Source organism: Burkholderia sp. Bp8986 (assembly GCF_003854225.1).
In the GTDB taxonomy this organism is placed as follows: Bacteria; Pseudomonadota; Gammaproteobacteria; order Burkholderiales; family Burkholderiaceae; genus Burkholderia.
The window spans coordinates 1-57,671 of record NZ_QTQM01000017.1 but is presented as its reverse complement, the minus strand read 5'-3'; the positions used below and the strand labels follow the sequence as shown (position 1 = coordinate 57,671).

The following is a 57,671-nucleotide window of genomic DNA, read 5'->3' as shown; positions in this document are numbered from 1 at the left end:
ATGCGGCGTCATCGCGCAGTCGCGCGTCGTCGCGCGAAAACAGCGTCGACAGCTGCACACGCACGCTGCGCCACGCATCGCGGCCGAGCGCGATGAACGCATTGAGCGTCGGCGCGGCGAACACGTCGGCGCCGGCCGGCAGCGTCACGAGGCCCGCACGCGCGAGCGCGGCGAGGTCGACGATCTGGTCGCCGAGCGCGACGCCCGCGCGGCGCGCCGGTTGCTTCGCATCGCTGAAGATCCCGAACGGCAGGTTCTGGATCGGGAAATCGCAGGCGGGATCGTTCGCCGTCTCGACCCAGCTCTTGCGAGCCGGGTCGAGCGTCGCGCGCCAGTCTTGGGTATCGCTCATCGTTGCTCCGGATTGAAGTGTTTCCTGATGCCTTGCCAGCATTCGAAGTAGTCGGCCTGCAGCTGCGCGGTGTCGAGCGCATAGCGCGTCGGCCGGATCAGCGTGCGGGTTTCGAACATGAACGCCATCGTCGCGTCGACCTTGTGCGGCTTCGTCGTGTCGCTCGCCGACGCCTTCTCGAACGTGTCCGCGTCCGGCCCGTGGCCCGACATGCAGTTGTGCAGGCTCGCGCCACCCGGCACGAAGCCTTCGGCCTTCGCGTCGTACGCGCCGTGCACGAGCCCCATGAACTCGCTCGCGACGTTGCGGTGGAACCAGGGCGGGCGGAACGTATCCTCGGCCGCGAGCCAGCGCGGCGGGAAGATCACGAAGTCGATCGTGTCGACGCCCGGCGTGTCGCTGGGCGACTGCAGCACGAGAAAGATCGACGGATCGGGATGGTCGAAGCTGATCGAGCCGATCGTATTGAACAGGCGCAGGTCGTATTTGTACGGCGCGTAGTTGCCGTGCCACGCGACGACGTCGAACGGCGAATGGCCGATGTCCGCGCGCCACAGGCGCCCGTTCAGCTTCGCGACCAGCTCGAACGCGCCCTCGCGATCCTCGTACGCGGCCTGCGGCGTGAGGAAATCGCGCGGGTTCGCGAGTCCGTTCGAACCGATGGGGCCGAGGTCCGGCAGGCGCAGCAGCGCGCCGAAGTTCTCGCAGATGTAGCCGCGCGCATCGCCGTCCGGCAGCGCGACGGAAAAACGCACGCCGCGCGGAATCACCGCGATCTCGAACGGCTCGACGTCGAGCCGGCCGAATTCGGTCGCGATGAAGAGCCGCCCCTGCTGCGGCACGATCAGCAGCTCGCCGTCGGCGCTGTAGAAAAAGCGGTCCTGCATCGAGCGGTTCGCCGCGTACAGGTGGATCGCACAGCCGTTCATCGCGGCCGCCGAGCCGTTGCCGGCCATCGTCACGAGCCCTTCGACGAAATCGGTCGGCTCGACCGGCATCGGCAGCGGATCCCAGCGCAGCTGGTTCGGCGGCGTCGGCGGCACGTCGGCCGAATCGCCGAATTCCGACACGAGCCGCTGCGGGCCCGTGAACGGCTCGAACGGCCGGTGCACGGCCGCCGGCCGGATCCGGTACAGCCACGAGCGGCGGTTGTGGCTGCGCGGTGCGGTAAACGCGGTGCCCGACAGCTGCTCCGCATACAGCCCGTACGGCGCGCGCTGCGGCGAGTTGCGGCCGTGCGGCAGCGCGCCGGGCAGCGCCTCGGTCGCGAATTCGTTCGCGAATCCGCTCAGGTAGCCGGCGGTCGCCGGTTTCGACAGGTCAAGCGTCATCGTTTCCTTTCTCCATCAATTCAAGGCGGCGTTCGGCGCCTGCGCCCCGCTGCGCCGCGTGACGCCGGCCAGGCCCAGCACGAACAGCGCCGAGCACAGCACGGGCACCGCGGCTGCATGGAACAGCGCGCCGTTGGTCCAGTTGAGCGCAATCAGTTGTCCGCCGACGAGCGGCCCGAGCACCGAGCCGATCCGGCCGATGCCGAGGCTCCAGCCAATGCCGGTCGAGCGCAGCGACGTCGGGTAATACTGGCCCGCGAGCGCGTTCACGGCCGGCTGCCCGCCGACCACGCAGAACCCGCCGGCGAACACGACGAGCAGCAGCCACGGCAGCGCATGCGCGACCGAGCCGATCAGCCCCACCGACACGGCCGCGCATGCGAAGCACGCGAACAGCACGCGCACGAAGCCGTAGCGTTCGATGAACCAGCCGAGCGACAGCGTGCCGATCACGCCGCCCGTCTGCAGCACCGTGCCGACGATCACCGCCGTGCCCGGCGAATAGCCCGCGTCGCGCATCACCGTCGGCAGCCAGTTCGACAGGAAGTACAGGTCGATCAGGTTCATGAAGCTGATTGCCCACAGCAGCAGCGTGACCGGCAGGCGGCCATGACGGAACAGCTCGGCGACCGGCGCGCCGCTCGCCGCGCGCTCGCGCACGACGAGGCGCGTGGTCGCGTCGATGCCGGCCTGCGGCGCGAAGCGCGCGAGCCAGGCGCGTGCCTGCGCGTCGCGCCCTTTCAGCACCAGGAACTGCAGCGATTCGGGCAGCCGCGCGAACATCGCGAGCGTCAGCACCAGCGGCACCGCGCCGCCGACGAAGAACACCGAGCGCCAGCCGAGCGCCGGAATCAGCGCGGCGCTGATGAAGCCGCCGAGCGCGGCGCCGAGCGTGAAGCCGCACGACACGATCATCATCCGCTTCACGCGATGGGCGGCCGGGCTGAACTCGCCGACCAGCGCCATCGCGTTCGGCATGATGCAGCCGAGGCCGAGGCCCGTGACGAAGCGCAGCGCCATCAGCACCGGGATCGAACCCGCGAACGGCGTCGCGAGCATCGTCACCGCGAAGAACAGCGTCGAGCCGATCAGCACCGGGCGCCGCCCGATCCGGTCGGCCAGCACCGACAACCCGAGCGCGCCGAGCAGCATCCCGAACAGGCTCGCGCTGAACACGGGCCCGAGCGCCTGCTTCGGCACGCCCCATTCGGCGATCACGCTCGGCGCGACATACCCCATCGCCTGCGCATCGAAGCCGTCGATCACGAGACACAGCCCGCACAACACGAGCAGCATCCAGTGAAAGCCCGGGCGATGCGTGTCGTCGATCACGCGCTCGACTTCGAGCACGCGCGCGTCGGCCGGCGCCGCGCTCATTGCGCCGCCTCGGCGGCCGGATGCACGGGCGGCGTCACGCCCTGGCGCGCGAGCGCCATCGCTTCGCGCAGCACGTCGGCGTCGCCGATCTGGTTCGCGAGCAGCAGGATCAGCTTCGCGTTGACGAGCTGGCTGTCGGCGTCCGACAGGTCGCGATGCATGTCGATCAGCGCTTCGTAGAACGCGTCCGGATCGGCCAGGCGCGGGCGGGTGTCGAGTCGGGGCATGACGGGTGTCTCCGGTATCGTTGTCGTAGTCAATGCGCGGTTGCGCGTGCGCAGGTCGCGCGCGCCAGTGCGTCGGCGATCGCCTGGCGCTCGAGCGTGCGCATCCGTGCACAGACGTGCTGGTCGGGACGCAGCAGGTAGAACGTGCCGGGCTTCGCGTCGTAGCGTTGCGCGACGAAACCGTCGACGTCCTCCACGACGTCGACGCCGGCCACCGGTTGCGCATGCCCGGCCGGCACGACCAGCACCGGCCGCACCGGCAGCGCGAGGCCGTCGAGCGCCTGCGCGAGCGCGGCGGCGTCGCCCGGCAGCCCGAACAGCATGCCCGCGAAGCCGTCGCCCAGATGCCGCAGCAGCCAGCCGGACGCACCCTGCGCGCGCACCGGCGCATCGGCCGCCGCCGCGCCCGGCCGCATCGCGCACGCGAACGCGTCGCCGTTGCGGTCCGGCGTGTTCAGCGGCGAATCGGTCAGCACGGCAGGCACCGACAGGCGGCCGCTGTTCACGAGCTTGCGCGCGAATTCGCAGTCGCGCGCTAGCTTCAGCGTCGCGTCGCGGAACACGCGCGACACCGCGCTCTTCGGCGTGATGAAATCGGTCGAGCGCGTCGAATTGCGGATGTTCTCGTCGGCCGCGAACTCGCGCTCGCTCGCGTAGGTGTCGAGCAGGCGGTCGTGCGCGCGGCCGTCGAGCACGAGCTTCAGCTTCCACGCGAGGTTGTCCGCGTCCTGCACGCCGCTGTTCGCGCCGCGCGCACCGAACGGCGACACGCCGTGCGCGGAATCGCCCGCGAACAGCACGCGGCCATGACGGAACGTGTCCATCCGCTGGCAGCGGAACGTATAGACGCTCACCCATTCGAGCTCGAACTCGACGTCCGGCCCGAGCAGCGCGCGCACGCGCGGGATCACGCGTTCCGGCTGCTTCTCGGCGACCGGATCGGCGTCCCAGCCGAGCTGGAAGTCGATGCGCCACACGTTGTCGGGCTGGCGGTGCAGCAGCACCGACTGGTTGCGATGGAACGGCGGATCGAACCAGAACCAGCGTTCGGTCGGGAATTCCGCCTTCATCTTCACGTCGGCGATCAGGAAGCGGTCCTTGAACGTGCGGCCGCGGCTCTCGAGGCCCATCGCCGCGCGCATCGGGCTGCGCGAGCCGTCGGCCGCGATCACGTATTGCGCGCGCAGCGTCTCGATCCCTTCCGGCGTCTCGACGGTGAGCGTCGCGTGTTCCGCCGATTGCGCGACACCCGTCACCTTGTGCTTCCAGCGAATGTCGAGGTTGGGCAGCGCGAACGCGCGCTCGGCCAGATAGCCTTCGACGTAGTACTGCTGCAGGTTGATGAACGCGGGACGCGCGTGGCCTTCCTCCGGCAGCAGGTCGAACGCATACAGCTGTTCGTCCTGCAGGAACACCTTGCCTACATGCCAGCTCACGCCCTTGTCGACGAAGCGCTCGCCGCAGCCGAGCCGGTCGAAGATCTCGAGCGTGCGCTTCGCGAAGCAGATCGCGCGCGAGCCCGTCGACAGCGTGTCGTCGTCGTCGAGCAGCACGACCGGCACACCCTGCTGCGCCAGGTCGATCGCGGCCGACAGGCCCACCGGGCCCGCGCCGACGACGATCACCGGGTGGAGGGTCGCGTCATCGCCGGCGGCGCGCGTCGCGCGCGGCCGGTAGTCGAACTTCAGCGTCTGGTAATCGATGCTCATGGTCGCCATCCGCTCCTCAACCCTGCCGTGCGCATGCCGGCGCGCGCAGCGTCGTTCCGCTCAGGCCCGTTGCCCGCCGCCGCCGCGGCCCGCCCTGTTCCGTCCACTTCCTGTCAACCGCCACGTCTCGCTCCTTGCTTCCTGTTGATCCGATTCGGGAAACGGCACCGCTGCGGGCGCCCGAACGCCGCTTTTCTTGATCGGCGACACATTCTTGGATTTACGAATAGTAAAACCAATTACGAATAGTGAAATCAACGTAAACCCTAGCCGCCGGTTTCGGAACGGGATAACCATATGAGCGAAACGCCAAGCCGAGCCGGGCTCGCGCTGCTAATATCGAGAGATGAGGCGGCCCTTTCGGCCGCCATTTTTTCCTTCCCACGCCGATGATTCCGCCCAACATTCCCGAGCTGGTCGTCCGTGCCGGGCAACTGCCGTATCTGCGGGAACACCTTGCGCTCGCCGAGGGCGGCACCGCGTGCGCCAATCTGCCGGAGCGCACGCTCGCGAGCGCCTATGAACCGATCTACGACGTGACGATGCCCGGCGCGCCGCAGTCGACGTCGTTCGCGGACGCGATCGAGCGCTACGGCGACGAACTCGGCTTCCAGGCCGTCACGCTGGTCACGGGCACGCCGCACGACCCGGTCGATTCGGCCGTCGACGACCAGACGCTCGTCGCGATCGACCGGCTGTCGCGCGCGCTGCACGCGATCAACTTCTTCGGCGCGCAACGTCACGGGCTGCTGTTCCTGCGCGTGCATGAACGGCTGCTCAAGAGCGTGAAGTACGACCACGGCAAGCATTTCTCGTCGGTGCTGCAGCGCTTCGGGCTACCGACCGAGCGGATCGTGATCGAGCTGCCGGCCGTCGCGGTCGCGCACAAGACCTTCCTCGGCTATCTGACGCGCAGCTACCAGCATCACGGCTTCAAGGTCGCCGACAAGCTGCCCGACCCGGGCCGGATCCTCGCGGTCGAATCGGAGATGGCGCGGCCCGACTACATCAAGATGGATGCGGGCATCGCGCTGCGCGACGGGATGGTGAAGGCGCTGGTCGCGTATGCGCAGCGCGTGCGGATTCCGCTGATTTTCGACGGCGTCGTCGACGAGACGCAGTGCGAGCTGCTGCGCCAGCACGACGTGCGGTTCATGCAGGGGCCGGTGTTCGCGAAGGTCGTCACGGCCTGATTGGCGGTGTGGCTGCCGGCGCGCGGGGAGCGCCGCGCAGGATCGTGGATTCGATTCAGCGAGCGGGTAGCGGTGAGGATCGGGATGTCGGCGCGCCCGCTCGCGTGCCCGGGCGCTCCGGCGACACGCCGCGCAGGGCCTGTTTCAGACCGTCTGCCCGAGCCGCTGCGCGAGCGCCTTCAGCTTCGGCCCGACCTGCGTGCGGAACACGTCCTCGTCCATCGACGACGCAGGCCCGCTGCAGCTCAGGATCAGCCAGCGCCCCTCGCGCGGCTCGCGAAACGGCACGGCCGCCGCGTTCACGTCCATGTGCCACGCGCGGAACGAATAACAGCATCCGCCTGCGGAGAATTCGGCCACCGCGTCCTGGGCTGCCGCGACGAGTGCATCCGCATCGGCCGCGCCGCCCGCCGCCCGGTGCAGATCCGCGTAGAGCGCGCGGCGCACGTCCTCCGGCTGCACGGCCAGGTACGCGCGCCCCATCGAGCTCGTCAGCATCGACAGCCGCGAGCCGGGCGCCAGCCCGAGCGTCAGCGCCGTTTCGCTGCGGATCGTCTCCAGATAGATCATGTCGAGCCCGTCCCGGCAGCCGAGCGACACGGCCGCGCCGATCTCGCGCGCGAGCGCCTGCATGTGCGGCCGCGCGAGATCGAGGGTGCCCGAGCCGGACAGCAGCGCGTAGCCGAGCGACAACACGCCGGCGTCGAGCGCATACTTTCCGAGCGTCTCGTCGTAGCGCAGGTAGCCGAGCACGGTCAGCGTGTAGGCGAGCCGGTTCACCGTCGCCTTCGGCAGCCCGGTGCGCTCCGCGAAGTCGCGATTGCCGAGCATCGTCTCGCCGGGCCGGAATGCGCGCAGCAGGTCGAGCCCGCGCGCGAGCGCAACGACGAACTTGCGTTCGTCGATCGTGGTTTCGTCGATGGTTGAAAGCGTCATCTGATGCTACACTGGGTTCGTTTTGCAAAACATTGTTCCGCACAGCGGAACATGAGTCAAGCGAACTTTAGACATCGGGCCAGGCGGCGAAGCGCCAACCCGGGGCCGACAGGAGATGAAACGATGGCTGCTGCAACTTTTCATTGGGACGATCCGCTGCTGCTCGACCAGCAACTGACCGAAGAAGAGCGGATGGTGCGCGATGCCGCGCACGCGTACGCGAGGGACAAGCTCGCGCCGCGCGTGACCGAAGCGTTCCGCCACGAGCGCACCGACGCCGAGATCTTCCGCGAGATGGGCGAGATCGGCCTGCTCGGCCCGACGATTCCTGAAGAATACGGCGGCCCCGGTCTCAATTACGTGAGCTACGGGCTGATCGCGCGCGAAGTCGAGCGCGTCGACTCCGGCTACCGCTCGATGATGTCCGTGCAGTCGTCGCTCGTGATGGTGCCGATCCACGAATTCGGCTCGGACGCGCAGAAGCAGAAATACCTGCCGAAGCTCGCGAGCGGCGAATGGATCGGCTGTTTCGGGCTGACCGAGCCGAACCACGGCTCCGACCCGGGCAGCATGGTCACGCGCGCGAAGAAGGTGCCCGGCGGCTATTCGCTGTCCGGCGCGAAGATGTGGATCACCAACTCGCCGATCGCCGACGTGTTCGTCGTGTGGGCGAAACTGGAAGAAAACGGCAAGGACGCAATCCGCGGCTTCATTCTCGAGAAGGGCTGGAAGGGACTGTCGGCGCCGGCGATCCACGGCAAGGTCGGGCTGCGTGCGTCGATCACCGGCGAGATCGTCCTCGACGAAGTGTTCGTGCCCGAAGAGAACCTGATGCCCGACGTGAGCGGCCTGCGCGGCCCGTTCACGTGCCTGAACTCGGCGCGCTACGGGATCGCCTGGGGCGCGCTCGGCGCAGCCGAGTCCTGCTGGCACACCGCGCGCCAGTACGTGCTCGACCGCAAGCAGTTCGGCCGCCCGCTCGCCGCGAACCAGCTGATCCAGAAGAAGCTCGCCGACATGCAGACCGAAATCACGCTCGGCCTGCAAGGCGTGCTGCGTCTCGGCCGGATGAAGGACGAAGGCACGGCGGCCGTCGAGATCACGTCGATCATGAAGCGCAACTCGTGCGGCAAGGCACTCGACATCGCGCGGCTCGCGCGCGACATGCTCGGCGGCAACGGCATCTCGGACGAATTCGGCGTCGCGCGCCACCTCGTGAACCTCGAAGTGGTGAATACGTACGAAGGCACGCACGACATCCATGCGCTGATCCTCGGCCGCGCCCAGACGGGCATCCAGGCATTCTTCTGATCATTCTGATGCGCGGCGCGGCGCCCTTCGCGCCGCATCGTCGCCGCTGAAACGACACGGCCCGCCCGGCATCGCTGCCGGGCGGGCCGTTTTCATCGACGCGCGTTCGTCACGCGCCGCCGATGCGGCAGCCGCTCCTTACTTGTTCGGCTGCGGCGTGAGGCGCAGGTACGGCCGCACGGCGTTGAAACCCTTCGGGAAGCGTTTCTTCAGCTCTTCCGGATCCTGCAGCGACGGCACGATCACGACGTCGTCGCCGTCCTTCCAGTTGCCGGGCGTCGCGACCTTGTAATTGTCGGTCAGCTGCAGCGAGTCGATCACGCGCAACACTTCGTCGAAGTTACGGCCGGTGCTGGCCGGATAGGTGATGGTGAGCCGCACCTTCTTGTTCGGGTCGATCACGAACAGCGAGCGCACCGTCAGCGTTTCGTTCGCGTTCGGATGGATCATGTCGTACAGCTGCGAAACCTTGCGGTCCGCGTCGGCGATGATCGGGAAACCGACCACGGTCGACTGCGTTTCGTTGATGTCGTTGATCCAGCCCTTGTGCGATTCGACGCCGTCGACCGACAGCGCGATCACCTTCACGTTGCGTTTCTCGAATTCGCCCTTCAGCTTCGAGGTCAGCCCGAGTTCAGTCGTGCACACCGGCGTGTAATCGGCCGGGTGCGAGAACAGGACACCCCAGCTGTCGCCCAGCCACTCGTGAAACTTGATGGGGCCCAGGCTCGATTCCTGCTCGAAATCCGGTGCGATGTCGCCAAGACGCAGACTCATGATGTTCCCTCCTCGAACGATGCTGGTTGAAACCGCGCGCTGGATGGCGCGGGACAGTCCATCAGCTTACGGGAAGCAATGAGACATGCGAACGATTATTACGTTTGATATTCATACTTTTTTGTCATTTTTGCCGGGTGGCGGCGCGGCACGAATGGCGCCCAGGGAAACTTTTCGTATCGTCTGAAGCTCTGTTGACGATTACGAGTCGTTTACCATGCAGTCTTGCACTGCCGCCGTTTATTTGTCCCGGCTCGCCAGCGGGCAGGCGTTTCGCTAGGATGTGAACCTGCAGCATGACAGCATGAAGGGAGTTGCAATGTCGGAAATCAACAAGGAGAAACTGATGTCGGATATCAAAACCGTTCTCGCGGACGCCGAGGATCTGCTCAAGCAAGCGGCGAGCAGCACGGGCGACCGTGCGGCCGAACTGCGCGAAAAAGCCCTGTCGCGCCTGAAGCAGGCCAAGGAAAAGGCAACCGACGTCCAGGTCGTGGTGGTCGAGAAAGGCAAGAAGGCCGCGCGCGCGACCGACGACTACGTGCACGAGCATCCGTGGACGTCGATCGGCGTCGCCGCCGGCGTCGGCGTGTTGATCGGCCTGCTGATCAACCGCAAGTAACGCGCTCGGCGCCGTTCCGCCCCATGCGCCGCCCGGTGCGGCACATGGGCGCCGAAGCCGGCCGGCGGTTCGCCGCCGGCCAGCTTTGACCTAGACGCTCACTGCGCGCGCAAGCGCCTTATTCATGACGACAGACACCCACTCGCAGCCGTCCGGCCAGGGACCGTTGCGCCGCTTCGTCGGCTCCGCGATCGGCCTGCTGCAGACGCGCCTCGAACTGGTCGGCATCGAACTCGCCGAGGAGAAGGAACGCCTGATGGGCGTGCTGTTCCTCGGGCTCGCGGCCATGATGCTCGCGACGATGGCGCTCATCAGCCTGACCGTGCTCGTCACGATCGCGTTCTGGGACACCTACCGGTGGCAATCGCTCGCGGTCATCACCGCGCTGTACGCGATCGCCGGTATCGCATGTGCGCTGAAGGCGCGCACGAGCCTGCGCGAGGCGCCGACCGTGTTCGAAGCAACGCTCGCCGAGCTCGAGAAAGACCGCGAGGCTTTCCGCGGCAAGCCGTGAACGCAGTCGCGTTCACCCCTCTCACCTACTTCGCCGACGCGCCATGAGCCAGAACGTCACGGGCCACTCGCCCCGCCCCCATTCGTCGCGATCGAAGTGGAGCGCGTCGCAGCATCGCGCGCTCCGCAAGGAATTGCTGATCCTGCGATCCGAGGTCGAGCGGCTCGAGCTTGCCGAAGCCGCCGCCGAAATGCGCCACGCCGTCACGCGCTTCAGCTGGCTCAAGGTGTTCATCCCCGGCCTGTCGAGCGGCAAGTTGAGCCAGTCCGCCAAGAACCTGAACGCGAACCTCGGCCAGCTCGTCAACCAGTATCCGATGCTGAGTTCGCTCGCGTCGCTCGTGCTGGCGAAACCCATTCGATCGCTGCTGCGCGCGAGCGCGGGCCCCGCGCTGAAGTGGGGCACCGTCGGCTTCGCCGCGTGGGAGTTCTACCGGATCTGGAAACAGTCGCGCGATGAACGCGCAATGGCCGCGAGCGACGACTGATACGCAACGACGGGCGTGCACGGCCATCCGGCGGTGCGCGTTTTTCCGTGCGTGATCGGACGATCGGGTAATCGGGCGATCAGCGCACGCCCCAGCATGTCCGCTCCAGTGTCTCGGACGCTGCGTCGCTCGATCCCGTATTGCCTTTCGTGCCGTCCGAACGCAGCGTGAATGCGCCGCATGCATCGGCGCGCATCGGGCCTGCCTCGAGCGGGTTCGCAACGAGTTCGTAGACGACCTGCGCATCGTCGCCGACCGATCGTTTCAGCCCCACGCGGTAAATCGCCTGCCCGTCCGGCGGTGCCTGTGCGTATGCGTCCGGCAACGTCTGCGGCGCCGGGCCGTCGAGCGTTTCGAGATATTGAGCGGCGCGATACAGCGCGGCGACCGCGGACGCGCGATGCATGCGCGCGACATGTTCGCGATATGACGGGACGCCCCACGCGGCCAGCACGGCGACGATCGCAAGCACGATCATCAGTTCGAGCAACGTGAACGCCGCCAACCGGCGCAGCAATCCAGGCGCTTTCATCGATGCACCGCCGCGACGCGACGCCAGCGCTGCGCCACGATGCGTCCGTCGCGCAGCGCGACCTGGCTCTGCAGCCAGACCACGCTCGACGCATGGCCACCGACACCACGCGCGGTGACGAGGTAAGCGCGACTCCCTTGCGGACCGACGCCTCGCCAGGCTTCGATCAGGCAACGCGGCGGCTGGGCCGCCATCGGCCAGGAGGCGAACGGCGCGAATGCATCGTCGACGCCCAGCGCGGGCGTACGCCGCCATGCATCCGGCTCGCCGGGTGATAGCGGTTCGTCCATGTACGGCGCCCCGCCGCGGAGCAATCGCGCGGTACAGGCTGCCAGTGCTGCGTCGGCCGCGTGAAATGCAATCAACCGGTCCGACAATGCACGCGTGCGGCGCGATTCCGTCAGCGCGGATTCGAACCATGTACCGGTCAGCGCGGCGACCGCCGCGCCGACAGCGATCACGGCAGGCAGTGCAAGGCCCGCGTCGCGACGCCAGCCGCGGCTGGCGGATGGAAAGCGTGCGCGCGTCGTTCTTCCGCTCAGCATGAGGCCCTCACCGCTTGCCGTGAGTCGAAGAAAGCAACGATGCGCCCCCTTGCGCGGACGGCCGCGATTCGCATCGCAAGCTCGCCGACGAATCCGGTTGCATGGATCATCGCGCTACCTCGTGGTCCTGCGCCGCGTCACGGACGGGATCCGCGAAGGCGACCGCGGCATTGCGCAACGCGACGATTCGATGCAGCACCAGAAGCGCGCGATCATCCCGCGAAACGGCCGTGCGGCCGTCGCAATCGACATGACGCGCGGGCCCGTCAATCGGTTCGCCACGCGCCCGCACGCATACATGCACGGCGACGACATCGTGCCAGTCGCCTGCACCCATCGCCTCCGCGTCGACGAACCGCGCGCCTTCGCGACGCAGGTAACGGACCCGCAACTGATCGATGCCGGACACGACGGGCTGCGGCGTACCCGGGCGCCCGCTTCCCTCGCAGTACAACTCGGGCTCGCCCGTCGACGGGCTGACATGCGCGTCGAAACGGTTTTCCACGAGCGGCCGCTCACCGGGAGCGCCGACACCCTGCCCGAGACAATCCGACACCTGTGCACCGACCGTCGGCCACGTCGACACGGCATCGCCGACATACCGAACCAGCACCGCATCCGACGCTGCGCGCACGGCTTCGCAGCGCACCTGCGCGCCATCGCCTCGCACGCGCCCCGCGGAACAACCGAACACCGGCGGCAGCGATGACGCCCCTTCGACATCGAGCGGACGAAACCCGGCCATCTGGATCTGCTGGCCGATCAGCATCAGCGCGGTCGCGGCCGCATCGCGCATCCGGAACCCGTCTTCCGCGCGCCGCTGCGCGATGCGCTGGGCGTGGTACAGCGCACCGGCCGCGGCAAGCACGAGCAGGCCGACGGTCATCGCGATCAGCACTTCGAGCAGCGTATGCGCGCGGCTGCGGCGATCAGCGTTCGTCCGCATCGGCATGGGCCTCCCGAAACGGTATCCGCACGCACGACGCCGGCTTGACCGTAGCGCCCGCACCTTCACATCGCGTGGAAGTCGCCGCGTAGGCGTTGGTGTCGCGCCAGCCGACCACCACGTAGCGGACACCGGCCGGCCCATCGTCGAGCGTCATCGTGCCGCCGGGCAGCGATGCAGCCGCGAGCGCCGCGATGCCGTCGTCGGCGCCCGTCGCCGCGCGCCGGCGCTCGATGCGAGCGTCGGCCAGCCACAGCGCGCGTTCACGCCAGATCGTCGCCCGCTGCGTGCGCGTCATCGCGAGCTGACTGCCGGCCACGGCCAGCATCACGGTTGCGAGCAACGCGATGGCCAGCACCGCTTCGAGCAGCGACGTGCCGCGCATCGACTTGCGTGCGCACGTCATGCCGCGTCGCAACGACCGGCGACGACGCGTGCCCGACCGCCCGCCGCGATCCGGATGCAGCGCGATACGCGTGCGTCATCGCCGGGCAGCGCACGCTGCGGACGCAATTCGAAACGCCGGATCCCGCCGATCACCTGGCCTGCCGACGGCGCAAATGCCAGATCGTGCGCCGCGCCCGCGATAGCGACGTCGGCATCGCGCGGATAGCGCCGCAGCACGCGCGACTGCCCGTCGAACTGCCCGCTGACGATCCAGCCGCACGACCATTCCGCCGGATCGCACCGCTCGCCGGGCCGCACGCAGTCGCCATCGCGCCCGGCCCTGCACAGCGTGACACGCACGCCGAGACGCGTCGCCTCGGTGCGCGCGAACGACAGCGCACCAAGCAGCGCGAGCGCGCGGGCCTCCACGCGTTCGCGCATGCGCCACTGATCGAATGCGGGTGCGGCGTAAAGTCCGATCGCGGCTGCCAGCGCGATCGCGACCATCAACTCGACGAGCGTGAAGCCGCCGCATCGCATGCGTTTTTCAACACCCTGCCGGTGCAGTCCCATCGCGATCGCCCTCCGTCAACGTGATGCGTCGACTGTAGCGACGCGAGCGAACGCGCGCCATTGGCCGAACGGCCGACTGGCGACGTGCGATCGCAGCCGACACAATCGGCGCGAACTGAACCACGGAGAAGACGATGAACGGACGCAGCGCGTCAGCGCTTACGCGGAGGCTTGGAGGGGGACGCGCGACGGAACTCTTCGATCACGTCGGCAAATTCGGAAACGTCCTCGAACCGGCGGTAAACCGACGCGAAACGGACATAGGCGATCGTATCGAGGCCGCGCAGCTCGTTCATCACGAGCTCGCCGAGCTTCTCGCTACGCACTTCACGCTCGCCGGTTGCGAGCAGCTGATATTCGATGCGGGCGACCGCCGCGTCGATCGCGTCAGCCGCAACCGGCCGCTTGCGCAGCGCGAGTTGCATGCTGGCGACGATCTTGCGACGGTCGAATTCCGTGCGGCTGCCGTCCTTCTTCACGACGGCCGGCAGGTTCAGCTCGACCCGCTCGTACGTCGTGAAGCGCTTGTCGCAAGCCGAGCAACGACGGCGCCGACGAATCGCGGCGCCATCTTCGGACACGCGCGAGTCGACGACCTGCGTGTCCTCATGCCGGCAGAACGGGCAGCGCATGCCGGATCAGCGATAGACCGGGAAACGCTTGGTCAGCTCGGCCACTTGCGCGCGCACGCGCTCGATCGTCGCTGCATCTTCCGGGTTCTCGAGCACGTCGGCGATCAGGTTGCCGACCTGCTCGGCTTCCGCCGTGCCGAAGCCGCGCGTCGTCATCGCCGGCGAGCCCAGGCGGATGCCGCTCGTCACGAACGGCTTCTCCGGATCGTTCGGGATCGCGTTCTTGTTCACCGTGATGTGCGCCGCACCGAGTGCCGCTTCCGCTGCCTTGCCCGTGATGTTCTTCGCGCGCAGGTCCACCAGCATCACGTGGCTTTCGGTGCGCCCCGACACGATCCGCAGGCCACGCTTGACCAGCGTTTCAGCCAGCACGCGTGCGTTCTCGACGACCTTCTGCTGATATTCCTTGAACTCCGGCGACAGTGCTTCCTTGAACGCCACCGCCTTGCCGGCGATCACGTGCATCAGCGGGCCGCCCTGGATACCCGGGAAGATTGCCGAGTTGATCTGCTTCTCGTACTCGGCCTTCATCAGGATCACGCCGCCGCGCGGGCCACGCAGGCTCTTGTGCGTCGTCGTCGTGACGAAGTCCGCGTGCGGCACCGGGTTCGGGTACACGCCCGCTGCGATCAGGCCCGCGTAGTGCGCCATGTCGACCATCAGGTACGCGCCGACCGACTTCGCGATCTTCGCGAGACGCTCGAAGTCGATCTTCAGCGCGAATGCCGATGCACCCGCGACGATCAGCTTCGGCTTGTGCTCGTTAGCCAGCTTCTCGGCCGCGTCGTAGTCGATGTCTTCCTGTTCGTTCAGGCCATAGCTGACGACGTTGAACCACTTGCCCGACATGTTCACCGGCGAGCCGTGCGTCAGGTGGCCGCCATGCGCGAGGCTCATGCCCATGATCGTGTCGCCCGGCTTGAGCATCGCGAAGAACACGCCCTGGTTCGCCTGCGAACCCGAGTTCGGCTGCACGTTCGCGGCTTCCGCGCCGAACAGCTGCTTCACACGGTCGATCGCCAGCTGCTCGACCACGTCGACGTACTCACAGCCGCCGTAGTAGCGCTTGCCCGGATAACCTTCCGCGTACTTGTTCGTGAGCTGCGAGCCCTGTGCGGCCATCACGGCCGGGCTCGTGTAGTTTTCCGACGCGATCAGCTCGATGTGATCTTCCTGGCGGCGGTTTTCCTGCTCGATCGCTGCAAAGAGTTCGGGATCGACGTTCGCGATGGTGCTTTGGGCTCTGTCAAACATACGGTTTCCGTTAAGTGTGTACAGGTTGACCGGGGCGGCCGAGTACATTGCGCTGCTGGCGGAACCAGCTCGACGTGGCGGAAGAATCCGTATGACGCGAGACGGGACAGCCACCGGCGATGCACGCAACGGCGCACAACGGCTGCCCAGGCGAACGGCAAAAACGGCGCCCCGCGCTTCACGGTGGGATGCTCCACCTTGAACCCGAAGGGTTCTATCGCCAGTCACGCAGGGGTGATGAGCGCGTTAGTTTATTGGATGCGTCATGAATAGGCAACCGCGCGGCAGCGGCCCCGAAACAATAAGGGCCAGACTTTACGCACCCGTGCCGACGCGCTTTGGCGCCTTGCCGCGGTGCGGCAATCTCAGTAGGCTTGCGGGATACTATCCGCTACTTTGTTACCGACCAGGAGCAGCAATGATCGTGTTCGTCACAGGCGCGTCCGCCGGCTTCGGCGCCGCAATCGCCCGAGCCTTCGTCAACGGCGGCCATCGCGTCGTCGCAACCGCGCGCCGCAAGGATCGTCTCGATGCGCTCGCGGCCGAACTTGGCGAGGCACTGCTGCCGCTCGAGCTCGACGTGCGCGACCGCGCCGCAGTAGAAGCCGTGCCGGCCGCCCTTCCCGCCGAATTCGCGGCGCTCGACGTGCTCGTCAACAACGCCGGTCTCGCGCTCGGTGTCGAGCCGGCCCACAAGGCCAGCCTCGACGAGTGGCAAACCATGATCGATACGAACTGCTCGGGCCTCGTGACCGTCACGCACGCGTTGCTGCCCGGCATGATCGAGCGCGGCCGCGGCCATATCTTCAACCTCGGTTCGGTGGCCGGCACCTATCCGTATCCGGGCGGGAACGTATACGGCGCAACCAAGGCTTTCGTCAGACAATTCAGCCTGAACCTGCGCGCCGACCTGATCGGCACGCCGTTGCGCGTAACCGACATCGAGCCGGGCCTCTGCGGCGGCACGGAATTCTCGAACGTCCGCTTCCGCGGCGACGATGCGAAGGCGGCGAACGTCTACCAGAACGTCCAGCCGCTCACGGCCGAGGACATCGCCGACACGATCTACTGGATCGCGACGCGCCCCGCGCACGTCAACATCAACACGATCGAGATGATGCCGGTCGCCCAGGCTCCGGCCGGCCTCACGATCCATCGCGGCTGACACGACGGGCGCAGCCGCGGGCCCGCCTCCGGCCGGCCCGCGGCATGCTGCGCCGTACTACATTCCGTTACGAATCGGTTACGAATCCGGCCTCGGCCTTCCGGTAAAATGCGCGCCATGACTCAGCCTACCCGCTCCCCGGACGCGCACTGCGGCTTCACCTGGCCGGTACGCGTGTACTACGAGGACACCGACGCAGGCGGCATCGTCTTCTATGCCAACTACCTGAAATTCTTCGAGCGCGCTCGCACCGAATGGCTGCGCGCGTGCGGCATCGACCAGCGTCGGCTCGCCGACGACACGGGCGCGATCTTCATCGTCCGCAGCACGACGCTCGACTACCGCGCTCCGGCGCGACTCGACGACACGCTGACGATCACGAGCCGGCCCGGACGCATCGGCCGCGCCTCGGTGGAATTCACGCAGGAAGCATGGCGTGGCGACACGCTGCTCGTCGCCGGGCACATCCGCCTCGGCTGCGTCGAACAGATCGGCATCCGGCCCGCGGCGATCCCGCCGGTCGTGCTCGACGCGCTGCAACGCGGGCCCGTCATCGACGCCGGGCAGACTGCCGTACTGTCAACGAAGCTCGGATGAGCACCGTTTAGACAAGGCCCATGAACTTGCCTTCCTGAATCGATACTAAGCAAGGTTCGGCGCCAGGCCAGGCCGGCGCGCCGCGCCACACGCATACCGTGCGCCCTCGCCGGACACCCCCGAAGGGACGTTACTCAAACCTCTATGAACACTTCTCAAGACCTGTCGATCATTTCCCTCGTCCTCAACGCGAGCGTGCTGGCCCAGGCCGTGATGGGGCTGCTGTTGCTGCTGTCGCTGATGTCGTGGACCTTCATCTTCCGCAAGTGGTTCGCGATCCGCCGCGCACGCGCGCAGACCGAACGCTTCGAAAGGGATTTCTGGTCGGGCGGCGACCTGCAGGCGCTGTATCAGAGCGCGGCCAACAACCGTCACACGATCGGCGCGCTCGAGCGGATCTTCGAATCGGGGATGCGTGAATTCCTGAAGGCGAAGGAAAAGCGCATCAGCGACCCGGGCCTCGTGCTCGACGGGGCACGCCGCGCGATGCGCGCGTCGTTCCAGCGCGAAATGGACGTACTCGAAGCGAACCTCGCGTTCCTCGCGTCGGTCGGCTCGGTCAGCCCGTACATCGGCCTGTTCGGCACCGTCTGGGGGATCATGAACTCGTTCCGCGGCCTCGCGAACGTGCAGCAGGCGACGCTCGCGAACGTCGCACCGGGCATCGCCGAGGCACTCGTCGCCACCGCGATCGGCCTGTTCGCCGCGATTCCGGCGGTGGTCGCGTACAACCGCTACGCGCACGACATCGACCGCCTCGCGATCCGCTTCGAGACCTTCATCGAAGAGTTCTCGAACATCCTGCAGCGCCAGGCCCAGTAAGGAGCACGCCATGGCAGGAAGCCCCATTCGATCCAGCATGCGCGGCGGCCGCTCGCGCCGCGCGATGGCCGACATCAACGTCGTGCCGTACATCGACGTGATGCTGGTGCTGCTCGTGATCTTCATGGTCACGGCACCGCTCGTCGCCCCGTCGATCATCAATCTGCCGACCGTCGGCAACGCAGCACCGCAGGAACAGACGCCCCCCGTCGTCGTCAACATCAAGGCCGACCGCACGATGAGCGTCAAGTACAAGAGCGACGCCGGCGCGACGCAGGAAGACACGATGACCAAGGCCGAGCTCGACAGCTTCATCTCGGCCCGGCAGGCTGACCATCCCGACCAGCCCGTCGTGATCGCGGCCGACAAGACCGTGCAGTACGATGCGGTCATGACCGTGATGTCGGACCTGAAGGCGCGCGGCGTCAAGCGCGTCGGCCTCCTCGTCAAATCGCAATGAACCGGCAGCAATCCACGCGCGGCAACGCCTACCCGTCTCAGCCCCCGCGCGAGCGCGGCACCTGGCGCGCGTTCGCGCTCGCCGCGCTGATGCACGTGCTGCTCGCGCTGTTCCTCTATCACGGCGTGCAATGGCAGAACAGCACGCCGGCCGGCTCCGAGGCCGAGCTGTGGACCGAGGTACCCGACGTGCCCGCGCCGCGGCCCGTCGTCACGCCCGCGCCGCCCGCGAAGCTCGCACCGCCCCCTCCCCCGGTCCGGGACGAGCAGGCGGACATCGCGCTGCAGCAGAAGAAACGGCAGCAGGAAGCGGCCGCGCGCGAAGCGCTGCTCGAGCAGCAGCGCCGCGCGCAGCAACTGAAGGCCCAGCAAGAGGAAACCCGGCGCGAGCAACTCGCGGCCCAGCAGGCTGCCGCGCTCGCCGCGCAGAAGGCCGCCGAGCGCGAACGGCAGAAGCAGGCGGACAAGCTCAAGCAACAACAGCTCGTGGAGCAGCAGAAGCTCGAACAACAGAAACTCCAGCAGCAGAAACAGCAGCAACAGAAGCAGGCGCAGCTGGAAGCGCAGCAGGCAGCGAAGGCCAGGGCCGACGCGGCCGCGAAGGCGAAGGCGGAAGCCCAGGCCAAGGCGAAGGCTGAAGCGACGGCGCGCGCGAAGGCCGACGCGGCAGCGAAGGCGAAGCTCGACCGTGAGCGCAACGCGCGCCTCGCGCAGATGCAGGGCATGTCCGGCGCCGGCGAAGGCGGCGGCGAGGGCCTCGCGAAAAGCGGCACCGGCACGGGCTCCGGCGGCAATGCCGCATCGCCCGGCTATCCCGACAAGGTGCGTCGCCGCGTGAAGCCGAACATCGTCTGGGGCGGCGAGCGCGCGGGTCTGACGACCGTCGTCGCGATCCGCTGCACGCCGTCGGGCGACGTGCTCAGTGTTTCGATCCGCCGTTCGAGCGGAAATTCGGGGTGGGATCAAGCCGTGGTCAATGCGATCCAGTCGTCGGTCCCATTGCCGCCCGATTCTAACGGTCGTACCCCGTCCGACATTACGATTACCTTCAAGGCGGCGGAGTGATCGCAAATGCGCTTACACTCCGTGCGTCGCTGCCGGACGGGAACGAATCGGGTATTTTTACTGTCTCTGCGGTTGCGCAGCGATCCAAGTCACATGGGAAGCAAGAAGCATGAGTTTGATGACGAAACTAGGTTTCAGGGCACTCGTGGCCTCGTGTCTGATTGCGGCCGGCGGCGCCGCTAACGCGCAGGTCAACGTGCTAATCACCGGCGTCGGTTCGACCCAGTTCCCCATCGCCACCGCGAACTTCGCGAACGAGGCAGGCCTGCCGCAGCAGGTCACGTCGATCGTCCGCTCCGACCTCGCCCGTAGCGGCAAATTCACCAACATCGACGCGGGCAGCACGCCCGTGCCCGAGACCGCATCGGTCGATCTCGGCGCATGGAAGGCCAAGGGCGCGAATGCGTTCGTCGCCGGGAGCGTGAACCGCGAAGCGAACGGCCAGTACAAGGTGAACTTCATCCTGTACGACACCGTGAAGCAGCAAAGCCTCGGCGGCCTGTCGCTGACGGCCACCGACACCACGCTGCGCACGGCCGGCCACAAGATCGCCGACTACATCTACCAGAAGCTGCTCGGCGTGCGCGGCGTGTTCGCCACGCGCCTGTCGTACGTGATCAAGACGGGTAACCGCTACCAGCTGCAGATCTCGGATTCGGACGGCCAGAACCCGCGCATCGCGCTGTCGAGCACCGAGCCGATCATCTCGCCGTCGTGGTCGCCGAGCGGCACGAAGGTCGCGTACGTGTCGTTCGAGCGCAAGAAGCCGATCGTCTACATCCATGACCTGCCGACCGGCCGCCGCTACATCGTCTCCGACCAGAAGGGCAACAACAGCGCGCCGGCGTGGTCGCCGGACAGCAACACGCTGGCCGTTGCCCTGTCGCTGACGGGCAATACGCAAATCTATACGGTCAATGCAACCGGTGGCGGTCTGCACCGGCTCACGCAGAGCAGCTCGATCGATACCGAGCCGTTCTACTCGCCGGACGGCCGCTGGATCTATTTCACGAGCGATCGCGGCGGCGCGCCGCAGATCTACCGGATGCCGGCGCAAGGCGAAAGCGCCGGCGCGGCACAACGCGTGACCTTCACCGGCAGCTACAACACCAGCCCGCGCATCAGCCCGGACGGCAAGCTGCTCGCCTACATCTCCCGCACGGGTGGGGGGTTCAAGCTGTACGTTCAGGATCTGCAATCCGGGGCGGCGAACGCCGTCACGAATACCAATCGCGACGAATCGCCGAGCTTCGCGGCAAACGGCCAGTACCTTCTCTACGCGACCCAGTCGGGTGGTCGTAACGTGCTGGCAGCAGTGCCCTCCGACGGCAGCGCGCCGCCGCAAATCCTGTCCGTCCAGGGCGGCTCCGTTCGTGAGCCGTCGTGGGGGCCCTTCATGCAATGACCACAAGGAGAGTAACCATGATGTCGAATAAAGCTCGTCTGGCCTTGGCCGTGATGATGATCAGCGCGCTCGCAGCGTGCAAGTCGGGTGTGAAGCTCGACGACAAGGCCAACGCAGGTGCGATGAGCACGCAGCCGAGCGCCGACAACGTCGCGCAAGTGAACGTCGATCCGCTGAACGACCCGAACAGCCCGCTCGCAAAGCGCAGCATCTACTTCGACTTCGACAGCTATTCGGTGAAGGACGAGTACCAGCCGCTGATGCAGCAACACGCTCAGTACCTGAAGAGCCATCCGCAGCGTCACGTGCTGATCCAGGGCAACACCGACGAGCGCGGCACGAGCGAGTACAACCTCGCGCTGGGCCAGAAGCGTGCGGAAGCTGTCCGCCGCGCGATGGCACTGCTCGGCGTGAACGACTCGCAGATGGAAGCCGTGAGCCTCGGTAAGGAAAAGCCGCAAGCAGCGGGTCACGACGAAGCATCGTGGGCGCAGAACCGTCGCGCCGACCTCGTCTACCAACAGTAAGTAACGGAAGAGTTGCCGTATGACGCACCGTGTATCCTGGCTGCGCATCGCCGCAGCGTTCTGCGTCGTCGGCGCGGCGTGGTCGGCCGCGCCGGCGCACGCCGGCATGTTCGACGACAACGAGGCGCGCCGCGCCGTGCTCGATCTGCGCAGCAAGAGCGACAACCTGTCCAGCCAGCTGTCGGCCGCCCAGCGTACGATCCTCGATCAATCCGGCCGTATCGACCAGCTGAACCAGCAGGTCGCGACGCTGCGCGGCGAGAACGAGGATCTGACGAACCGGCTGACGACGCTCGAGCGGCAGCAGAAGGAGTATTACCAGGATCTCGACACGCGGCTCAAGAAGTTCGAGCCGCAACAGGCGACGATCGATGGTGTCGAAGGCACCGTGCAGCCGGGTGAAACGGATGCGCTCAGCGCGGCGCAGCAGCAATTCCGCAACGGCAACTTCAAGGCGGCCGCGGCCTCGTTCCGCAGCTTCATCGCGAAGTACCCGCAGAGCCCGTACCAGCCGACTGCGCAGTACTGGCTCGGCAATGCGCAATACGCGCTGCGCGACTACCGCGGCTCGACCGCGACGTGGCAAGCGATCGTGAGCAAGTATCCGCAGCATCCGCGTGCGGCCGACGCGCTCGTCGCGATCGGGACGAACCAGCTCGAGCAAGGCCAGAAGGCGGCAGCGAAGAAGACGTTCGAGCAGGTCGTGTCGCAGTACGCCGGATCGAACGCTGCGCAGACCGCGCAGGGCAAGATCGAGAGCATCAAATAAATTACCGTGTCGAATTGTTGACAGCCCTTCAATTCGCCGATATAATCTTTTGCTCTTTGGGTCGTTGAGCAAGTTGTCAGCGCAACGGACCAACCGGTTTCAAGAACGTGGGGTGGTAACTCAGTTGGTTAGAGTATCTGACTTTTAATCAGAGAGTCGAGGGTTCGAGTCCCTCCCACCCTACCAACTATCTTTGATAGTGCAATAAAAGCCTCCCGAGTGGAGGCTTTTTTGCGTCTGCTTCCCGCAGTATTGCGCTCGGCATCTCGATGATGCTCGCGCCGCTTTCGACGAAGTCGATCGAACGCGGAGCCGGCGCGTGTCATGCGACACAGGCGGCCCGCTCGGGCGCCACGCTTCGCGTGGCGTCACCGTCACTCCTGAACGGTCGGCGCGGAATCCGCGTCGGTAAAGCGCGGCTTGGCGCGCTGCATGTCGCGCGTATTCTTCTGCACGGTCACCGCACCGAACGAACAGCACGAGCACGAACGACCTCGCGTAGAAGCCCTTCTCGCTCGGTTGCAGCGTCGCATTGAAGAATGCCGACGACCAGCAGCGCGATAGCGATCAACAGCGCGACCCAGCCGTTGTGTCTTGTTCGAAATCGTTTTCATCGGAATACATTTCGCGCATGGTAGCCGCGTTGCCGCACCACACGACGATCGCGCTGCCGGTCTTACGTGTCCCGCTGCGCGCGCCGCCAGCGCCCCGGCGTCGTGCCGAGCACCGCGCGAAACGCCTTGCCGAACGCCGCCTCGGACTGATAGCCGACCGCCTGCCCGATCTCCGCCTGGCCGCGCTGCGTGCCCTGCAGCAGCGCGCATGCATGCATCATCCGGATCTGCGCGACGAACGCGCCGACGCTCATCCCGGCCTTCTCGCGGAAATGCCGCGCATAGGTCGCGCGTGACATCGCGGATGCCGCGCCGAGCGATTCGACCGTCCACGCCTGCGCCGGCGCCTGCAGCACTGCCTGGACCGACGGGCCGAGCCGCGCATCGGCAGCCAGCGCGAGCCAGCCGGCCGGCACGCGCGCATCGCGGCCGTACGCACGCAACGCGTAGGCGAGCAATGCCTGCCCCAGCGCATTCACGATCGCGCGCGCACCCGGCTGCGCGCTCGATGCCTCGGCACGCAGCACGCTCGTCAGCAGTTGCAGCGACGCGGGCCCCGACGCCGCGCGCAGCCCGACATGCAGCACCCGCGGTAACGTACGCATCAGCAATTCACCTGCGCCGCGCGCATAAATGAAGCGCCCGCAGAGCAGGTCGACGCTCGCATCGGCCGGATCCGCGGGATCGCGATTCGACTTGACCGGCAGCACCGCGCCGCCGGCCGCGCCCGGTTCGCGCAGCGACGCGACCGGCGGCCGCGCGCCGCCACCCCCGACATCGGACAAATCGTGCGCGTCGCCCGCCGGCAGCAGCACGAAGTCGCCGTCGGCCAGCCGCAGCGTGCGCCCGTCGGCCGTGCGCAGCCGGCACGTTCCGGACAGCAGCAGGTGAAACGCCGCCTCGCCGGGCGGCAACGGATCGTGCGGCATCGCGAACGGGCCGTCGAGCAGGCAGCGCACGTCGAGCTCGACATGGCTGCGGCCCAGCGACAACAGTTGACTCAACGCGTCCATGAGACGTTTGCGCTAAAAATTGACACTCTAGCGTATCGAAACCCTCAGCGCGAACGCTCAGAATAAGTCCTGCATCGCCCGAGATCGCGGCATCCGCCGCCTGATCCACCTCTTCTCGAAAGGACGCATCATGCTGAACTGGAACGAATACCGGAAGGAACTCACGACGCGCATCGGCGACATCGCGAAGCTCTCGCCCGACACGCTGGCCGGCTACAAGGCGCTGTCCGGCGCCGGCGCCAAGACAGGCCATCTCGACGCGAAGACGCGCGAACTGATCGCGCTCGCGGTGGCCGTCACGACGCGCTGCGACGGCTGTATCGCGGTGCACACGGCCGAAGCCGCGAAGCATGGCGCAACCAAGGAGGAAGTGGCCGAGGCGCTCGGCGTCGCGATCGCGCTGAATGCGGGCGCGGCGCTCGTCTATTCGGCCCGCGTGATGGACGCGCTCGGCGAGTGACGCGCACCTGAAGGGTGCGGCGCCCGCCGCATCCTTCGCGGACGATCGCCGGCGCGGCCGGCCAGCCGGCCAGCCGGCGGACGCGCCGCGGTCGCGCACGCCGGCGCCGCGAAGTCGGCTACCATGCGCGAGAAGATTCATCGCGAAGGAGCGCTCCATGTGCCGCTGGCTCGCCTATACGGGTAATCCGATCCATCTCGAGACCGTCCTGTTTCGCGCGAAGCATTCGCTGATCGACCAGAGCCTGCATTCGGAGCTGGGCGCCACGACCACCAACGGCGACGGGTTCGGCATCGGCTGGTACGGCCGCCCCGAGGAACTGCCGTTCCGCTATCGGTCCGTGCATCCCGCATGGAACGACCGCAACCTGCGCGAAGCCGCGCGCGCGATCCGCTCGCGGATGTTCATCGCACATATCCGCGCGGCAACCGACACGCCCGTCCAGGAAACCAACTGCCATCCGTTCCGCCACGGCCGCTGGCTGTTCGCGCACAACGGGCTGATTCGCGATTTCCACAAGCTGCACCGCGACCTGACGATGAAGGTCGACCCGGCACTGTTCCCGACGATCGAAGGGACGACCGACTCCGAGCTGATGTTCCGTCTCGCGCTGACCTTCGGCCTGGAGCAGACGCCGCTGCCGGCGCTCGAACGGATGGTCGGCATGGTCGAGGAAACCGCCGCGCGATACCGCGTTGCCGAGCCGCTCAACATGACGATCTGCGCGACGGACGGTGAGCGGATCATCGCGGTGCGCTACTCGAGCGAACGGCAATCGCGCTCGCTGTTCCACAGCACGTCGTTCAAGCATCTGCACGAACTCTATCCGCACAACCCGCGCATCGCGGAAGCGGGCGACGACGCGTTCATGGTCGTGTCGGAGCCGCTCGTCGACTTGCGCGGCGCATGGGAGGAAGTGCCGGAAAGCATGGCGATCGTCGCGCAGGGGGCGGATGTGCAGCAGCGGCCGTTCAATCCGCGGCATAAGTAGGCTGAAGCTGCGTTTCAACTCCTGCCGCCACGGCGAAATGTGTCCGAATCAAACCGGATTTAGCGAATAAACTGACAGGCGTGCCAACGACGACGGCGCCACCAGCCGTGACGGCAAAGCAAAAACACGGCAATGCTAAATCACGATATAAAACGAGTGATTCGCACCGACTGAATCGAGCATGGTATAGTTATCGCCGATTTCAAGTATCGCAAAAACCATCACCGCATTCGACACCCACTCCCGCTTGCCGTTTCTTTGCTGCGGTTCGCGCAAATGTTTGCGCGAGATTGCATGTCTGATGAATTCCCCGCAAGAGCACGGGAAATCGTGATACCCCGTACGCAACCGGCACCGGCCGGGTCCCGCGGTATAGAGAATTAATAGTCTTTCAACGCAGACTGTCCGGTTGGCACATGCGTTGCCCCCGAGGAATATCCTAGAATATGCGTGCAATCCAGCCCGCCACGTCCGCCAGGCTCGCACGATTTCTTGATATTCTTCAACGCGCGTCAACCGAAGGCAGCGCGCGAACGAGAACAAGGCAGGATTCACTGCCATTAACGTAATGAGAGAGGCTACATGATATTGGTTACAGGTGGCGCCGGCTTTATCGGTGCCAACTTTGTGCTTGACTGGCTGCGTCAATCGGACGAATCGGTTCTGAACGTCGACAAATTGACCTATGCGGGCAATCTCGGAACGCTAAAATCGCTGCACGGAAACCCGAAGCACGTGTTCGCGCACGCCGATATCTGCGACCGTGCAGCACTCGACGCGCTGTTCGCGGAATACAAGCCTCGGGCGGTCCTGCATTTCGCTGCGGAAAGCCACGTCGATCGCTCGATTCACGGGCCGGCGGATTTTGTTCAGACCAATGTCGTCGGGACATTTACGCTGCTCGAAGCCGCGCGCCAGTACTGGAATACGCTGCCGGAGGCGGACAAGGCCGCATTCCGTTTTCTGCACGTTTCCACGGACGAGGTATTCGGTTCGCTGTCGCCTGCCGATCCGCAATTCTCCGAAACGACTCCGTACGCACCGAACAGCCCCTATTCGGCGACCAAGGCCGGTTCCGATCATCTCGTGCGCGCGTATCAGCATACGTACGGCCTGCCGACGCTGACCACGAACTGCTCGAACAACTATGGCCAGTACCAGTTCCCCGAGAAGCTCATTCCGCTGATGATCGCCAACGCGCTCGCCGGCAAGCCGCTGCCCGTGTATGGCGATGGCCAGAACGTACGAGACTGGCTGTATGTCGGCGACCACTGCAGTGCGATCCGCGAGGTACTCGCGCGCGGCCAGACCGGCGAAACGTACAACATCGGCGGGTGGAACGAGAAAACGAATCTCGAGGTCGTGCACACGCTGTGCGACCTGCTGGACGAACTGCGACCGAAATCGGCGGGCTCGTACCGCGACCAGATCACTTACGTGACCGACCGGCCGGGCCATGACCGACGCTACGCGATCGATGCGCGCAAGCTCGAGCGCGAACTCGGCTGGAAGCCCGCCGAAACGTTCGAAACCGGTCTCGCGAAAACGGTGCGCTGGTATCTCGACCATCAGGAATGGGTCGACGAAGTCGCTTCGGGCGAGTACCGCAAGTGGGTCGCAACGAACTACGCGCACCGCGCGTAAGGGGAACGGACATGGCGCGCAAGGGCATCATTCTCGCCGGCGGTTCCGGCACACGGCTCTATCCGATCACGCATTCGGTCTCGAAGCAGTTGCTTCCTGTCTACGACAAGCCGATGATCTATTACCCGCTGTCGACGCTGATGGTAGCGGGCATTCGCGACGTGCTGATCATCTCGACGCCGCAGGACACCCCGCGCTTCGAAGCCATGCTCGGCGACGGTAGCCAGTGGGGGATGAACATCCGGTATGCGGTGCAGCCGTCACCGGACGGTCTTGCGCAGGCGTTCGTCATCGGCCGCGAATTCGTGGGCAACGACCCGTCGGCGCTTATCCTCGGCGACAACATCTTCTATGGTCACGACCTGGCCAAGCAGCTCGAGCACGCAGACGCGCAGGACGCGGGCGCAACGGTGTTCGCCTATCACGTACACGATCCGGAGCGTTACGGCGTCGTCGAGTTCGACCAGCACTTCCGTGCCGTATCGATCGAAGAGAAGCCGGCCAAGCCGCGTTCGCACTACGCCGTGACCGGCCTCTACTTCTACGACAACCGCGTGTGCGACATCGCCGCCGACATCGAGCCGTCGCCGCGCGGCGAACTCGAAATCACCGACGTCAATTCCCGCTATCTCGCTGACGGCGCGTTGAACGTCGAGATCATGGGCCGCGGCTATGCATGGCTCGACACCGGCACCCACGATTCGCTGATCGAGGCCGCCAGCTTCATCGCGACGCTGCAGAAGCGGCAAGGTCTGGTCGTCGCCTGCCCCGAGGAGATCGCGTACCGCAGGCACTGGATCGATGCCGAACAGGTACAGAAGCTCGCGCAGCCGCTGTCGAAAAACGGCTACGGCAAATATTTGCTGAACATTCTTACGGATCAGGTTGCATGGCCATCACGGTAACTGCTACGGCGCTCCCCGAAGTCAAGATCGTCGAGCCGAAAGTATTCGGCGACGCGCGTGGCTATTTCTACGAGAGCTTCAACGGGCGCGAATTCGCGGCGCTCGTCGAGGCCGACGTCGAGTTCGTCCAGGACAACCACTCGCGTTCCGCGAAGGGTGTGCTGCGCGGGCTCCACTACCAGATCGAGCACGCGCAGGGCAAGCTCGTGCGCGTGGTCGAAGGCGAGGTGTTCGACGTCGCAGTCGACATCCGGCGCAGTTCGCCGAATTTCGGCAAATGGGTCGGTGTGACGCTGTCGGCCGACAACCATCGCCAGCTGTGGGTGCCGCCCGGCTTCGCGCACGGCTTCGTGGTGCTGTCGGAGTCCGCACAATTCCTCTACAAAACCACCGACTACTGGTTCCCGGAGCACGAGCGCAGCCTGCTGTGGAACGATCCGGAGATCGGCATCGAATGGCCGCTCGACGGCGAACCGCTGCTGGCCGCGAAAGACGCGGCGGGCAAGCGGCTCGCCGAAGCCGAGTGCTTCCAGTGAGGGCCGCCGTGCAAACGCCCGAACCGCGAACCATCCTGCTCACCGGAATCAACGGCCAGGTGGGATTCGAGCTGGCGCGCACGCTGCAAGGGCTCGGTAACGTGGTCGCGCTCGACCGCAACCGGCTCGACCTGTCGCGCCTCGACCAGGTGCGCGAGGTCGTGCGTGAAGTGAAGCCCGACCTGATCGTGAATCCGGCCGCGTACACGGCGGTGGATCAGGCGCAGACCGACGTCGCGCTTGCCACGCGCCTGAACGCCGAGGCGCCCGCGGTGCTGGCCGAAGAGGCGAAGCGCATCGGCGCGGCGCTGATTCACTACTCGACCGATTACGTCTTTGCCGGGACGAAGGACGGCCCGTACGTCGAGGACGATCCCGTCGATCCGCAAAACGTCTATGGCAAGACCAAGCTCGCGGGCGAACAGGCGATCGCGGCCGCCGGCTGCGCGCATCTGATCTTCCGCACGAGCTGGGTGTACGGTGCGCGCGGCAAGAACTTTCTGCTGACGATGCTGCGCCTGGGCGCCGAGCGCGACGAACTGAAGATCGTCGCGGACCAGATCGGTGCACCGACCTGGTCGAACACGATCGCAACGCTGACCGCCCATGTCGTCGCACAGGCCGCCGCCACCGGCGCGGCCGGTCGGGAAGCATGGTGGAACGCGCATTCAGGCATCTATCACCTGTGCGCGGCGGGTTCGACTTCGTGGCACGGCTTCGCCGAGGCGATTTTCCGTCTCTCGAATCTACCAAGGAAGCCTGCGGTCATGCCGATTCCCGCCAGCGCCTATCCGACACCCGCCAGCCGCCCGGCCAATTCGCGGATGTCGAACGAGAAACTGGCCGAGCACTTCGGCGTGCGCGCGCCGCATTGGGAAGCTGCGCTCGAGCTGTGCATGAAAGAAATTTAACGCGCACCGTCAGCCGCGGCGCGTGAGCCGCATGCGGACCGAATCGAGTTCGGCGGGCAGCCGGCGCGAGCGCTGACGCGACCGCGTCAGCACGGCAAAGCCGAGCCGCTCGTACAGTTCGCGGGCACGTACATTCCGGGTCAGCACGTCGAGCACGATTTCTCGGCTGCGGTCGTCCGGCACCGCACCGGTCTCGAGCGCGTCGCGCAGCAGTGCGGTGAAGATGCCCGTGCCGCGCTGCCGCTCGTCCGTCGCACAATGCGCGATGAGGATCTGCGCACGTTTCGGCGCCGGAATCTCCGTTTCGAGCACCAGCCCGCGCAGCAACTGGCCGATCGCGCGGCGCACGCCGAAAAAGCGCGCCAGGGCCCACACGACGTGAAGGTCGTCGAACATCGTCCGGCGCCCGTCATGGATGGCCATCACGGCCTGTACCGTGCCGTCGGCGCCGACCGCGACCCGATGCCGGCGCCATGAGAACCGGCCGTGACGCGAGCGGAAAGCCTGTTGCAGGAACGCAATGCAGCGCGCGTCGCTTTCACCGAGGAAGAAGCCGAATTCGCCGACACCGGATGCGAACACGAGCGGCGCGCATGCCGCCGCATCGTCCGCGCAAGCGGCGCGAAACGGTGTCGACGCATCGGCATGCGGCGCGTCGAAGGATGGTGCGAGCGCCGCGGCGGGCGTCACGTTGCCCGCCCCGCCAGGCGGGCCAGCACGGCGACGGCCCGGCTGATCTGCGCCGGCGCGTGCGTCGAGCAAATGAAGAAACGCAGGCGCGCGGCCTTCTCCTCGACGGCCGGATAGAAGATCGGCTGCACGTTGATCCCTTCGTCGAACATCGCGTTGGCCCACTGCGCGGCTTTCAGCGAACTGCCGGTGATCACCGGCACGACCGCATAGCCGGCGCTCGTGCCGGTGTCGAGCCCCGCGGCGCGCGCCTCGGTCAGGAACTGCCGGCCGCGCGCCTGCAATTGCGCCACCCGCTGCGGTTCGGCCTGCAGGCGTTCGAGCGCGGCCAGCGACGCTTCTGCGAGCGTCGGCGCGAGTCCGACGCTGTAGAGAAAGCCCGGCGCCAGATGGCGCAGCATGTCAACGAGCGGCTGGCAGCCGGCGATGAAACCACCGCAACCGGCCAGCGTCTTGCTCATCGTGCCCATCCACATGTCGACCTGGTCGGGTGCGACCGCGCAATGCTCGCGGATGCCCTTGCCCGTCGCACCGAGCACGCCGAGCGAATGCGCTTCGTCGACCAGCAGGAACGCGCCGTGGCGCGTCTTCACGTCGACGAAACGCTGCAGGTCCGGAAAATCGCCATCCATGCTGTACAGCCCTTCGATCGCGATCAGCACGTGCCGGTATTCGCGCCGCACGCGCGACAGCAGTACGTCGAGCGCCTGCCAGTCGTTGTGCGCGAAGCTCAACCGCTTCGCGCCGCTCAGCTGCGCGCCCTGCACGATGCTGTTGTGCGCGAGCGCGTCGTGGACGATCAGGTCGCCGGGGCCGAACAGCGCACCGATCACGGTCACGTTGGTCGCGTGGCCGCTCACGAACGCGACGCAATCGTCGGTCTCGTAGAACGCAGCCAGCGCGCGCTCGAGGTCGCGCTGCACCGGACGCTCGCCCGCGACCATCCGGCTCGCGGACGCCGACGTGCCATAGCGATCGATCGCGGCCTTCGCCCGCTCGGATACGGCCGGATCGCCGGCGAGACCGAGATAGTTGTAGTTCGCGAAGTTCACGTATTCGCGACCGCCGATTTGCGTGGTCGCGCCGGCGATGCCGTCATGCACGCGGAAGAACGGCGAGTCGACGCGCAGCTTCTCGCCCATCTCGCGCATGATCCTGACCTGCTGATACTGCGGCATCGATTCGAAACGGCTGCGCGCCGACGCGGCCGGTGCCGCCGGTGCCGCCGGTGCAGCGGGCACGCCGGGCGCCGCGACGGCTTCCGTCGCGCGCTCCAGCTGCCGTTTCAGGGCTTTCGCCGCCAGTTGCTGGCGAAGGTGTTCTCCGAGTGCCATGTCTTTGGTTCCGGGCAATCCGTGCGTTGCGTCCGCATTACGCGGACACGTCGACCCATTCGTACGCGTCGGGCGTACCTAGCAGCGCGCTGAGGAGTCTGTAGTTCATTTCGTGGGTGGGGCGATGTGCGATGACACGCCCGAGCAGCGGCGAACCCGCGAGCGCAAGGTCGCCGACGAGATCGAGCACGCGATGACGCACGAATTCGTCGGGCGCACGCAGCCCGCCGATCACGTGATTGCCGATGATCGACGCCGTGCACGACGGTCGTGCGCCACGCAGGATCGGCGTGCCCGTCAGGTAACCGACCGCGATTGCCGGCACGGCCCACTTGATCCGTCCGTACGAACGCGACGACGAAATCTCGCTGGCAAACGTCCCCGGCGTGAGCTCGCCGTCCCACTGCATATCGCCGAACCCCTTGAGATCGTCGCGCACGCTGAATTCGTAGCGCTCGGCGGGCGCGACGCGCAATTCGCGCCGCGACGCACCTTCGCCGTCGGCCACGCTCACCGGTTTCAGCACCCGGAGGAAGCGCTTCGAACGCTGCAACTCGGCTCGGCCGCCGGCGGCGATCGCGTTGATCCAGGGCCGTGCGCTACCGTCGAGAATCGGCACTTCTTCCGCATCGAGTTCGACGATCGCGTGATCGATCTCACAGGTCAGCAGCGACGCGAGTAGGTGCTCGACCGTACGCACGCCCATGCCGTCGTCCGCTCGCAGCATCGTGCAGAGCGGTTGTGCACGACGCACCGCCGGGCCGGCGGCAAGCCTCCCCAGTTCATGCTCGCCGCGCATGCGGCGAAATACGATCCCGTGCCGTTCGGCCGACGGGGCTGCGGGCAGTATCCGCACCTGGACCCGGCGCCCGGTGTGCAGGCCATGTCCGGTCATCGTCACCGGGCGGGCGACCGTCCCTTCGCTGGCCCGCCATCCTTGCGGCGCTTTCACCCGGCATGCACCGGCGTCGATTTGCATGTTGCTGCCCTCTGGTTTTCGTGATCCTGATTGCGTGCGAGTGTCGCGCGCGCCTCGTCGCCCAGCCCATGCCTCGCGACCAGCGCATCGGCCAGCTCGTCCGCTGCCGCGACGTTCTCGTTGCCGCCCTGCGTATCGAGCAACTCGACGATGCGCTCGGCCAGCGTATGCACCGTCGCGCCTTCCGCGATCGCCATGATCGACAGCTTGACACCGAAGGTCTCCTCGACGGCCATGCCGAGCTCCATGCCCATCAGCGAGTCCATTCCGAGATCCAGCACCGACCGGCCGGCATCGACGCGCTCCGGCGACATGTGCAGAATCCGCGCGATCTGGCCGCGGAGCGCCGTCTCGACGAGCGCGACGGCCTCGGCCGCCGACAACGTTCGCAATTGCTCCAGCAACACGCGATCCTCGCTCGACGCCTCGGCCGCCCCACCCGTTTGCAATGCCGCGTAACGGTGCGCGTGTGCGGCCGGCATGCCGCGCGAGATGGCGCCCCAGTCGAGACGCACGACCGCTTCGCCGGCGCTCCCTTGCACAAGCGCGCGTTCGAGTGCGGCCATCGCCTCGTCCGACGTGATCGACGCACCGCCGATCCGCGACTGCAACGCCTCGCGCGTGTCGGCGTTGCGCGCGAGGAAACCGACGTCCTCGATCGGCCCCCATGCCATGAACATCGCCGGCAGCCCCGCCGCGCGACGATGTGCGACCAGCGCCTCGAGGAAGCCGTTGGCGGCCACATATGCACCCTGCCCCGGATTGCCGAGATAGGTCGTCGCTGATGAGTACACGACGAAGAAATCGAGCGCGCATCGCCGCGTCGCGCGATGCAGGTTCCATGCACCGGCCACCTTCGGTTCGAGCACGGCCGCAAAGCGCGCGTCATCGACGTTGCGCAGCAGACCGTCGTCGATCCGCATCGCCGAATGCAGCACACCCTTGAGCGGCGTCCCGCGACGCTCGATCTCGTCGATGAGGCTTTCCAGCGCTGCGCTGTCGGTCACGTCGCATCGTGCGACCGACACGTGCGCGCCGAGCGCGTCGCGCCAGCGATCGGCCTCCGCCTGCATCGCGGCGCCCAGTGCGCCACCGCGACTCGCGAGTGTCAGGTGCCGTGCGCCGCGCTCGATCATCCAGCGCGCGGTCGCGAAACCCAGCCCGCCGGTGCCCCCGACGATCAGGTACGCCGCCTGCGGGTCGAGCCGCAGGGTCGGCACCGCGACGCCGCGCGTCGGTACCGGCGTGCCCGACGGATAGGTGACCAGCACCTTGCCGATCTGGCGCGCCTGCTGCATGTAGCGGAACGCTTCCTCCGCACGCGCGGCCGGGAACGCGCGGTACGGCAGCGGATGCAGCACGCCGCCCGAGAACAGGTCCATCACTTCCTCGAACAGTCGCGTCGTCAGCGACGGCAGCACGCCCATCAGCTGATCGGCGTCGATGCCGAAATAGCTGATGTTGTTGCGGAACGGCCGCAGGCCGATCTGGCTGTTCTCGTAGAAGTCGCGCTTGCCAAGTTCGAGGAAACGGCCGAATGGACGCAGCGTATCGATGCTGCGCACCATCGCTTCGCCGGCGAGCGAATTGAGCACGATGTCGACACCTTCGCCGTGCGTGCGCGCGAGGATCTCGTCGGCGAACGCGAGGCTGCGCGAATCGAACACGCGGTCGACGCCGAGCAGGCGAATGAACTCGCGCTTCTCGTCGCTGCCGGCGGTCGCGAAGACTTCGGCGCCGAGATGCCGCGCGATCTGGATCGCCGCGATACCAACCCCGCCCGCACCGCCGTGCACGAGCACGCGCTCGCCGCGTCGCAGCCGCGCCAGTTCGCACAATGCGTAGTACGCGGTGAAGAATGTCGTCGGGACCGTGGCGGCCTCCTCGAACGACATCGTGTCGGGTTTGCGTGCAATCGCGGTTGCCCGCGTGACCACGCGCGTCGCAAACGATGCCGGCGCGAAACCCAGCACCGCATCGCCCGGCGCAAAACCGTCGACGTCCGGGCCGACCCGGGCGACGCGCCCCGACATTTCCATGCCGATCGTCGCTCCCGCGAAGCCCGTCTCGACGGCCTCGTCGGACAGCAGCCCCATCGCATACATCACGTCGCGGAAATTGAGCCCGGTCGCCATCGGCTCGATCTCGACCTCGCCGGCGGCGAGATCGTGTGCTGGCATCGCGAACCATTCGAGGTTGCGCAACGAACCCGGCATGTCGAATGCGAGCCGTGCTCCCGGGTGGTCCGATGCAGGTGGCAGCGCGTTGTCGCGCTCGGCCGCCTGTGCAGCCGGCAGCATGCGCGGCACGTAGCGGCCCTGCGGCGCCAGCAGCACTTCCTCTTCGCCATCGTCGCCGAGCAGTACCATCGCAAGCTGCAGCGCCGGTCGTTCGACGGCCTGATCGACGTCAATCAAACGGATCGGCTGCGTCGGATACTCGTTCGCCATCACGCGGCCGAGGCCCCATAACGTTCCATGTTCGGGATGTGACGACGTACCGGCAGCAAACAACGCACCGCCGCGCGTCACGACGCACAGCCGACCGCGCGCCGTCGCGCCGGCTGCCTCGAGATCGCGCACGAGCGACACCAGCGCGAGTGCGCCGCCGTGCTGCGCGCGCATCACGGCCGCACCGTCGGCCGTGTCGAGCGATGCAAGCGGCGCCACGAACACGACATGCGCCGGATGCTCGGCCGGCTGACGCGCCGACCATCCAGCGGCGTCGCGCACTCCTGTCGACTCGACGCGGCAACCCAGTCGCTCGAGTTCGCCCGCCAGGGCGATGCCGAACGCATCGTCATTCTCCTGAACGATCAGCCAGTGCGCGCCATCACGCTCCGCCATGCACCGCATACGATCCTCGTCCCGCGATGCACCGGCCGTTTGCTGGTCGGCAACCGGCTTGCGCGCGACGACGAACGTCGGCATGCCCTCGAGATCGAGGCCTTGTTCGGTATCGCGCACCACGTCGACCAGTCCGGCGCGTTCGCACATCGACTCGATCGCGGCGGGCGCCAGCGCGCCGTAAGTACCGGCGGCAACTTCGCCACCGGCCGTGCCGAACACGATGTCGGAGAACCGGCTGCGTCGCGCCTCGGCGACGACGACGAGCCCGCCCGGTGCGAGCCGTTCGGTGATCGCCGTCAGCGCGGCGAGCGGATCCGGGTGATCGCCCAGCATCCGGTTGACGATCACGACGTCGAACGGCGTCGTATCGCAACATTGCGCGAACAACGGCGCGTCGGTCGCAAACGCCAGCGTTCGTACCTGCGCGTGCGCTTCTGCATCGAACCCGGCGAGCTGCTGCTGCGTACCTGCCAGCAGGTATTCGCAGCGACCGGCCGGCACGTCAACGTCGAGCGGTTGCAGCACGTCGCCGCTCGCGGCACCGATCTCCAGCACACGCAAGCGCCGTGCATCCGGCCACGCTGCGATCGCCTGCGTCACGCAGGCGGCGAGCAGCGCACGCGCATGCGCCCAGGTCGGCGAGGCATCGAAGAACTGCTCGACCAGACTGCGCCCGGTCGACGACAGCAGCGCGCCCTCGGACGACGCGTCGCTCAGCACGCGCGGCAACGCCGCGCCGACGTGCGCCAGCAACGTCAGTTCGGCGACATGTGCCGGCGATGCCGCCAGCACGTCGCGCCACAGCGCGTCGCGCGCGGGCATCGCCGCGCAGGCTTCGTCATCGCGAACCAGACGATCGCCGTCGAAACGGGCCAGCCCGTCCTCGACGACGATCTCCGTCAGTCGCGCGACCTGTTGCGGGTGCGTGCCCATCGGCAGCGCCGGCTGGGCGAAGACGCCAAGCGCATCCAGTGCGTCGAGCGCATGCAGACCGGCGAGCACGTCGAGCAGCGGCAGCATTTCGGTCAGATGCTGCGTGCGGCGCGCGTGGTCTTCGCGCGCCGCGACATGCGCGTTCGCACGCTCGACGAGCATACCCGGCTGTGGCAGTGCCGCGGCCGTGTAACCGCCCGGCAGCGGCCGCGCCTCGAGCACGTAGGCAAAGCGCGCCGGCGCGCCGTGACGGCGCCCGGCCAGATCGACGCGACGGAAGCGGCACGCGGCAAGGCGCGCGACGATCCTGCCGTCGGCATCGATGAATTCGAACGATGCGACGATCGAATGCGGGCTGCGGCGGTGAATGCGCGCCAGCGCGCGACGAATCGATTCGCCGCTCAGGAAATCGACGCGGCCGATCTGGACCGGAACAAATGCCGCATGCGCATCGTCCGGTGCGGCGCCGGCCTGCCCCAGCACCGCGAACAGCGGATGGAAACCGCTGTCCATCAGCGCGGGATGCAGCAGATAGTCCGACCGCGCACACGCGTCGGCCAGGGCCGTCGGCACCTCAAGCTCGGCAAGCGCCTCGTCGCCCGACACGCACAGCGACCGCACCCAGCGGAACGCTGGGCCGTAGCTGAGGCCGATCGCCGCCGTGCCCGCATACAGCGCGTCGCCGGATAGCGCCGGACGCGATTGCAGCCGGGCGATCACGGACGCCTCCGGCATGCTGTCCGCATCGAGCGTATTGCCGCTTTCGAGCAGGCGCCCCGTCACGTTCAGGTTCCACGGGCCGTCCGTCATCCGGTCGCGCGTCTCGATCGTAAACGACGCGGTGCGCACGTCGATCGCGAACCGGAACAACTTCGCGTGCTGCGGCTGGAACACGACCGGCATGCGGATCTCGACGTTCTCGATGGCCACATCCGGCGTCCCGAAGAACGTGCGCGCCGCCGCGAGCGCCATTTCGACATAACCGGCACCGGGGAACGCGACGCCACCGTCGACGACGTGATCGGCGAGCATCGCCACGCGCTGTGGATCGAGCTGGTTCTCCCAGGCGAACGCATGCTCGTGCAGGCGATAGCCGAGCAGCGGATGATCGACGCGGCGGTTCACGAGCCCGTAACCCTCGACGCTCGGCACCAGCCAGTAACGCTCACGCTGCCACGGATAGGTCGGCAGAGCGGCGTGCGGCGCGTCGGGCACGAAGCGGTCGAGATCGACGCGCGCGCCTTGCGCAACCGCCGACAGGATCGAATGGGCGAGCATCTCCGCGCTATCGTGCTGGCGCTTGAGCGTCGGCACGACGACGCCAGGCGCAACGCGCGCCGCAAGCGTCTGCTTCACGTAGGTGCGCAGGATCGAGTGCGGCGCGATCTCGACGAACACGCGCACGCGATCGTCGGCCAGGCGGGAAATTGCGTCGCCGAAACGCACCGGCTCGCGAATGTTGCGCCACCAGTAGCCCGCGTCGAGCGCGGTGCCCGGCAGCGTGTCGCCGGTCACCGTCGACACGAATCGCGTATGCGTCTCGCGCGGCGCGAGATCGGCCAGCCCGTCGCGCACGACCGGCTCGATCGCGTCCATGCGGCTGCTGTGGAACGCGTAATCAAGGTCGAGCATCTGGTAGAAATGGCCCGCGTCCGCAAGCGCCGCGCCGAGCGCGTCGAGCGCCGCTTGCGAACCCGCGAGCGTGACCGAGTCGGGGCTGTTGGCACCCGCGATTTCGATCGCTGCGGCGAGATCGAGACGCGCGATCCAGTCGCGCGCCGCGGCTTCGCCGACGCCGGCCGCCGCCATCCTGCCTGCGCCACGCGTGAGACCCTGTGCCCCGCTGCGGATCCGGATCACGCGCACGGCTTCAGCGAGCGTGAGTGCGCCCGACGCCCAGGCCGCGGCGATCTCGCCGACACTGTGGCCGACTGCCGCGTCGAAGTGGATGCCCCGCGCGGTCAGCACACGCGTGATGCCGACCTGCATCGCGAACAACAGCGGCTGCGCGTTCTCGGTCGCGGCAAGCCATGCGACGTCGACACCTTCGCACATGACTTCGACGAGCGACGCGTTGCCGTCTGCACGCCAGAGCGCATCAACTTCGTCGAGTGCCGCGCGAAACACGGCGTCCTCGCCATAGAGCCGCTTGCCCATCCCGGCCCATTGACTGCCGTTGCCCGCATAGACGAACGCGACCGGCGCGTCGCCTTCGACGGCCTGCCCCTGCACCGCGCACGCCGGCAGCCCGCGCGCCGACGGCTCGGCAAGTGCGGCGAGCGCGGCCAGCCCTTCGGCCCGATCTGCCGGCGCGATGACCGCGCGATGCTCGAGCCACTGGCGACGCCGTGCGGCGGCAGCCGCGAGTGCGGCCCAGTCGGCACCCGACTGCAGACGTGCGAGATAGCGCGCAGCGACGGCCGCCAGCGCAGCCGGTGAACGTGCGGTGAGGACGAGCGGCGGCAACGGTGCATCGATCCTTGCCGCCGACTGTGCGGTGGGCGCGGGTGCCGCTGCTTCGGTGATGACGACGTGCGCATTCGTGCCGCCAAAGCCGAACGAGTTGATGCCGATCGTCAGCGGTGCTTCGCCGCGCTCGAGCGGCGTGAATCGATCGACCACGCGCAAGCGGCCGCCATCGAAATCGATGCCGGGATTCGGCGTTTCGAAATGCAGCGAGCGCGGCACCGCACGATGCTTCAGGCACAGCACCGCCTTCAGCAGGCCCGCCATTCCCGATGCCGTTTCGAGGTGCCCGATATTGGTCTTGACCGAACCGATCAGCAGCGGATCGGATTCGGGCCGGCCGCCCGACACCGCATCGATCAACGCACGCGCCTCGATCGGATCGCCGACCGCCGTGCCCGTTCCGTGTGCCTCGAGATACGCGAGCGTGCGCGGATCGATGCCAGCGCGCCGATACACGGCGCGCAGCAGGTCCGCCTGCGTCGCCGCGGCCGGCACGTTGATGCCGCCATGCGAATGGCCATCCGAATTCACGCCCGATCCGGCGATGACCGCGTGGATCGTATCGCCGTCGGCCAGCGCCTGATCGAGCGGCTTGAGCAGCACGAACGCACCGCCCTCGGCACGCACGTAGCCGTCGCCGGTCGCGTCGAACGCACGGCAGCGGCCGCGCGGCGACAGCATCGACGCCTTCGAGAAACTGACGAATCCGAACGGGTGCAGCAGCAGGTTCACGCCGCCGGCCAGCGCCATCGCGGTCTCGCCCGACTGCAGCGCCCGGACCGCCTGATGGAGCGCGACGAGCGAAGATGAGCATGCGGTGTCGACCGACATGCTCGGGCCGCGCAGGTCGAACAGGTAGGACACGCGGTTCGACGCAATGCTGAGCGTGTTGCCGGTTGCCGAATACGGATCGATCGTGTTCATGTCGTCCATATTGCGGTTGCCGTAATCCATGCCCGCCACACCGACGAACACGCCGCAGTCGCGGCCGCGCATCGCAGCCGGACGCACGCCGGCGTCCTCGAACGCCTCCCACGCGAGTTCGAGCAGCAGCCGCTGCTGCGGATCCATTTGCGCGGCCTCGCGCGGCGAGATGCCGAAGAATTCGGCGTCGAAGCCCGCGACGTCATCGACGACGCCGGCGGCGAACGTGTAGCTCTTTCCCGGCTCGCGCTTCGACGGGTGCTGGTAGAACGCCGTACCGAAACGGTCCGGTGGGATGGCGGTCACGGCATCGCGTTCGTCACACAGCAGTTGCCAGAAGTCGTCCGGTCCCTCGACCCCACCGGGAAAGCGGCACGCTATCCCAATAATTGCAATTCGTTTTTCCATCATCACGCCGGCGTCTGCAGCATCCCGGTCGGCGAAGCGGCGCGCGTGCAATCGACGTGCACCATCGCGCGCTGTATCGCGGCACCGAGACTCTCGACGCGAACGTTTCGTTGCTCGCCGAAATCGTTCGCGAAGTTGCGCCAAATAAAGTAGTCGCTATTGGTCGGTTCGGTTCCGAGCGCGTCGAACACCGAAGTCAAAGCAGGAACGTGATCGCCGTAAAAGCACAGCACGGTCGGTCGTTCCCGCATGCGGAGATAATCAGTCAGCTTGCCGATCATGCCGTCGGCATTCTCGACATGTCGAAGATAGGCGGTCAGGTCGCGCCAGCGCGCGTCGTCGCCGAGCGTATGCCGCGATTCGGACTCACCCGGCCCGACCGATTCCAGATGCAGCGGGCCATGGTTTTCCATCGTGATCGCAAATGCGAATACCGGCCTGTCGCCGTGCGCCTGGAGGGCCGCGATGATCGCATCGGCCACCGGACCGTCGCCGATATACGGCCCGATTCGCGTCGCATCGCCGAAATCCCGAATGTCCAGAAAGCGGTCGAAATGCATGAACCGGAATGCCCGGTCGCGCCCGAAGAAGTCGGCGTGATACGGATGAATCGCGAGCGTGCGATATCCGCCTTGCTTGAACCAGCCCGCCAGCGACGCGCACGCGCGGCGCACGTACATGTACGGATAAAAGCGCGAATAGCCGAGCGCCGCCGACGGCAAACCCGTCAGCATCGCGAATTCGCTGCGCATCGTATTGGCGCCCCAGGCGGGAACGTCCAGGCTACCCTGCATGAATGCTTCGCTGCGGGCGCGATCGAGATTCGCGTAAGGCTCCGACAGCACGCTTGCGCCGAGACGGCGCGCGTCGAAATAGGATTCGCTCTGGACGACGATCACGTCCGGCGTGCTGTCCGGACGGCCGCCGGAGAATGGCCCGGCATCGACCGCGCGAAAGAACGCATTGCGTTCCGCGGGCCGCAGCCCGTTGACGAGGTAAGCGACGAATGTCGCGAAGAACCCCGTGCGGCGCTGGTCCGCCATCGGGTCGAGCGTCAGCGGCATGCGACGCGACAGCGCGACGCAAACCGGCACGCAAGCGGCCGCGATCAGTGCGGCGGCGCTACGCGCCGTCGAGCCGGCCGATTGTTCGAGCAGAAACCCGGCCGTCGCGACCGCAACGGCGGCAGCGATGCCGAGCACCTTGCCGGCACTCAGAAACGGCAGATAGAGACGCGGATGTGCGAATACCTGGCTGAACAGGCTCAGGTCCGTAAAGACGAAGGGCTCGCGCAGGGATTCGTATTTTGCGTTGCTGATGACCGCCAGCAAGCCGATCAGCACGAGGGCGACGGATGCCGAGAAAAGCGGCCGTGCCGTCACGGCGAAAGTCGCGCCCGCCACGATCGCGAACGCGCAGACATGCAGTGCGATCGCCGCCGGCGAACGGACGAGCGACGCGCGCGGATACGCGATGGCCTCTACGAGAAATGAGAGTGCGGCTGCGGCAGCCGCGAACGCGAATCCGGGCAGCACGTCACGCCTTCCCGCGCGGGAGGTAGGACAGACGACCGAGAATGGCATCCGCCAGCGTCGCCGGCAGCAGGCGCAGCAACTTGATGCCGAAGGCAAGACTGAACGGAAAGGCGATTTCCACGCGGCGTCGCGCGAGGCGCTTCTTGATGTATCCGGCGGCCTTGTCCGCACTCCACATGAATGGCTTGCTGCCCGGGAAGACGTCGCTCATTGCCGTGCGGACAAAACCCGGCATCACGACCGACAGGCCGATGCCCTCGCGTGCGAGGATCGGGCGCACGGAATCGCAGTAGGCGACCAGCGCCGCCTTGCTCGCGCAATAGGCAGGCGAGATGGCCATGCCCCGCAATGCGGCGAGCGAGCTGACGACCGCGATCTGTCCGCGCCCGCGCATGCGCATCCGGTCGATGGCCGGCAGCACCGCATGGAGTGCGCCGTACAGGTTGGTATCGACGACGTCGGCGGTACGCGCCATGTGCTCCCAGTCGTCGGCGGACTGCAGCGTGCTGGCGACGCCTGCATTCGCAATCATCAATTCGATCGGGTATCGCGTATCGAAATCGATCATCCAGTCCTGGACGGCGGCCGAATCGCGCACGTCCATGCAGCCGATCACGACGCGGGCGCCGCGCGCGCGGCATTCTGCGGCGACGGATTCCAGCCGTGCCGAATTTCTGCCAATCAACCCCAGCGTGATATCGGGCGCGGCATAACTCAATGCCAGCGCGCGCCCAAGCCCGGCACTACTGCCGGTTATCACGATTGCTCGTGGCCCGTTTGCGCTCACCCGCCCTCCCCGGTTGCGAATATTGCTGTTTTTCCATCGTTTTAAACGAACATTGTTTTTCAGCGGCCGTCTGGTTATCGATCTCCAAGCGCCAAGCGCTGCCTGATATTTCGACCAAGCAGCGGACAACATTGTCGATTTATTGCGTTTGATTATTTCGTATGATTTGACTACGCCAGCAACATGCCACGCACTGATATCGCACATCGACGTGACGACGTGCGACCGCCCGAATCAGGGTTGCGAAAAAATGTGCGGACCATGCAGCGAATGCAACCACATGGAAATTTGCGCGGCGCGAAAGGCAGTTGGCCACAAGCTTACAACGCGCCGACGCGATCATACATCAATATTAATATTCGAGTAAAACCTTACGTGTTACAACCGCTTACATCAGACATGCGCCGGCGGTCCTGCTCCATGCAAAGGTAGAAACTCGCGCTGCCTGCAATCCTCAAGTACCGGCCGCACACCGGTTCCCGAAGTACAAATATCGGAAAAAAATGCCGAACCGCTCTCCTGACCGTCCGGTCGCGACCGATCCTCAGGATGCTTTAATCGCGCAGATAACCGATGCGCGCGGCACCGCGCGGCGGACAGCATGCGGGCATCCCGCAAGCAATTCTTAAAGTTCTTCCGGCTATTTGTCAGACATACCCTCCGACCTGGCGAGTTCGACGAAAGGCTGTCTGGTGGCATTCTGCTCCGTCCAATTGGGTCGGATAGAATTCCTCGAATGTTCTTTGCAAATCTTGATGATCCTTCGACTCGCTTGGTTCGCTGAACTATGTATGGAGATCGTCAGGCAGCGTCTTCGACCGGCGCCAGACCGGCGAAGCGAGCGCAACCGGACGGCCACGCCCTCGGTAAAAATGTATGGGCCGCCCTCGGCGGATCGAGCGGCCGGTCAGTGCATCAGCGGTCTGCGGAACTCGTCTTACGGTATCGATTGTTATTGCGCGTTCCCTCGTCGCGCAAACATTGGGGTTGCTTTCGATGCTGACAATTTCTTTACGAAGGCCACATGGAAGAAAGGAAGGTACCCTTAACGAATCGGCAATTCTCGCCCGTCAATTGGACCGATTCGACTGCGCGCACCTTGAAATCACGATTGCTCACGGGCACGGCGCTCTCGCCACGACCAATAGAGAACCATCCCGAAGCCGACGCAAACCGTTACGTTGAGCGGAATCAGAACGTAGTTCTTCTTCTGAATCGCCAGCAAAATCGTCACGAGCGAATAGGAAAACGTGGCGATTTCTCCGGCCAGCAGGACTGCATTGATACGCGGCATCGTGGAACGATAGGCTTCCTTTCCTTTTGGTGTGCGATGAAAACCGCTATACACGCCGAAAACGGCGCGCACGCCCCCCGCAAAGTAATACCAGGCCATCGGCAAGAACATCGCGATATAAAGGTAGGTATCCCATACGGTTTTCAGAACACTCGGTTTGTCGTCGAATCTCGCACCCTTGCGTGAACCGAACGCATTCGCAAGCGCCCAGATTGCCACCAGTACAAAAAAGACGAATGCGCCGAGATGAATACCTTCGCCGTCGAAATGCACCAGGCAGGTCAACGGCAGGCTGAGCAGGATCAGCACATAGATCGAAGCCAGCAGCACGGACGAGAACATCACCGAGATCGCGTGCATCCGCTTCATCAGCGGCATGCTTTGCGACAACATTTGCCCGACATGCTTGAACCCGCTGTGGATCAGGCCGCGCCCCCAGCGTTCCCGTTGAATGCGAAACGCGCTGATGGTCTCCGGCAGCACCGACATGGAAACGACCTCTCGCAGATACGCGTATTTCCATTCACCGAACTGCGCGCGATAGCCGAGGTCCACGTCTTCGGTGACCGTCGACGCATTCCAGCCGCCCAGTGCATCGACGCACTCCTTGCGCCACACACACGAGCTGCCGCTCAGCGAAGCCATGTCGCCGTCCTCGCTCAGCCCTACCGTCACGTACTGCTGGTGACCCATTTCCATGGCCTGGAAGCGCGTCAAAAACGACGCGTCGCGATTCTCGTAGCCGATACCGGTCTGAAGGAAACCGAGCTTCGGATCGGTGAAGCACGGAATGGTCTTCAGCAGGAAATCCGCCGGCGGCACGAAGTCCGCATCGAAGATCGCAAAGAACTCGCCGCACGACTGCTGGATGCCGTTGACCAGATTGCCGGCCTTGTAGCCCGTTCGCGACTGGCGCTTGACGAGCCGGATGTTGATTCCGTCGGCGGCGTAGCGATCGACTTTGGCCCGTGCCAGTTTCGTCGTCGCATCCGACGAGTCGTCGAGCACCAGGATCTCGATCTCGTTCGGCGGATAGGTCAGCCGGCAGGCCGCGTCGATCAGCCGCTCGACCACCTCGGACTCGTTGCAGATCGGCAGCAGCACACTGACCCGAGGATGAAACCCGTTTTCGGAAATCCGGACGGGCTGCGCCAGGTCGGTCAGCTTGCGCCGTTCGACCTTGCGCGAAATCAGCAGCACGCGCAGTTCGAGCAGCACGTACAGCGCAAAGTAGAGCACCACCAGCAGAAACACCAGCTGGGCAGCATAGGAGAGCAGCGCGAGCATCGTGACCGCTTCTCCTCAGATCTTCACGACGGCGAAGATTTCCTCCAGCCGGTGCGCCCACGTATGGTTTTGTCGTACGTAGCGTGCGCCTGCCTCGGCCCGGTCCAGATCGTCCTGCGACGGACCGTGCCGAAGCCGCGAAAACAACTCCCGCGCCTCGTCAGGCGTATCGATCACGTGGCAGAACCCGCGGAAGTACCGGTCGACCGAGCGGCTCGCGTTGGTCACGGCGATGCCGCCGCACGCGAGGATTTCGACCAGGCGCCGCGAGAACATCGTCTCGGAGCCCGTCACGGAATTCACGTTGATCGAGATCGCATGGGATTTGTACACATGCGCCGTTTCCCGATGCGGCACCTTGCCATGCACGCGCAGCCCGCTCTTCTTCGGATAGCGAAACTCGAAGAAGCGCGACAGGCGATCGTGATTGCGGTCGAATACGTTGAGCGGCAGATCGCTCTGCTCGCAGGTGTCGAACACCATGTCGAGAAAGCGGCGGCGTTCGTTCAGGATGCGCCGGTAATAGCTGCCCGTGAAGCACGCCTCGTTGCGCACGAAATTGAAGCCCGAGAAGTTGTGTGCCGCCGGCTGATACGGCATCACGAGCGTATTCACCGGCACATGCGCGGGCACCTGCTGCCGATACCGATCGAGACACTCCTCGTCGGTCGTGAACACGTAGTCGAATACCTTCGCCACGTCGATGAACGTGTCGAAGAACGCGCCGTCGTCCTTGTTCCAGAATACGGTCGGCACACCCGCGCGCCTGGCGAAGTCGACCAGGCGAAAGATCGCCGTCGGCTTACCCAGGCGCATCGGCGGCGACTGTCGCGCCAGCTCGTAGCGCCAGCTTCCGTCCACGCCATGAAACGCCGATTCCACGAACACGAGATCGGGCTTCCAGTTGCCGATCACGTCCGCGTAGTTGGCAGGCGTCATGGTGCGCACGCGGCATTCCGCCGACAGGCAATCCGCCGTGAAGTAATCCGTGACGAGCGCGATCTTCAGGCGCCCGAAGCGCCCGGCCTGCTCCACGTCCTCCGCAACCGTCGGGTAGTCGTAGACCAACGAACCCAGTTTTCTAATGACCCTGCCGACCATTTAACCCCTCACCCTGCGACATTGGCAGTGCGTTCATGACAAATTCGCGCCAGCGGCGCTGCGTGGCCGCGTATTCTCTCGCCTGGCCGCGCAACGCCGCGAGCGTGCCGCGATCGGACAGCGCCGCATCGATGACCCGCGCCAGGTCGACCGCATCGCCGGCCTTGAAAAACCAGCCGGCCGGACTCGGGCCCAGTTCGTCGCGAAACACCGGCAAATCCGGCACGATCACCGGCTTGCCCATCGCGAGCGCCTCCACGAGTTTGATCGGCGGCACGATCTCGCAAACCTTGAACGGTTTGCGCGGAATGCACACCAGCGCGCAACGGCCGAGCGTCCTGCGCGCCTGCTCGGGCGACGTCCGGCCCAGAAAGCGAACCTGCTCCGCCAATCCGAGGCGTCGGACCTGTGCCTCCAGCGCCGGCCGTGCCTCGCCTTCTCCGACGATCTCGACCCGCACCGTGCGCCCTTCCCCGATCAACCGCCCGACCGCATCGATCAACGTATCGAGCCCTTCATAGCCGATCAGCGAACCCGCATAGCCGATCGTGTCCGCGTCGATCTCATCGGGTTTCGACGGCGTAAACCGCTCGGGGTCCACGCAATTCGGCAGCAGATGCATCCGCTCGCCGGCAATCCCCCAGCGGTCCCGCGCGAACCGCCCCAGCTGCGCCGAGATCACGAACAGCTTGTCCGCGTGACGGGCCACCAGGCCCTCCAGTTGCAGCCCCTGCGCGAACCCCTGGCGCCCTTCGTATTCCGGCATGCGCGAGATGCGCGTCAACTCCCACAACCCGCGCATCTCGTACTGGAACGGGATGCCCAGTTGCCGCGCCGCCAGCAGGGCCGGCAGCGCGTTCACGTGATTCGACGCCGCGTGGATCACGGACACGCGATGCTGCATGGCCACGCGCGCGATGACCGGCGCTGCCTGCAACGCATACATCAGCACCGGCCGGTTGTTCAACGGTGCGCTCGCATGCAGATACCGGACCTCGCTGACCTGCGTGTCGCTTCCCGCGACATCCATCAGGCGATCCACGCGATCGCCGGGATAACCGGGCCGCGTCAGCGGATGCACGCGACCGCCCGCAGCGGCCAAGGCGCGAACGACTTCGTGCGTGCGCGTCGTATAGCCGCTCGTGTGATACGGCAACGCGCTAGCCGCCACGTACAGCATGCTGTCCGGATCACCGACGAACGGCACGCCGCGCGAACGCTGCTTCACCTTGCGCTCGAGCACATGCGCCGTCAGTCGACGGCTCATCGCGAGAAGCGGCTCGGTCAACGCCGTCTGCAACGAATCGAGCATTGTGCTCATGCTTTCACCGCCCCGGCCGCCTTCAGTTCGGCATGGGCGAGATCGGTCGTATGCGTGGTCCGGATCTTTCCTCGGGCCTGCAGGTCCAGGAATTCCGCCGTGGTGATCACGTCGTAGTCCTTCGTCAGCCGCGACAGCAGCTTCCGGTAGCCTTCGACGCGCTGGTCGTCCCGGTAGGTCGCGTGGCCGTTTTCGTCCCAATACAGCAGCGACCACGAATGGAGCAGGAAGATCGAGAACGTCGGACTGCCGCTGAACGCGTCGAGCAGCAGCTTGCCCCACCACGGACGGAATCGGAAATACGGCGACTCAGGGTAAGTCAGGCGTGCCCACCATTCTTCCTTGCCGACCTTCGGCAGGATTTTCTTTTCCGTCATCGGCACCTCGATCACGCCGTTCGACCACTGGAACGGCAGATTCGTGGGCTCGCTGTAATTGCACTGCCCGGCATGGACGGCGCACAGGGAATTGTTGAACGACAGTTGTACGCCGGTGGACTTCAGCGCCCGGATCGTCGACGCATTCCAGCGGAACGAACCTGCACGGTGCGCCAGCACCGGCTTGCCCGTTTCCGCCGAAATCAGCCCGCCGAAGTGGCGAATCACGAACTCCGCACGCGCATCGTCCGTGTATTGGTTCATGTATTGCGGACGCCGCGCAAGGCCGTGCTCGGCCCAGAACGCGTCCGGCAGGTATTCGGGATGCGTGTGCAGTTGCACGTCCTGCCCTGCGGCATCCAGTCGGCGCACGACGTCCTTCGTCTCGTCGAGATACGCATATGCGCCGCACTGGTCCACGAAGAACACGTGCTTGACGCCGAACTCGTCGCCGATGGAAGCCATTTCACCGACCCCCGCCCGCCCCTTTTCGTGCACACCCCACATCAGCCGTTTGACGTGATCCTCCGTGGCGCGCTTGGGCAGCGCCTCGGTATCCACCGTCAACATGGCATAGCGATTTCTATCCATCATGTTCAGTTCACTTCCACCAGTGCCTTCCAGTCGGCGTCGTTGGCCTGCGCCGCGGCCGGCGGAACGATCCGCGCATCGCGATAGCGCCACGCAAGGTACGCGCGCTTTCTCTCGCGATAGGAACGGTCCTCACCGCTCAATTCCGGCAGGTATTCCACCAGCCAGCCCAGCCGCGAATAGAAGGCGAAATCGGCCACGTCGGTCACCAGTACCGGCGCCAGCGCATCGTTACCTCTCAGCCGCGCGGAAAATCCTTCGCACGCACGGCGCAGTGCATCGCGCTCCGTACCCGGCGCCCAGATCAGCAGCGTGTTCGCTTCGGCCGAAACCGGTGCGTGCTTCAGAGTCGACAGCCACGGATATTTCGTCACGTGAGGCGGAATCACGCCTAACGTGGCCGGCAGGCGCCTGGCACCGCGCCACGCGCGCTCCTTCAGCGTGGCAGGCGGTTTCCCGGCGAGCAGGTCGTGGCGCGTCAGCAACGTCCAGTCGGGCTTCGCCGCCAACGCACGCAACTCACGCCTCAAGGTCCGGGTTTGGTCGATGATGCTCAATGCGTTCGCCTCTTGTCGGCAATCCTGGCGATGATCTCGTCCGCCGCGAGCGACGCGCCGTTCATCGGCACCACGCGCTGCGCCGGTCCTGCATCGGGCAACAGGCCCAGCAGCGCGTCGACGGCCGTCTTGCGCTCCTGTTCAGTCTCGCACGCCGAAACGACAGCCGGCATCACGTCGGCGACCATCAGTGCGCGACGCACCTGATCGTCCACCAGTTGTGCGTTGGGCACCAGCAGCGCGGGAACGCCCGACTGCACCAGTTCGCAGCAGGTGTTGTAGCCCGCTGCGCCGACAAATGCATCGAACGCACGCAGATAGCGCGCCAACGGATAGACCGAGACCGGCAACACGCCGGCCGGCAATTCGACGTCACGCACCGAAATGGGCGCACGCGCCCAGACCACCTGGAAACCGGCCGCCTCGAAGAAGGCGATCAGTCCGTGCCCGATTCCGGCGACATCCTTCAGATTGCCCGGGCCGAGCGAAAAGAGGACGAAGCGGCCCGCCTGCGGCAGGCCAAGCGCATCTCTCGCCGCTCCTCGGTCGAGCAACTCGTCGTCCTCCAGCAGGCAGACCGGCGGAACCGTCAGCCGCGTGCCGCCGTTCGTCAGGGACGCGCGTGCTTCGGTCGCACCCAGTTCACCGGGCTGGATCACGAGATCGAACAACGATTCGTCCACCGGCACCGCCTTGGTATCGGCTTTGAGCAACCCGCGATTGGACCACACGAGGACGGGCGATCCATACATTTCGCAGGCCGTCAGCAAACCCTTGAACGGCCACGTGCCGTCGAATACGACCGCATCCGGACGTACCCGCTCCAGCATCAGGCCCAATCGGACGGCCAGTTCACTGTTCCAGCCGAACGTCGAACTCGACGACCAGTAATGCGAAACGAAGTAGTCCGCTTCGAATCCCATCTCCTCGATGATTTCGATCGCCGACGCCAGCGAAAAGAAATACGGGCGAGCGCGGCCCCGCAGGCGACGCGCGTATGCGAGGCAACGGTTCAGGTGGCCCATGCCCGAGCCGTTCACGTTGAAGAACAGGATGCGCGGCAACGCGCTCGCCGCGCCTACCGCGTGACCGGACTGCTGGTCGATCATGCGTCCCCGCCGAACAGGTCGCGCGTGTAGACCTTGGCTGCGACGTCGGTCAGATCGTCGGTCAGCCGGTTTGCAACGATCACGTCGGCGGAGTGCTTGAATTCGGCCAGATCGTGCACGACCGACGAATTGAAGAACGTCGATTCGTGCAATGCCGGCTCGTAGACGATGACCTCGACGCCCTTGGCCTTGATGCGCTTCATGACGCCCTGGATGCTCGACGCGCGGAAATTGTCGGACCCCGCCTTCATCACGAGACGGTAAATGCCGACAACCTTCGGCTTGCGCTTGAGAATGCTTTCGGCGATGAAGTCCTTGCGCGTGCTGTTCGACTCGACGATCGCGCGGATCAGGTTCTGCGGCACGTCGCGATAGTTGGCCAGCAGCTGCTTCGTGTCCTTCGGCAGACAGTAGCCGCCATAGCCGAAGCTCGGGTTGTTGTAGTGCGCGCCGATGCGTGGATCGAGACAGACGCCGTCGACGATCTGATGCGTATCGAGACCGTGCTGCGCGGCGTAGGTGTCCAGTTCGTTGAAATACGCCACGCGCATCGCCAGATACGTATTCGCGAAGAGCTTGATCGCCTCGGCTTCCGTGCTGCCGGTGAACAGCGTCGGAATGTCCTGCTTGATCGCCCCCTGCTTCAGCAGATCGGCGAACGCCTCGGCTCGCCGCGAACGCTCGCCGATCACGATCCGCGAAGGGTGCAGGTTGTCGTACAGCGCCTTGCCTTCGCGAAGGAATTCCGGCGAGAAGATCAGGTTGTCGGTGCCGAGTGCCGCACGCGTGCGCTCGGTGTAGCCGACCGGAATGGTCGATTTGATCACCATTACCGCGCGCGGGTTGATCGCCATCACGTCGCGGATGACGACCTCGATCGAGCGGGTGTTGAAGTAGTTCGTATCCGGATCGTAGTCGGTCGGCGTGGCGATCACCACGTAGTCGGCCCCGGCGTACGCGTCTTCCTTGTCCAGGGTCGCGCGGAAGTTCAGATCCTTGTGGCGCAGGTAGTCCTCGATCTCGGCATCCTCGATCGGCGACTCCTTGCGGTTGAGCATCGCCACCTTCTCGGGGACGATGTCCAGAGCAACGACTTCATTGTGCTGCGACAGCAGGACGGCGTTGGACAGGCCGACGTAGCCTGTGCCGGCGATAGCGATTTTCATGCGTATTTCTCACAGGCAAACACAGGAATCTTCATCTCTTATATCTACCCTTACTTTCATCGTCTGCTTACGGTGAAGCAGTTAAAAATATCTGATCCAGAGCCACGGGCCGACACCTACCCACCGCCGCGAAACCCGCGGCAGGTCAAGGCTCCATCATCAGGGCGACTTGCGATCCGTATGCAAGATCAAATCCGAAGTGAAATCACACGGAACAGCCGAGTTGTCGCAATTGCGCGGCTTGTCCCTGTTATCCGCAGGCAAACTGAACCACGTAACGACATGCCCCTCCTTCGACTCATTAGCCGCCATATTCTCGAATCTCACCGTCTGGACGTTAGGTACTGCGCCTTTAGGTGCCTGAACCTTCTTTACGGCCGGAGACGGACTCCACACACTGGGAGAAAGAGCCTCCGCCACCTTCATCGATCCGTCGTCGTAGACAAATGTCTTCGCACCGATTTCCGGCTGACTCACCTGCTCGATCAGGTGACCATCACTCACCTTGACGCCCGAGAAATTGATTTCACCCTTGATGGTGCCGCCACCTCTCGGATCCCAACGATAGGTCCATTGCGTTGCTGGCGCCGTCTTCCAGATTCCGTTTTCAAGACGAGCATGGAACAGTTGCGTCGCTCCTTTGGAATCGAATTTCAAGTAAGAAATAACCGGTCGGCCGGCTTCATCGAACCCCAGCCGGATATTGTTCAGCAGACCGCTTTTTTCCGGGATCTCATCCACGACTTCAGCCGTCCTTGGTGTAATCGGCAAAGGAATGACGTCGCCCGCACTGTTTTGCCACGTCTTAAGGTCACGACTCTTCGCGTAATTCACGTTGAAGTTCGTCTCGACGAAGTAATTTTCCCGCCAGACCCACGCAACATGGAAGAACCCATCCGGCCCGCGAACGTAATTCGTGTGGTACGCATTCACTGGTTTCTTCTCGGAAGTCGGAGCAAAAATTGGACGATTTGTCCAGCGGACCCACCCGGAGTTGTCGAGCCGGTTGATGAATTCCTCGCCGTCTCCGCTATGTCCGGAGCGGTACGAAAACCCGAGCGCCCCATCCATGAACCGGAAGAAATAGGGATACGTCGCTTGTGCCTCGTCTGATCCGATCATCGGTCGAACTGCTTCCAGTCCCGCCAGTTTGTCCGGAGCGTCCATCCGTGCATATACGAGCGGAGAAGCGTGCATATTCCCGGAAACATGAAGTCGATTCGACTTGTCGAGCGCAATGACAATCGAGTTGTGGGCGTCCCATCCGACAAAGCGCGATCCAACGCGCGTCTTCTCGACCTCCCCAGTACACTTGTTTATCTGTGCAACCGACAGCCATCGATCAGCGTCGTAGTACGACACATAAACAAATTTCTTATCTTCCAGCGCATCGAATTTGACTCGCGAAGCGCCCCACACTCGATCGATCTTCAGATCCGGAGAAATACCCACGCACTTCGCATTCGTTGCGTCAGCCGCCCACGATACTGAAGATGCCGTGACACTCAGCAAGACCAGCAACCGAACAGCAACCTTCTTCGTTTCCAAGGGCACCTCCTCTCCAAATCATCCCAAATCTCACCGCGCCAGGAACCCACCTAAAGCGGCGACCGCGCCTCACCACAAGTTTCGTCGGCGATCGCCGCCGCAGACTCAGCCGTTCACTACCGATCCGGCCGCTTCACGTACGCGCCCCATCTCGGCGCCTGCAAAGGCCGCTTTAACCAGTCCTGCGTATTCCGGATATCGTCGGGTCACCACATCCACGCCCGCCTTGACTAACGCAGTCTTTTCTCCCTTGAAGCTGGCCGTTCGAATGTGATAGACGAACGACCAAGGAGAAATCAGGTTGCGCCAACCAGCCTTATAGGCGCGCATGCAGAAGTCGTTCTCCTCTCCGTAGCCTCGAGGGAAACCCTCTTCGTCAAATGACCCGCATTCGTCAATGAGCGCTCGGCGAATGTACATGCAGAATCCCGAACCGGTGGGCACCTCCGGCGGAACACATGCCTGTGTTGCCTGTGTCACAAGGAGCGCATATTCGTCATGACTCAGATGCGACGGACGCGGACAGTGTTCATTGAACTTAGGGAATGAAAACGCGCCTGCGTTATCACTCATTGCGGTAACGGTTGCTACCTTCTCGCGACTGTAGGCGACAGCCCGCAACCCTTCGAGCCAGCGCGGCGTTACAACCGTATCCGAGTTCAGCAATACGACGTCATTGTCACCCGCCTCGCGAATCCCACGATTTATCGTCTTGGTATAGCCGATATTGACGTCATTCTTGAGGATGAGGACACCCGGCACACCCTCGAACTCTTCAAGCATCGGCGTGATGCCCGGATCAGGGCTGCCGTCGTCGATCACGATCAGCCGATCCCTGGTCAGATCGGTATGTTGCAGCACCGATCGCAGGCAGTCGCGAACTGCAGTGACTGCGTTATAGACGGGCACGATCACGGTCGTCGGCGGTGCATAACCGATCGCTCGTGCCGCGACAACGGCAGGTGCATTGTCACTCGGGAGCAAACCTTTCCGATCGAGAATCTTTGCATAGCCGTCCGAAAGCGCGGCCTTCAGATTGTCTTGCGTGAAATGCTGCTCGACAAACAATCGACCAGCCTGCCCCATTTCCGAAACAAGCGTGTCGTCTTCGCAAAAGCGCAGCACCGCGTCCACGACTCCGTCGATATCGCGGTAAGGCACAAGAAAGCCTGTCTTCCCGTGCTGCACCAGTTCGCCCAGTGCACCCCAGTCATAGGCAATAACCGGGCGGCGTGCAGCCATGCCCTCGGCGACCGTACGGCCGAAGCTCTCGGCAAAGTGCGAGAGATTGAGAAGCACGTTCAATTCCGACATCGCCTTGCGCGGATGCTCGGCATAGCCGGCAATGATCAGGTTATCAGGACGTGCGCCCGACTCGACCTCTTCCTGCCACTTTTTGACCTGGGCATTCACCGGGCCGACCACCACAAAGCGGGCTCGCGGTGTGAGTACCGCAGCTCGTCGCGCCACCTCGACGAAATCCTCCACGCCCTTCTTAGGGATATTCGAACTGACGATGCCAAACTTGATCGTGTTACCGAACTTGTTCCCCAGTTCGAAATCACTCAGCGTCACCGCATTGGGTACGTAAAGCGTCTTCCCCGGACGCGAAAACAACTGAGTCGTGGCGCGACTATTTCCAATCACCCAGTCCGAACGTTCGAATACACGCCCAATGATTTCGCTGATCGTCAGTCCAAGTTGTTCACGCAACGGATCGTCAAGCGAAATCAGCTCGCGCGAATGAACGACCCGCGTCCTGCCCATGCGCGTCGCAGCCTCCAACGGCTCAAGCAGCACGATGGTGTTCGCATGCACAACATCGACCGCGTGACGCGCGATGATATCTGCAAACGTCACCGTCAACCAAGCCTTGCTGTCCCGGTTGTTTTTCCACTGCGGATAGGGGAAGCAATATACACCTAGGCTGCGCTCGCATATTTCGCGGATATAAGCCTTGTTTCCGCCAGACGGCAGCGTCATCACGACATTGACGGATTGCTCGGCGAACGCGCACAGCACATCCAGGAGACTCCGCTCGCCGCCGAACAGATGATGGCCCGAAATGTGCGCGCAGAGCATCACGGTCGGCCAATCAGGATTCGGTTGCCTCTGCCCTTCATGCCAGACAATCGAAGGCAGCGGCTTCCCATCCGTGATGGCGTCCTTCGAATCCGAAAGCGAATTTCCCGACAGCACGGGTACATCCGTTTCTCTCGGATAAGAAGCGATCCCTGCAGGCAATACCTGGGGCGTGATACCCGCGACAGACTGAGTGGCCGAAGCAAAGGCCTTCAGATAGGAGCGCCCCCAACGCTGGTCGGGTTCAAGATACGTACCCTCCGCCCACTCGTTCCACGCGTTGATGAAGACGAGCGACTCGTTCCCTTGATTGAAACGCTGCTCCTGCTCGAGGATGTTCTTCATCCAGCGACGGAAGCCATATGGCGTCGCTCCGTGGAACACGCGCGCATCGGTCAAGCGGCGAGCAGTATTGTCCCAGCCCAGCATGGTTCCTCGGTGCACCGGCCACGAATAGCCATCGTCAAATTTCGCGACATCGCCCTCCACCACTGCAGAGTAATCGAAGATCTGACCGCCAAAGTTCTTGTGCAGGTCATGCACCTTGTCACGCAAGTCCACGCGCTCCGCTTCGTGAGGCGGAAACAGCACATAGCTATCGAGCTGGTAATCCTCCGGAGAACCTTGCAACGTTTCGAGCCCGAATCGAACGGCGCACAGGTGAATCTCGCCCAGCCCCGCCTTGCGGCACTCCTCTCGCCACGCAGCGGCAGTTTCCAGCCAGTTCGGGATAATCGAAATTCGATACACCATCATGACCGGCTTGCCGTTGTAACGAATCCATCGGGGATCCCTCATCATCGGGATCAATTCCCGAATCAACGCGACATTGCTCTCGAGCGTATAGGTCTGCTCCATCAGCACGTGGCGGTTCTGGCCATCCCAGTTCCGCGACCAGTTTTCGTTGGCCCAGCAAACGCAGAAACCCGTATCGACGTTCTTGGATCGAGCCATCTGCTCAATCGGATGATTCAGCAACTTCTTGCCATCGAACCAGTAGTAGTAGTAGCAGAACCCGTGAATGCCGAATTCGCTGGCCAGTTTAGCCTGCGCGATCTGTGTCTCTTCGAGACGCAGATCGTAGTATCCGAGTTCGGTCGGCACTCGCGGCTGATAGTGGCCTCTGAACAACTGTCGAGCGCGTGTGACGTTAGTCCACTCCGTAAACCCTTTCCCCCACCACAAATCGTTTTCCGGGATCGGGTGAAACTGCGGAAGATAGAACGCGATCGTCTTCAACGTCCGAGGACGAGCAGGTTGAACGGTCTGTGCCCCTCTGTCCGCTTCAGATTGGACAACCAGATTCCCGAGTTTTGCCAGCACGGACAATACGCTCAGAACGGTCGGACGTCCCGGAAACCCGTTGGTTGCATTCTTGTCGCCAACCAGTTCACTCGGCCAAAGCGCGGAAGCCAGTCCTCTCAGCAGCAAAGGTTTGAGCCATACTTCGGCTCCAACTGGCACCGCGATCGTCTCGTCGGAAAGGCTCAGCCCCATGCGCGACAGTGCAATCTTCACACCATCGATCACGCGATGATTGCCGCCCTCCTTGGAAAGCGAAACGAACCGCTTTGCGCGCATGCCCCAGCCTGAATCCGCGGTAAATTCGGCCGCCCGGCTCGCGACATCCGAAAGCTCGTCGTCGCCCTCGCCGGGTGTCAGCCACAGAACAGCCTGGTAGTCGTCGAATACGTTCGATCCGGCCAGTCGCAGAAAATGCTGGGCGTTCCCGTCACCATCGCCGTCACCCACGATTGTCACGGATGCCGTCAGGTTGCCGAAATTTACGTGCTCGACATCGGAGAACCCGAGCACAAACAAGTCGTGTCGCTGGCCCAAGGCCGGAAGCATCCTTCTCACACGCTCCCATGCTTCGTCGTTCATCACGTTTGCCACAACGGCGATCGGGGCCATCGGACGCAGTCCGCGCAACATGAACGCGTCCTTTCCCAACCTGAACTGCGGCTGATCACTCCGATGGGTAACGTTCGACTTCGTGACGACGTCATTGGCCCCTCGGTCCGGCCGAATCGCTTCGACGGTGGTTTCGCGCTCACGCCCTTGATTGATCAAATGGCCAAAGAGCCGAACGATTTCAGCGTCGTTCGAGCAACGAAGATCCGTCACCCAGTTGCGGAGCTCGTCAGCGTTCACCCCCACCGACAGGACGTCGTGAAACAGCGTGCTGCGGTGGTTGCCCTGCGGCCGGTTTCCATCGACAGCACTCAACACCGCGCCCAGCGCGTGCGTCAGCTTGTCCATCGAAACCATCGAAACGTCGTCATACTCGAACAGATCGGCCATTGCCGGCGAGTCACACGCCAGCACGGGGACACCCATCCCGACGGCATCGGTAAGCTTCGCCGGAACCTGAAACTGCGCGACCATTCCCCCGTCGTGTAGAAAGACACAAACGTCAGCCATCGAGACGACTGCGGGAATTTCGGCGAATGGCTTGTTGGCAATGAATGCCGTCTGGCAACCACGAACCTGCTTGAGCGTCTCCTTCAGCGACTGATCCGGGAAGTCTCCGACGATCGCGAACAGGACATCATTCCGCCCGAGCGCGGCAATTGCTTCGGCTGTCTCGACCAGCCCCTTGTGCGGCCGGGGAGTACCGAAGAACAGGACAATTTTCTTGTCCGCAGGCAGCCCGTATTTTTTTGGTTCATCGAGGATTACCGGGGAACGCGGCGCGGATCTTGAGGAAGAAGTATTCGTCGTCGCGGTACCCGTAAGCCC

General features: G+C 65.0%; 49 protein-coding genes, 1 tRNA gene, 1 pseudogene and 1 riboswitch (1 of these 52 running past the window's edge). Of the genes and pseudogenes, 20 read left to right on the top strand and 31 right to left on the bottom strand.

The genetic code is table 11. The features are described from left to right. The 5 genes in view from fahA to DID99_RS17295 are tightly spaced (at most 29 nt apart) and all read right to left on the bottom strand, a layout consistent with a single transcriptional unit that may run on beyond the window. Positions 1-352, bottom strand: the beginning of a protein-coding gene (fahA, locus tag DID99_RS17315; RefSeq protein ID WP_124667206.1) for a fumarylacetoacetase. 953 nt of this gene lie to the left of the window's left edge; the window shows 352 of its 1,305 coding nt (coding positions 1-352); its start codon is at positions 350-352; the stop codon falls past the left edge of the window. Then, positions 349-1,683: a homogentisate 1,2-dioxygenase gene (gene hmgA / locus DID99_RS17310; RefSeq protein WP_044844108.1), complete on the bottom strand. Its 1,335-nt coding sequence runs from the start codon at positions 1,681-1,683 to the stop codon at positions 349-351. Before hmgA ends, fahA begins: the two co-directional genes overlap by 4 nt. A 15-nt stretch (positions 1,684-1,698) precedes the next feature. Then, a complete protein-coding gene (locus tag DID99_RS17305) occupies positions 1,699-3,060 on the bottom strand; it encodes an MFS transporter (RefSeq protein ID WP_124571659.1) in 1,362 nt (453 codons plus the stop codon). Continuing rightward, on the bottom strand, positions 3,057-3,287 hold the full coding sequence (locus DID99_RS17300; RefSeq protein ID WP_044844106.1) for a DUF2783 domain-containing protein: 231 nt from the start codon (positions 3,285-3,287) through the stop codon (positions 3,057-3,059). The genes DID99_RS17305 and DID99_RS17300 overlap by 4 nt, the downstream gene beginning before the upstream one ends. A gap of 29 nt (positions 3,288-3,316) precedes the next feature. Beyond that, positions 3,317-5,005: an FAD-dependent oxidoreductase gene (locus DID99_RS17295; RefSeq protein WP_124571658.1), complete on the bottom strand. Its 1,689-nt coding sequence runs from the start codon at positions 5,003-5,005 to the stop codon at positions 3,317-3,319. A gap of 380 nt (positions 5,006-5,385) precedes the next feature. On the opposite strand from DID99_RS17295, the gene DID99_RS17285 reads away from it, so the two are divergent. Next, positions 5,386-6,189 carry an EAL domain-containing protein gene (locus tag DID99_RS17285; RefSeq protein ID WP_044844104.1) on the top strand — a complete coding sequence of 268 codons (804 nt, stop codon included), beginning with the start codon at positions 5,386-5,388 and terminating at the stop codon, positions 6,187-6,189. Positions 6,190-6,333: 144 nt separating this feature from the next. Here DID99_RS17285 and DID99_RS17280 read toward each other — a convergent pair whose 3' ends face one another. Further along, complete coding sequence (locus DID99_RS17280; protein ID WP_044844103.1) at positions 6,334-7,125, bottom strand: IclR family transcriptional regulator; 792 nt, start codon at positions 7,123-7,125, stop codon at positions 6,334-6,336. Positions 7,126-7,248: 123 nt separating this feature from the next. Here DID99_RS17280 and DID99_RS17275 point away from each other — a divergent pair, with 123 nt between their 5' ends. Beyond that, complete coding sequence (locus tag DID99_RS17275; protein WP_044844102.1) at positions 7,249-8,436, top strand: acyl-CoA dehydrogenase; 1,188 nt, start codon at positions 7,249-7,251, stop codon at positions 8,434-8,436. Positions 8,437-8,574: 138 nt separating this feature from the next. Here DID99_RS17275 and DID99_RS17270 read toward each other — a convergent pair whose 3' ends face one another. After that, the gene (locus DID99_RS17270) at positions 8,575-9,213 is read right to left on the bottom strand and encodes a peroxiredoxin (protein ID WP_034182833.1); all 639 of its coding nucleotides are present in this window, start codon (positions 9,211-9,213) and stop codon (positions 8,575-8,577) included. 319 nt (positions 9,214-9,532) lie between these two features. Here DID99_RS17270 and DID99_RS17265 point away from each other — a divergent pair, with 319 nt between their 5' ends. The 3 genes from DID99_RS17265 (at position 9,533) to DID99_RS17255 (ending at position 10,836) form a co-directional block, all read left to right on the top strand. Further along, entirely contained in the window at positions 9,533-9,835 is a 303-nt protein-coding gene (locus DID99_RS17265; protein WP_044844101.1) for a YqjD family protein, read from the top strand. A 124-nt stretch (positions 9,836-9,959) separates the two neighbouring features. Beyond that, positions 9,960-10,349, top strand: a complete 390-nt coding sequence (locus DID99_RS17260) for a phage holin family protein (protein ID WP_124667205.1) — start codon at positions 9,960-9,962, stop codon at positions 10,347-10,349. Positions 10,350-10,392: 43 nt separating this feature from the next. Beyond that, the gene (locus tag DID99_RS17255) at positions 10,393-10,836 is read left to right on the top strand and encodes a DUF3318 domain-containing protein (protein ID WP_124571657.1); all 444 of its coding nucleotides are present in this window, start codon (positions 10,393-10,395) and stop codon (positions 10,834-10,836) included. Positions 10,837-10,915: 79 nt separating this feature from the next. Here DID99_RS17255 and DID99_RS17250 read toward each other — a convergent pair whose 3' ends face one another. From DID99_RS17250 to glyA, 7 genes are all read right to left on the bottom strand, one after another. Further along, positions 10,916-11,368 carry a type IV pilin protein gene (locus tag DID99_RS17250; protein WP_124571656.1) on the bottom strand — a complete coding sequence of 151 codons (453 nt, stop codon included), beginning with the start codon at positions 11,366-11,368 and terminating at the stop codon, positions 10,916-10,918. Next, entirely contained in the window at positions 11,365-11,913 is a 549-nt protein-coding gene (locus tag DID99_RS17245) for a pilus assembly protein (RefSeq protein WP_124488706.1), read from the bottom strand. The genes DID99_RS17250 and DID99_RS17245 overlap by 4 nt, the downstream gene beginning before the upstream one ends. A 106-nt stretch (positions 11,914-12,019) precedes the next feature. Then, positions 12,020-12,859 (bottom strand): PilW family protein, encoded by an 840-nt coding sequence (locus DID99_RS17240; protein WP_124667204.1) that lies wholly within the window; start codon positions 12,857-12,859, stop codon positions 12,020-12,022. Beyond that, the gene (locus DID99_RS17235; protein WP_044844097.1) at positions 12,843-13,265 is read right to left on the bottom strand and encodes a hypothetical protein; all 423 of its coding nucleotides are present in this window, start codon (positions 13,263-13,265) and stop codon (positions 12,843-12,845) included. Before DID99_RS17235 ends, DID99_RS17240 begins: the two co-directional genes overlap by 17 nt. After that, positions 13,262-13,819 (bottom strand): GspH/FimT family pseudopilin, encoded by a 558-nt coding sequence (locus DID99_RS17230; RefSeq protein WP_124528988.1) that lies wholly within the window; start codon positions 13,817-13,819, stop codon positions 13,262-13,264. The genes DID99_RS17235 and DID99_RS17230 overlap by 4 nt, the downstream gene beginning before the upstream one ends. Positions 13,820-13,971: 152 nt before the next feature. Next, positions 13,972-14,451, bottom strand: coding sequence for a transcriptional regulator NrdR (gene nrdR / locus DID99_RS17225; RefSeq protein ID WP_006760615.1), 480 nt, complete (start codon positions 14,449-14,451; stop codon positions 13,972-13,974). A gap of 6 nt (positions 14,452-14,457) precedes the next feature. Beyond that, a complete protein-coding gene (glyA, locus tag DID99_RS17220; protein WP_044844095.1) occupies positions 14,458-15,705 on the bottom strand; it encodes a serine hydroxymethyltransferase in 1,248 nt (415 codons plus the stop codon). A 137-nt stretch (positions 15,706-15,842) separates the two neighbouring features. Beyond that, positions 15,843-15,943: riboswitch (ZMP/ZTP riboswitch) on the bottom strand. A gap of 180 nt (positions 15,944-16,123) precedes the next feature. On the opposite strand from glyA, the gene DID99_RS17210 reads away from it, so the two are divergent. From DID99_RS17210 to DID99_RS17170, 9 genes are all read left to right on the top strand, one after another. Further along, positions 16,124-16,870, top strand: coding sequence for an SDR family NAD(P)-dependent oxidoreductase (locus DID99_RS17210; RefSeq protein ID WP_044844094.1), 747 nt, complete (start codon positions 16,124-16,126; stop codon positions 16,868-16,870). A 108-nt stretch (positions 16,871-16,978) separates the two neighbouring features. Next, complete coding sequence (ybgC, locus tag DID99_RS17205; protein WP_124667203.1) at positions 16,979-17,467, top strand: tol-pal system-associated acyl-CoA thioesterase; 489 nt, start codon at positions 16,979-16,981, stop codon at positions 17,465-17,467. Between the two features lie 144 nt (positions 17,468-17,611). Further along, positions 17,612-18,289, top strand: coding sequence for a protein TolQ (gene tolQ / locus DID99_RS17200; RefSeq protein WP_010091489.1), 678 nt, complete (start codon positions 17,612-17,614; stop codon positions 18,287-18,289). 10 nt (positions 18,290-18,299) lie between these two features. Further along, positions 18,300-18,749, top strand: coding sequence for a protein TolR (gene tolR, locus DID99_RS17195; RefSeq protein WP_124487921.1), 450 nt, complete (start codon positions 18,300-18,302; stop codon positions 18,747-18,749). Continuing rightward, a complete protein-coding gene (gene tolA / locus DID99_RS17190; RefSeq protein ID WP_044844091.1) occupies positions 18,746-19,813 on the top strand; it encodes a cell envelope integrity protein TolA in 1,068 nt (355 codons plus the stop codon). Before tolR ends, tolA begins: the two co-directional genes overlap by 4 nt. A gap of 109 nt (positions 19,814-19,922) precedes the next feature. Further along, positions 19,923-21,218, top strand: a complete 1,296-nt coding sequence (gene tolB, locus DID99_RS17185) for a Tol-Pal system beta propeller repeat protein TolB (RefSeq protein ID WP_044844090.1) — start codon at positions 19,923-19,925, stop codon at positions 21,216-21,218. A gap of 17 nt (positions 21,219-21,235) precedes the next feature. Continuing rightward, a complete protein-coding gene (gene pal, locus DID99_RS17180) occupies positions 21,236-21,745 on the top strand; it encodes a peptidoglycan-associated lipoprotein Pal (RefSeq protein ID WP_044844089.1) in 510 nt (169 codons plus the stop codon). Between the two features lie 19 nt (positions 21,746-21,764). Beyond that, entirely contained in the window at positions 21,765-22,514 is a 750-nt protein-coding gene (gene ybgF, locus DID99_RS17175) for a tol-pal system protein YbgF (RefSeq protein WP_124487923.1), read from the top strand. A gap of 109 nt (positions 22,515-22,623) precedes the next feature. After that, positions 22,624-22,700, top strand: a tRNA-Lys gene (locus DID99_RS17170). A 188-nt stretch (positions 22,701-22,888) separates the two neighbouring features. On the opposite strand, the pseudogene DID99_RS38475 reads toward DID99_RS17170, so the two are convergent. Beyond that, a pseudogene (locus DID99_RS38475) lies at positions 22,889-23,097 on the bottom strand (YiaA/YiaB family inner membrane protein); the annotation flags it as partial. A 93-nt stretch (positions 23,098-23,190) separates the two neighbouring features. After that, on the bottom strand, positions 23,191-24,141 hold the full coding sequence (locus DID99_RS17160; RefSeq protein WP_124667202.1) for an AraC family transcriptional regulator: 951 nt from the start codon (positions 24,139-24,141) through the stop codon (positions 23,191-23,193). A gap of 130 nt (positions 24,142-24,271) precedes the next feature. Between DID99_RS17160 and DID99_RS17155 the strand changes: the two genes are divergently transcribed. The 6 genes from DID99_RS17155 (at position 24,272) to rfbD (ending at position 29,588) form a co-directional block, all read left to right on the top strand. Next, positions 24,272-24,601 carry a carboxymuconolactone decarboxylase family protein gene (locus DID99_RS17155; protein ID WP_044844086.1) on the top strand — a complete coding sequence of 110 codons (330 nt, stop codon included), beginning with the start codon at positions 24,272-24,274 and terminating at the stop codon, positions 24,599-24,601. Positions 24,602-24,758: 157 nt separating this feature from the next. Further along, positions 24,759-25,592, top strand: a complete 834-nt coding sequence (locus DID99_RS17150) for a class II glutamine amidotransferase (protein WP_124667201.1) — start codon at positions 24,759-24,761, stop codon at positions 25,590-25,592. A 582-nt stretch (positions 25,593-26,174) separates the two neighbouring features. Beyond that, the gene (gene rfbB / locus DID99_RS17145) at positions 26,175-27,236 is read left to right on the top strand and encodes a dTDP-glucose 4,6-dehydratase (protein WP_124487933.1); all 1,062 of its coding nucleotides are present in this window, start codon (positions 26,175-26,177) and stop codon (positions 27,234-27,236) included. A gap of 11 nt (positions 27,237-27,247) precedes the next feature. Continuing rightward, a complete protein-coding gene (rfbA, locus tag DID99_RS17140; RefSeq protein WP_044844083.1) occupies positions 27,248-28,141 on the top strand; it encodes a glucose-1-phosphate thymidylyltransferase RfbA in 894 nt (297 codons plus the stop codon). Beyond that, positions 28,126-28,677 (top strand): dTDP-4-dehydrorhamnose 3,5-epimerase, encoded by a 552-nt coding sequence (gene rfbC, locus DID99_RS17135; RefSeq protein WP_044844082.1) that lies wholly within the window; start codon positions 28,126-28,128, stop codon positions 28,675-28,677. Before rfbA ends, rfbC begins: the two co-directional genes overlap by 16 nt. An 8-nt stretch (positions 28,678-28,685) precedes the next feature. Then, a complete protein-coding gene (gene rfbD, locus DID99_RS17130; RefSeq protein WP_044844081.1) occupies positions 28,686-29,588 on the top strand; it encodes a dTDP-4-dehydrorhamnose reductase in 903 nt (300 codons plus the stop codon). Between the two features lie 9 nt (positions 29,589-29,597). On the opposite strand, the gene DID99_RS17125 is transcribed toward rfbD, so the two are convergent. From DID99_RS17125 to DID99_RS17055, 15 genes are all read right to left on the bottom strand, one after another. Continuing rightward, positions 29,598-30,278: an N-acetyltransferase gene (locus DID99_RS17125; RefSeq protein WP_124667200.1), complete on the bottom strand. Its 681-nt coding sequence runs from the start codon at positions 30,276-30,278 to the stop codon at positions 29,598-29,600. Then, on the bottom strand, positions 30,275-31,612 hold the full coding sequence (locus DID99_RS17120) for an aminotransferase class I/II-fold pyridoxal phosphate-dependent enzyme (protein WP_124667199.1): 1,338 nt from the start codon (positions 31,610-31,612) through the stop codon (positions 30,275-30,277). The genes DID99_RS17125 and DID99_RS17120 overlap by 4 nt, the downstream gene beginning before the upstream one ends. A gap of 37 nt (positions 31,613-31,649) precedes the next feature. Then, entirely contained in the window at positions 31,650-32,564 is a 915-nt protein-coding gene (locus DID99_RS17115; RefSeq protein ID WP_124529766.1) for a UDP-3-O-acyl N-acetylglycosamine deacetylase, read from the bottom strand. Then, positions 32,561-40,174 carry a type I polyketide synthase gene (locus DID99_RS17110; protein WP_124667198.1) on the bottom strand — a complete coding sequence of 2,538 codons (7,614 nt, stop codon included), beginning with the start codon at positions 40,172-40,174 and terminating at the stop codon, positions 32,561-32,563. Before DID99_RS17110 ends, DID99_RS17115 begins: the two co-directional genes overlap by 4 nt. 2 nt (positions 40,175-40,176) lie before the next feature. After that, the gene (locus tag DID99_RS17105) at positions 40,177-41,709 is read right to left on the bottom strand and encodes an LTA synthase family protein (protein WP_260444601.1); all 1,533 of its coding nucleotides are present in this window, start codon (positions 41,707-41,709) and stop codon (positions 40,177-40,179) included. A gap of 1 nt (position 41,710) precedes the next feature. Further along, positions 41,711-42,496 carry an SDR family oxidoreductase gene (locus tag DID99_RS17100; RefSeq protein WP_044844076.1) on the bottom strand — a complete coding sequence of 262 codons (786 nt, stop codon included), beginning with the start codon at positions 42,494-42,496 and terminating at the stop codon, positions 41,711-41,713. Between the two features lie 1,105 nt (positions 42,497-43,601). Further along, positions 43,602-45,077 (bottom strand): glycosyltransferase, encoded by a 1,476-nt coding sequence (locus DID99_RS17095; RefSeq protein ID WP_044844075.1) that lies wholly within the window; start codon positions 45,075-45,077, stop codon positions 43,602-43,604. 15 nt (positions 45,078-45,092) lie between these two features. Continuing rightward, entirely contained in the window at positions 45,093-46,178 is a 1,086-nt protein-coding gene (locus DID99_RS17090) for a glycosyltransferase (RefSeq protein ID WP_124667196.1), read from the bottom strand. After that, positions 46,159-47,499 (bottom strand): glycosyltransferase, encoded by a 1,341-nt coding sequence (locus tag DID99_RS17085; RefSeq protein ID WP_260444599.1) that lies wholly within the window; start codon positions 47,497-47,499, stop codon positions 46,159-46,161. Before DID99_RS17085 ends, DID99_RS17090 begins: the two co-directional genes overlap by 20 nt. Beyond that, positions 47,496-48,560: a polysaccharide deacetylase gene (locus DID99_RS17080; protein ID WP_235879350.1), complete on the bottom strand. Its 1,065-nt coding sequence runs from the start codon at positions 48,558-48,560 to the stop codon at positions 47,496-47,498. Before DID99_RS17080 ends, DID99_RS17085 begins: the two co-directional genes overlap by 4 nt. Further along, positions 48,473-49,024 (bottom strand): hypothetical protein, encoded by a 552-nt coding sequence (locus DID99_RS17075; RefSeq protein ID WP_124667195.1) that lies wholly within the window; start codon positions 49,022-49,024, stop codon positions 48,473-48,475. Before DID99_RS17075 ends, DID99_RS17080 begins: the two co-directional genes overlap by 88 nt. Then, a complete protein-coding gene (locus DID99_RS17070) occupies positions 49,021-50,133 on the bottom strand; it encodes a glycosyltransferase (protein ID WP_124667194.1) in 1,113 nt (370 codons plus the stop codon). The genes DID99_RS17075 and DID99_RS17070 overlap by 4 nt, the downstream gene beginning before the upstream one ends. After that, positions 50,130-51,299, bottom strand: coding sequence for a nucleotide sugar dehydrogenase (locus DID99_RS17065; RefSeq protein ID WP_044844069.1), 1,170 nt, complete (start codon positions 51,297-51,299; stop codon positions 50,130-50,132). Before DID99_RS17065 ends, DID99_RS17070 begins: the two co-directional genes overlap by 4 nt. 159 nt (positions 51,300-51,458) lie before the next feature. Continuing rightward, the gene (locus DID99_RS17060; RefSeq protein ID WP_185733786.1) at positions 51,459-52,847 is read right to left on the bottom strand and encodes a BNR repeat-containing protein; all 1,389 of its coding nucleotides are present in this window, start codon (positions 52,845-52,847) and stop codon (positions 51,459-51,461) included. Positions 52,848-52,952: 105 nt separating this feature from the next. After that, positions 52,953-57,608: a glycoside hydrolase family 99-like domain-containing protein gene (locus tag DID99_RS17055; RefSeq protein ID WP_409362702.1), complete on the bottom strand. Its 4,656-nt coding sequence runs from the start codon at positions 57,606-57,608 to the stop codon at positions 52,953-52,955. Between the last annotated feature and the right edge of the window lie 63 nt (positions 57,609-57,671).

Coding starts and splice junctions, on each gene's coding strand:
- hmgA (WP_044844108.1), bottom strand. CDS start 1,683: ATGACGCTTGACCTGTCGAAACCGGCGACCGCCGGCTACCTGAGCGGA.
- DID99_RS17305 (WP_124571659.1), bottom strand. CDS start 3,060: ATGAGCGCGGCGCCGGCCGACGCGCGCGTGCTCGAAGTCGAGCGCGTG.
- DID99_RS17300 (WP_044844106.1), bottom strand. CDS start 3,287: ATGCCCCGACTCGACACCCGCCCGCGCCTGGCCGATCCGGACGCGTTC.
- DID99_RS17295 (WP_124571658.1), bottom strand. CDS start 5,005: ATGGCGACCATGAGCATCGATTACCAGACGCTGAAGTTCGACTACCGG.
- DID99_RS17285 (WP_044844104.1), top strand. CDS start 5,386: ATGATTCCGCCCAACATTCCCGAGCTGGTCGTCCGTGCCGGGCAACTG.
- DID99_RS17280 (WP_044844103.1), bottom strand. CDS start 7,125: ATGACGCTTTCAACCATCGACGAAACCACGATCGACGAACGCAAGTTC.
- DID99_RS17275 (WP_044844102.1), top strand. CDS start 7,249: ATGGCTGCTGCAACTTTTCATTGGGACGATCCGCTGCTGCTCGACCAG.
- DID99_RS17270 (WP_034182833.1), bottom strand. CDS start 9,213: ATGAGTCTGCGTCTTGGCGACATCGCACCGGATTTCGAGCAGGAATCG.
- DID99_RS17265 (WP_044844101.1), top strand. CDS start 9,533: ATGTCGGAAATCAACAAGGAGAAACTGATGTCGGATATCAAAACCGTT.
- DID99_RS17260 (WP_124667205.1), top strand. CDS start 9,960: ATGACGACAGACACCCACTCGCAGCCGTCCGGCCAGGGACCGTTGCGC.
- DID99_RS17255 (WP_124571657.1), top strand. CDS start 10,393: ATGAGCCAGAACGTCACGGGCCACTCGCCCCGCCCCCATTCGTCGCGA.
- DID99_RS17250 (WP_124571656.1), bottom strand. CDS start 11,368: ATGAAAGCGCCTGGATTGCTGCGCCGGTTGGCGGCGTTCACGTTGCTC.
- DID99_RS17245 (WP_124488706.1), bottom strand. CDS start 11,913: ATGCTGAGCGGAAGAACGACGCGCGCACGCTTTCCATCCGCCAGCCGC.
- DID99_RS17240 (WP_124667204.1), bottom strand. CDS start 12,859: ATGCGGACGAACGCTGATCGCCGCAGCCGCGCGCATACGCTGCTCGAA.
- DID99_RS17235 (WP_044844097.1), bottom strand. CDS start 13,265: ATGACGTGCGCACGCAAGTCGATGCGCGGCACGTCGCTGCTCGAAGCG.
- DID99_RS17230 (WP_124528988.1), bottom strand. CDS start 13,819: ATGGGACTGCACCGGCAGGGTGTTGAAAAACGCATGCGATGCGGCGGC.
- nrdR (WP_006760615.1), bottom strand. CDS start 14,451: ATGCGCTGCCCGTTCTGCCGGCATGAGGACACGCAGGTCGTCGACTCG.
- glyA (WP_044844095.1), bottom strand. CDS start 15,705: ATGTTTGACAGAGCCCAAAGCACCATCGCGAACGTCGATCCCGAACTC.
- DID99_RS17210 (WP_044844094.1), top strand. CDS start 16,124: ATGATCGTGTTCGTCACAGGCGCGTCCGCCGGCTTCGGCGCCGCAATC.
- ybgC (WP_124667203.1), top strand. CDS start 16,979: ATGCGCGCCATGACTCAGCCTACCCGCTCCCCGGACGCGCACTGCGGC.
- tolQ (WP_010091489.1), top strand. CDS start 17,612: ATGAACACTTCTCAAGACCTGTCGATCATTTCCCTCGTCCTCAACGCG.
- tolR (WP_124487921.1), top strand. CDS start 18,300: ATGGCAGGAAGCCCCATTCGATCCAGCATGCGCGGCGGCCGCTCGCGC.
- tolA (WP_044844091.1), top strand. CDS start 18,746: ATGAACCGGCAGCAATCCACGCGCGGCAACGCCTACCCGTCTCAGCCC.
- tolB (WP_044844090.1), top strand. CDS start 19,923: ATGAGTTTGATGACGAAACTAGGTTTCAGGGCACTCGTGGCCTCGTGT.
- pal (WP_044844089.1), top strand. CDS start 21,236: ATGATGTCGAATAAAGCTCGTCTGGCCTTGGCCGTGATGATGATCAGC.
- ybgF (WP_124487923.1), top strand. CDS start 21,765: ATGACGCACCGTGTATCCTGGCTGCGCATCGCCGCAGCGTTCTGCGTC.
- DID99_RS17160 (WP_124667202.1), bottom strand. CDS start 24,141: ATGGACGCGTTGAGTCAACTGTTGTCGCTGGGCCGCAGCCATGTCGAG.
- DID99_RS17155 (WP_044844086.1), top strand. CDS start 24,272: ATGCTGAACTGGAACGAATACCGGAAGGAACTCACGACGCGCATCGGC.
- DID99_RS17150 (WP_124667201.1), top strand. CDS start 24,759: ATGTGCCGCTGGCTCGCCTATACGGGTAATCCGATCCATCTCGAGACC.
- rfbB (WP_124487933.1), top strand. CDS start 26,175: ATGATATTGGTTACAGGTGGCGCCGGCTTTATCGGTGCCAACTTTGTG.
- rfbA (WP_044844083.1), top strand. CDS start 27,248: ATGGCGCGCAAGGGCATCATTCTCGCCGGCGGTTCCGGCACACGGCTC.
- rfbC (WP_044844082.1), top strand. CDS start 28,126: ATGGCCATCACGGTAACTGCTACGGCGCTCCCCGAAGTCAAGATCGTC.
- DID99_RS17120 (WP_124667199.1), bottom strand. CDS start 31,612: ATGGCACTCGGAGAACACCTTCGCCAGCAACTGGCGGCGAAAGCCCTG.
- DID99_RS17110 (WP_124667198.1), bottom strand. CDS start 40,174: ATGGAAAAACGAATTGCAATTATTGGGATAGCGTGCCGCTTTCCCGGT.
- DID99_RS17095 (WP_044844075.1), bottom strand. CDS start 45,077: ATGCTCGCGCTGCTCTCCTATGCTGCCCAGCTGGTGTTTCTGCTGGTG.
- DID99_RS17090 (WP_124667196.1), bottom strand. CDS start 46,178: ATGGTCGGCAGGGTCATTAGAAAACTGGGTTCGTTGGTCTACGACTAC.
- DID99_RS17085 (WP_260444599.1), bottom strand. CDS start 47,499: ATGAGCACAATGCTCGATTCGTTGCAGACGGCGTTGACCGAGCCGCTT.
- DID99_RS17070 (WP_124667194.1), bottom strand. CDS start 50,133: ATGATCGACCAGCAGTCCGGTCACGCGGTAGGCGCGGCGAGCGCGTTG.
- DID99_RS17065 (WP_044844069.1), bottom strand. CDS start 51,299: ATGAAAATCGCTATCGCCGGCACAGGCTACGTCGGCCTGTCCAACGCC.